The 57,671-nt window shown below is 61.3% G+C and carries 52 protein-coding genes, 1 tRNA gene and 1 pseudogene (2 of these 54 running past the window's edge); 30 read left to right on the plus strand and 24 right to left on the minus strand.

The features are described 5' to 3' along the window. Both SM763_RS02365 and SM763_RS02370 read left to right on the plus strand, forming a co-directional pair. Positions 1-77, plus strand: the 3' portion of a protein-coding gene (locus SM763_RS02365; protein WP_368997389.1) for a hypothetical protein. Its footprint begins 55 nt before the window's first position; the window shows 77 of its 132 coding nt (coding positions 56-132); its start codon lies beyond the left edge, outside the window; its stop codon occupies positions 75-77. Between the two features lie 145 nt (positions 78-222). Continuing rightward, entirely contained in the window at positions 223-3,372 is a 3,150-nt protein-coding gene (locus SM763_RS02370) for a primase-helicase family protein (RefSeq protein ID WP_368997390.1), read from the plus strand. Between the two features lie 379 nt (positions 3,373-3,751). Here SM763_RS02370 and SM763_RS02375 read toward each other — a convergent pair whose 3' ends face one another. Beyond that, entirely contained in the window at positions 3,752-4,204 is a 453-nt protein-coding gene (locus tag SM763_RS02375; RefSeq protein WP_368997392.1) for a hypothetical protein, read from the minus strand. A 6-nt stretch (positions 4,205-4,210) separates the two neighbouring features. Further along, the gene (locus tag SM763_RS02380) at positions 4,211-5,335 is read right to left on the minus strand and encodes an ImmA/IrrE family metallo-endopeptidase (protein WP_368997394.1); all 1,125 of its coding nucleotides are present in this window, start codon (positions 5,333-5,335) and stop codon (positions 4,211-4,213) included. Between the two features lie 9 nt (positions 5,336-5,344). Between SM763_RS02380 and SM763_RS02385 the strand changes: the two genes are divergently transcribed. Further along, positions 5,345-5,854, plus strand: coding sequence for a hypothetical protein (locus SM763_RS02385; RefSeq protein WP_368997395.1), 510 nt, complete (start codon positions 5,345-5,347; stop codon positions 5,852-5,854). A gap of 230 nt (positions 5,855-6,084) precedes the next feature. Next, positions 6,085-6,756 carry a recombinase family protein gene (locus SM763_RS02390; protein WP_368997397.1) on the plus strand — a complete coding sequence of 224 codons (672 nt, stop codon included), beginning with the start codon at positions 6,085-6,087 and terminating at the stop codon, positions 6,754-6,756. 587 nt (positions 6,757-7,343) lie between these two features. Here the strand turns inward: SM763_RS02390 and SM763_RS02395 are convergent. The 3 genes from SM763_RS02395 to SM763_RS02405 all read right to left on the minus strand — a co-directional run bounded on the left by SM763_RS02395 (position 7,344) and on the right by SM763_RS02405 (position 11,364). Next, positions 7,344-10,244 carry a class I SAM-dependent DNA methyltransferase gene (locus SM763_RS02395; RefSeq protein WP_368997399.1) on the minus strand — a complete coding sequence of 967 codons (2,901 nt, stop codon included), beginning with the start codon at positions 10,242-10,244 and terminating at the stop codon, positions 7,344-7,346. Positions 10,245-10,710: 466 nt separating this feature from the next. Then, positions 10,711-10,785, minus strand: a tRNA-Val gene (locus tag SM763_RS02400). 117 nt (positions 10,786-10,902) lie between these two features. Beyond that, on the minus strand, positions 10,903-11,364 hold the full coding sequence (locus SM763_RS02405) for an Lrp/AsnC family transcriptional regulator (RefSeq protein WP_368997401.1): 462 nt from the start codon (positions 11,362-11,364) through the stop codon (positions 10,903-10,905). 132 nt (positions 11,365-11,496) lie between these two features. Between SM763_RS02405 and SM763_RS02410 the strand changes: the two genes are divergently transcribed. The 3 genes from SM763_RS02410 (at position 11,497) to SM763_RS02420 (ending at position 13,628) form a co-directional block, all read left to right on the plus strand. Next, positions 11,497-12,549 (plus strand): Glu/Leu/Phe/Val family dehydrogenase, encoded by a 1,053-nt coding sequence (locus SM763_RS02410; protein WP_368997403.1) that lies wholly within the window; start codon positions 11,497-11,499, stop codon positions 12,547-12,549. A 256-nt stretch (positions 12,550-12,805) separates the two neighbouring features. Beyond that, a complete protein-coding gene (locus SM763_RS02415) occupies positions 12,806-13,063 on the plus strand; it encodes a YjhX family toxin (protein WP_368997404.1) in 258 nt (85 codons plus the stop codon). A 25-nt stretch (positions 13,064-13,088) separates the two neighbouring features. Beyond that, a complete protein-coding gene (locus SM763_RS02420) occupies positions 13,089-13,628 on the plus strand; it encodes a GNAT family N-acetyltransferase (protein WP_368997406.1) in 540 nt (179 codons plus the stop codon). A 67-nt stretch (positions 13,629-13,695) separates the two neighbouring features. On the opposite strand, the gene lon is transcribed toward SM763_RS02420, so the two are convergent. The 3 genes from lon to tgt form a co-directional block, all read right to left on the minus strand. Further along, a complete protein-coding gene (lon, locus tag SM763_RS02425) occupies positions 13,696-16,107 on the minus strand; it encodes an endopeptidase La (protein ID WP_274828687.1) in 2,412 nt (803 codons plus the stop codon). Positions 16,108-16,341: 234 nt separating this feature from the next. Then, a complete protein-coding gene (locus SM763_RS02430) occupies positions 16,342-17,001 on the minus strand; it encodes a hypothetical protein (RefSeq protein ID WP_368997408.1) in 660 nt (219 codons plus the stop codon). Positions 17,002-17,147: 146 nt separating this feature from the next. Then, a complete protein-coding gene (gene tgt, locus SM763_RS02435; RefSeq protein WP_274831894.1) occupies positions 17,148-18,278 on the minus strand; it encodes a tRNA guanosine(34) transglycosylase Tgt in 1,131 nt (376 codons plus the stop codon). A 69-nt stretch (positions 18,279-18,347) separates the two neighbouring features. Between tgt and rimK the strand changes: the two genes are divergently transcribed. The 7 genes and pseudogenes from rimK (at position 18,348) to tpiA (ending at position 24,217) form a co-directional block, all read left to right on the plus strand. Next, complete coding sequence (gene rimK, locus SM763_RS02440) at positions 18,348-19,760, plus strand: 30S ribosomal protein S6--L-glutamate ligase (RefSeq protein ID WP_368997409.1); 1,413 nt, start codon at positions 18,348-18,350, stop codon at positions 19,758-19,760. Positions 19,761-19,842: 82 nt separating this feature from the next. Beyond that, positions 19,843-20,731 (plus strand): annotated as a pseudogene (locus tag SM763_RS02445) (SPFH domain-containing protein). Beyond that, positions 20,731-21,012, plus strand: a complete 282-nt coding sequence (locus tag SM763_RS02450) for an NfeD family protein (RefSeq protein WP_065273206.1) — start codon at positions 20,731-20,733, stop codon at positions 21,010-21,012. The pseudogene SM763_RS02445 and the gene SM763_RS02450 overlap by 1 nt, the downstream one beginning before the upstream one ends. Positions 21,013-21,125: 113 nt before the next feature. Further along, positions 21,126-21,488 carry an SUF system Fe-S cluster assembly protein gene (locus tag SM763_RS02455; protein WP_065273205.1) on the plus strand — a complete coding sequence of 121 codons (363 nt, stop codon included), beginning with the start codon at positions 21,126-21,128 and terminating at the stop codon, positions 21,486-21,488. Positions 21,489-21,593: 105 nt separating this feature from the next. Then, positions 21,594-22,832, plus strand: coding sequence for a glycerophosphodiester phosphodiesterase family protein (locus SM763_RS02460; protein ID WP_368997411.1), 1,239 nt, complete (start codon positions 21,594-21,596; stop codon positions 22,830-22,832). Between the two features lie 111 nt (positions 22,833-22,943). Further along, positions 22,944-23,303, plus strand: a complete 360-nt coding sequence (locus SM763_RS02465) for a HesB/IscA family protein (protein ID WP_065273204.1) — start codon at positions 22,944-22,946, stop codon at positions 23,301-23,303. 161 nt (positions 23,304-23,464) lie between these two features. Beyond that, positions 23,465-24,217, plus strand: coding sequence for a triose-phosphate isomerase (gene tpiA, locus SM763_RS02470; protein ID WP_368997413.1), 753 nt, complete (start codon positions 23,465-23,467; stop codon positions 24,215-24,217). A gap of 163 nt (positions 24,218-24,380) precedes the next feature. Here tpiA and SM763_RS02475 read toward each other — a convergent pair whose 3' ends face one another. From SM763_RS02475 to SM763_RS02495, 5 genes are all read right to left on the minus strand, one after another. Further along, positions 24,381-25,799, minus strand: coding sequence for a TRAP transporter large permease (locus SM763_RS02475; protein WP_368997415.1), 1,419 nt, complete (start codon positions 25,797-25,799; stop codon positions 24,381-24,383). Continuing rightward, a complete protein-coding gene (locus SM763_RS02480) occupies positions 25,799-26,491 on the minus strand; it encodes a TRAP transporter small permease (protein WP_065273801.1) in 693 nt (230 codons plus the stop codon). Before SM763_RS02480 ends, SM763_RS02475 begins: the two co-directional genes overlap by 1 nt. Positions 26,492-26,602: 111 nt before the next feature. Next, on the minus strand, positions 26,603-27,604 hold the full coding sequence (locus SM763_RS02485; RefSeq protein WP_065273201.1) for a DctP family TRAP transporter solute-binding subunit: 1,002 nt from the start codon (positions 27,602-27,604) through the stop codon (positions 26,603-26,605). Between the two features lie 265 nt (positions 27,605-27,869). After that, on the minus strand, positions 27,870-29,111 hold the full coding sequence (locus tag SM763_RS02490) for a sigma-54-dependent transcriptional regulator (protein ID WP_368997417.1): 1,242 nt from the start codon (positions 29,109-29,111) through the stop codon (positions 27,870-27,872). Next, entirely contained in the window at positions 29,108-30,874 is a 1,767-nt protein-coding gene (locus SM763_RS02495; RefSeq protein ID WP_368997419.1) for an ATP-binding protein, read from the minus strand. The genes SM763_RS02490 and SM763_RS02495 overlap by 4 nt, the downstream gene beginning before the upstream one ends. Positions 30,875-30,947: 73 nt before the next feature. On the opposite strand from SM763_RS02495, the gene SM763_RS02500 reads away from it, so the two are divergent. Further along, positions 30,948-32,129 (plus strand): cytochrome P450, encoded by a 1,182-nt coding sequence (locus SM763_RS02500; protein WP_368997421.1) that lies wholly within the window; start codon positions 30,948-30,950, stop codon positions 32,127-32,129. A 35-nt stretch (positions 32,130-32,164) separates the two neighbouring features. Here the strand turns inward: SM763_RS02500 and SM763_RS02505 are convergent, their stop codons facing one another. Next, positions 32,165-32,638, minus strand: coding sequence for an Lrp/AsnC family transcriptional regulator (locus SM763_RS02505; RefSeq protein WP_065273197.1), 474 nt, complete (start codon positions 32,636-32,638; stop codon positions 32,165-32,167). A 146-nt stretch (positions 32,639-32,784) separates the two neighbouring features. On the opposite strand from SM763_RS02505, the gene cobA reads away from it, so the two are divergent. From cobA to SM763_RS02535, 6 genes are all read left to right on the plus strand, one after another. Continuing rightward, positions 32,785-33,627: a uroporphyrinogen-III C-methyltransferase gene (gene cobA, locus SM763_RS02510; protein ID WP_490363256.1), complete on the plus strand. Its 843-nt coding sequence runs from the start codon at positions 32,785-32,787 to the stop codon at positions 33,625-33,627. Beyond that, positions 33,627-33,935: a DUF2849 domain-containing protein gene (locus SM763_RS02515; protein ID WP_065273196.1), complete on the plus strand. Its 309-nt coding sequence runs from the start codon at positions 33,627-33,629 to the stop codon at positions 33,933-33,935. The genes cobA and SM763_RS02515 overlap by 1 nt, the downstream gene beginning before the upstream one ends. Beyond that, positions 33,928-35,592: a nitrite/sulfite reductase gene (locus tag SM763_RS02520; protein WP_368997423.1), complete on the plus strand. Its 1,665-nt coding sequence runs from the start codon at positions 33,928-33,930 to the stop codon at positions 35,590-35,592. The genes SM763_RS02515 and SM763_RS02520 overlap by 8 nt, the downstream gene beginning before the upstream one ends. A 4-nt stretch (positions 35,593-35,596) precedes the next feature. Beyond that, positions 35,597-36,358, plus strand: coding sequence for a phosphoadenylyl-sulfate reductase (locus SM763_RS02525; RefSeq protein ID WP_368997424.1), 762 nt, complete (start codon positions 35,597-35,599; stop codon positions 36,356-36,358). Continuing rightward, positions 36,355-36,756, plus strand: a complete 402-nt coding sequence (locus SM763_RS02530; protein ID WP_368997425.1) for a DUF934 domain-containing protein — start codon at positions 36,355-36,357, stop codon at positions 36,754-36,756. The genes SM763_RS02525 and SM763_RS02530 overlap by 4 nt, the downstream gene beginning before the upstream one ends. 121 nt (positions 36,757-36,877) lie before the next feature. Next, positions 36,878-37,741 (plus strand): ferredoxin--NADP reductase, encoded by an 864-nt coding sequence (locus tag SM763_RS02535; protein ID WP_368997426.1) that lies wholly within the window; start codon positions 36,878-36,880, stop codon positions 37,739-37,741. A 124-nt stretch (positions 37,742-37,865) separates the two neighbouring features. On the opposite strand, the gene SM763_RS02540 is transcribed toward SM763_RS02535, so the two are convergent. Next, positions 37,866-38,516 (minus strand): hypothetical protein, encoded by a 651-nt coding sequence (locus tag SM763_RS02540; protein ID WP_368997428.1) that lies wholly within the window; start codon positions 38,514-38,516, stop codon positions 37,866-37,868. Between the two features lie 528 nt (positions 38,517-39,044). On the opposite strand from SM763_RS02540, the gene infC reads away from it, so the two are divergent. Next, positions 39,045-39,506 (plus strand): translation initiation factor IF-3, encoded by a 462-nt coding sequence (infC, locus tag SM763_RS02545; RefSeq protein ID WP_237028470.1) that lies wholly within the window; start codon positions 39,045-39,047, stop codon positions 39,504-39,506. Between the two features lie 133 nt (positions 39,507-39,639). After that, positions 39,640-40,239 carry an SAM-dependent methyltransferase gene (locus SM763_RS02550; protein WP_368997430.1) on the plus strand — a complete coding sequence of 200 codons (600 nt, stop codon included), beginning with the start codon at positions 39,640-39,642 and terminating at the stop codon, positions 40,237-40,239. Positions 40,240-40,308: 69 nt separating this feature from the next. Here SM763_RS02550 and SM763_RS02555 read toward each other — a convergent pair whose 3' ends face one another. The 9 genes from SM763_RS02555 to SM763_RS02595 form a co-directional block, all read right to left on the minus strand. Beyond that, entirely contained in the window at positions 40,309-41,103 is a 795-nt protein-coding gene (locus tag SM763_RS02555; RefSeq protein WP_368997432.1) for an FAD binding domain-containing protein, read from the minus strand. A 109-nt stretch (positions 41,104-41,212) separates the two neighbouring features. Continuing rightward, positions 41,213-43,576 (minus strand): xanthine dehydrogenase family protein molybdopterin-binding subunit, encoded by a 2,364-nt coding sequence (locus SM763_RS02560; RefSeq protein ID WP_368997434.1) that lies wholly within the window; start codon positions 43,574-43,576, stop codon positions 41,213-41,215. Between the two features lie 113 nt (positions 43,577-43,689). Beyond that, complete coding sequence (locus tag SM763_RS02565; RefSeq protein WP_274831879.1) at positions 43,690-44,175, minus strand: (2Fe-2S)-binding protein; 486 nt, start codon at positions 44,173-44,175, stop codon at positions 43,690-43,692. A 168-nt stretch (positions 44,176-44,343) separates the two neighbouring features. Then, on the minus strand, positions 44,344-45,360 hold the full coding sequence (locus SM763_RS02570) for a molybdopterin-binding protein (protein WP_368997436.1): 1,017 nt from the start codon (positions 45,358-45,360) through the stop codon (positions 44,344-44,346). Next, positions 45,357-46,340 (minus strand): XdhC family protein, encoded by a 984-nt coding sequence (locus SM763_RS02575; RefSeq protein WP_368997438.1) that lies wholly within the window; start codon positions 46,338-46,340, stop codon positions 45,357-45,359. Before SM763_RS02575 ends, SM763_RS02570 begins: the two co-directional genes overlap by 4 nt. A gap of 146 nt (positions 46,341-46,486) precedes the next feature. Beyond that, on the minus strand, positions 46,487-47,077 hold the full coding sequence (locus SM763_RS02580; protein ID WP_368997440.1) for a DUF6691 family protein: 591 nt from the start codon (positions 47,075-47,077) through the stop codon (positions 46,487-46,489). A gap of 3 nt (positions 47,078-47,080) precedes the next feature. Beyond that, on the minus strand, positions 47,081-47,626 hold the full coding sequence (locus tag SM763_RS02585) for a YeeE/YedE thiosulfate transporter family protein (protein ID WP_274831875.1): 546 nt from the start codon (positions 47,624-47,626) through the stop codon (positions 47,081-47,083). Positions 47,627-47,729: 103 nt separating this feature from the next. Next, positions 47,730-48,983, minus strand: coding sequence for a vWA domain-containing protein (locus tag SM763_RS02590; RefSeq protein WP_368997442.1), 1,254 nt, complete (start codon positions 48,981-48,983; stop codon positions 47,730-47,732). Between the two features lie 16 nt (positions 48,984-48,999). Continuing rightward, complete coding sequence (locus SM763_RS02595; RefSeq protein ID WP_368997444.1) at positions 49,000-49,911, minus strand: AAA family ATPase; 912 nt, start codon at positions 49,909-49,911, stop codon at positions 49,000-49,002. Between the two features lie 331 nt (positions 49,912-50,242). Here SM763_RS02595 and SM763_RS02600 point away from each other — a divergent pair, with 331 nt between their 5' ends. The 7 genes from SM763_RS02600 to pyrC all read left to right on the plus strand — a co-directional run. Beyond that, positions 50,243-51,289, plus strand: coding sequence for a glycosyltransferase family 2 protein (locus SM763_RS02600; RefSeq protein ID WP_368997512.1), 1,047 nt, complete (start codon positions 50,243-50,245; stop codon positions 51,287-51,289). Then, complete coding sequence (locus SM763_RS02605) at positions 51,286-51,909, plus strand: sulfotransferase (RefSeq protein WP_274831872.1); 624 nt, start codon at positions 51,286-51,288, stop codon at positions 51,907-51,909. The genes SM763_RS02600 and SM763_RS02605 overlap by 4 nt, the downstream gene beginning before the upstream one ends. A 2-nt stretch (positions 51,910-51,911) precedes the next feature. After that, positions 51,912-54,257: a glycosyltransferase family 2 protein gene (locus SM763_RS02610; RefSeq protein WP_368997446.1), complete on the plus strand. Its 2,346-nt coding sequence runs from the start codon at positions 51,912-51,914 to the stop codon at positions 54,255-54,257. A 4-nt stretch (positions 54,258-54,261) separates the two neighbouring features. Beyond that, complete coding sequence (locus tag SM763_RS02615) at positions 54,262-54,951, plus strand: FkbM family methyltransferase (protein ID WP_368997448.1); 690 nt, start codon at positions 54,262-54,264, stop codon at positions 54,949-54,951. A gap of 4 nt (positions 54,952-54,955) precedes the next feature. Further along, the gene (locus SM763_RS02620; RefSeq protein WP_368997449.1) at positions 54,956-56,098 is read left to right on the plus strand and encodes a glycosyltransferase family 2 protein; all 1,143 of its coding nucleotides are present in this window, start codon (positions 54,956-54,958) and stop codon (positions 56,096-56,098) included. Between the two features lie 114 nt (positions 56,099-56,212). Next, positions 56,213-57,169, plus strand: a complete 957-nt coding sequence (locus SM763_RS02625) for a phosphoadenosine phosphosulfate reductase (RefSeq protein ID WP_274833604.1) — start codon at positions 56,213-56,215, stop codon at positions 57,167-57,169. A 121-nt stretch (positions 57,170-57,290) separates the two neighbouring features. Continuing rightward, positions 57,291-57,671: the 5' end (the start) of a dihydroorotase gene (gene pyrC / locus SM763_RS02630; RefSeq protein WP_274828733.1), read on the plus strand. 675 nt of this gene lie beyond the right edge of the window; only the first 381 of its 1,056 coding nucleotides appear in the window; it begins with the start codon at positions 57,291-57,293; the stop codon falls past the right edge of the window.

Consider the following 57,671-nt stretch of genomic DNA (forward strand, 5'->3'; position numbering starts at 1 on the left):
TGACGCCAGCACAGCGGAGCAAGATAGCGGAAATGGCGATGGAAATGCTTTGCTTGCTGGGAGAGCCGCGAAACTGAGCGGCCCAGCCCAAAAACATATCGGGGCGGCAGGCTTGTCCTGTTTCTACTGCCGCCCGTCGCCTCACAGGATGGGGGTCGAATGAACAGGTCTGAAGGAGGGAACAGAAATGAAACTAGATTGACTGACATAGGAGAAAACTGAATGACTGTGGCAATCAGGAAGGAAGTGGATAATACGCTTCCTTGGAACCGCGAGCAGGTAGACGAAGACGGCCCGTACATCGTCTGGAACAGCGCAGAGGTGCGCGGGCCGCAGAGCGCCGCTTTTGACGCGCTCATGGAACGCCACGTGGCGATGACTTTGGGCAATCAGTATGTGAAGCCCTTTCCTCGCGGCAAGCGCTCTACTGCACCGGGAGCGTGGGTCGCGATTGAAGGGAAGTGGCGCGATCTTGCTGAGGGCGCTGATCCGAGCAAGGGAAACAACCGCGAAGGGTGGGGGCTGACGACCCACTGGAAGGGCGACCGCAAGGACGGCATGGGCTACGTTCTGGGCGTGTCCGCCAACGGGTCGCGCGAAAAGCTCGCCATGCGGGAAATGGTGGCGATTGGGCTGGACCTCGACGAAGGGGCGGACATTGAAGCCGTGGCGCGGGCCGTAGAAGAGACCGGCTGGGCTTGCTTCCTGTACACGTCTTACAATCACCTGAAGACGACTATCGACATCAGTTACAGCGCCATTCATGCCGTGGCGAACGGTGAACCGTTTTCTGACGAAATGGTGCGCGACCACTTGCGCAAGAAGAAGCCCGCACTTGGCGACGCTTTTATCAGCAAGGTCACGATCCGCGAAGAAAAGGTGGATATTGGCGACGGTTTCGTGGTGCGGTGCGACTGCCCGCCCATCCACAAGATGCGTCTGATCTTCCCTTTGTCAGAACCCATCAATATCGCTGAACTGGACGACGACCCCGCAAAGGGTCCGGACGTCTGGAAGGCCAAGGTCAAGGGATTGGCCGCGAAGCTGGGCGTTCACCATGACAAGGCCTGTGAAGACCCGTCACGCCTCTTTTACACGGCCCGCCACCGCCCGGAAGACGAGGATTTTGAATGTATCGTTTTTCGGGGCGCACCGCTTGCATGGGACGACATTCCGAGCAGCGCCGGGGACCCGTGGTCGCAGGCCGGTCAGGGTCATGGTGAAAGCAGCATCCCGGAAGGCGTCATGTTCGGCGACGTGTCCGTGACGGACCTTTACCGGCGCTACGGGATGCGGTGGAACATCGCCGACCTTCTGGAAGGCACCGACGCGCATATTGAGTGGACCAGCACCGGAAAGAGCCATGTAGACTGCGCCTATCGCGAACTGAACCACACCGACAAGGCCAAGGACCGGGCGACGATTGCTGTGAACGCGGCAGACTCGCACAGCGGGTTTGCTGTGGTGAGTTGCGAGCACGAAAGCTGTAAGACCGCGAACAATCACATCGTCTACCAGCTCAAGCAGTGGCTGGAAGACGGCGTGCTGGCCCTCGACATGCTGGAAGACCCGTCATTTATGGAACCGCTTCCTGATAGCGGCGAAGAGCCGTTCATGCGGCTGACGCTGCTTGAATCTATCGGGACGCCTGAGGCCTTGGCGTACTTCCGCGAGCACGGGCGCGACGCGGACGCAGACACGATCATTCGGCAGATCGTGAACATGGGCGGGGAAGCCCAGTTCGCGCGAGAGCGCGTAGAAGAGGCCCGCGAGACGGTCAAGCGCCAGCTTGAAGGCTGGAACGAGGATAAGCGCGCGGACCCGGTCGCGGAAGCACGCCGCGAAGTGTCAGGTAAGCCCGCGCCGGAAGACTACAAGTCGCCTGATCTTTTGGCGGATTTGCATGACCCGGAATGGATCACGGAATCCGGTTTCATGTTGTCCGCCGCCGACAATCCCGGCGTTTACGCACGCTATGGCATCGAACCGGAATTTGAGCTTGCGAACGAAATGGGGCGCAAGGAAGTGAAGCGCCAGATTGCCGACTCGATGATGCAGCGTTTCGCGTGGGTAGTTGTGGACGGACAGGCTAAGGTTGCCATGCCGCAGGGACCGGGCAAGCCGGTCAAGCTCTGGAAGGACACCACCGTTGATAAGCTCTACCGGAACCGGTGGGTTGGCTATGAAGGGCCGAAGGGTGGCGTACACCACATCAAGCCGCATGAAGTGTTCGCAGGGGCGCGTGAGCGCCCGACCTATCTCGACACTTGCTTTGAGCCGAACCCGGCGAAGGTCCCGCCCCACGCATACAATCTTTGGACTGGCTTCGCTGTGGAGCCGCGTGAAGGCGATTGGTCAAAGATGCGCTGGCATATCGAGCACATTCTTTGTTCAGGCGATGAAGAGCATTTTCACTATGTCATGACCTTCATTGCGTCGATCTTCGCTCGCCCCGGCGTGAAGATTCCGGCGTCCTTGGCCTTCATGGGCGAACAGGGCACCGGAAAGAGCAAGGTCTTCGACTGGTTGCGCCGTGCTATTGGTGCCGCTGCGCTCAAGGTAAGCTCAGGCCGTCATCTGACTGGCAATTTCAATGCCCATCTGGATGGTAAGATTTTCCTCACCTGCGAAGAAGCATTCTGGGGTGGGGAGAAGAAGGAAGAAGGGCCGCTCAAGGATATTATCTCTTCCGAGACTCTTCAGATCGAAGGCAAGTTCGACAACCTTGTCGAGCGCCCGAACTACGTCAACACGGTGTTCATTTCCAACAATGATTGGATGGTGCCGACCAATGGCGAAGACGCCCGTCGCTTCCTTGTGCTGCGTGTTTCAAATGAGAAGAAGCAGAACGCTAAGTATTTCGGCGCAATCGACGACGAAATGGAAAACGGTGGGCTTGAGGCAATGGTTTATGACCTGATGCACTGGGACCCGTCCGTGATTGGCGGATGGGACGGACTGCGGAACCCGCCGAAGACGGATGCACTGCGTGCACAGGCGGGGCAGAGCCTTGAAGGTCCTGCGGCGATCCTGATGGACATTATCAGTGACGGTGCGGTTACGGGGCGGATGAAGGACGGAACCACGTTTCACTATCCGCTGAAGCAGAGCGAACCGACTGTAGTTGCTGACCCTCACTTGAAGGCGCTTTTGAACCCGAATGGCGGGCGGGGGAACGTCGCGCAGAACGCGAACAAGGCCATCGGCGAGCTGTTGGGCGCTGACGCGCCCAGTGGTGAATTGAAGGCGCAGGTGACGTACCAGACCAGCTCTACTGATAACACGCCGGTCACGACGAATGACCGGGTCCGCTACGTGACCTTTCCGTCGCTCAATGCGTTGGCGGACGTGCTGAGGCGGTATGGACGCTGATCGGCGGCACAGTTAATTGGATAGGGGCGCGTGAGCGCCCCTTTCCTTTTGACCCAACTGTGACCCGACACTGACCCGACTAGCCGGGTCAGACTAAGTCATTGTTATTATTTATATTTTGACGATTTGGACCGGCTGACCCGACTGACCCGACTGTTTTACGAAATCCCAGCTCAGATTGGATAGCGAGGGTGTGTCCCCGTCCTGATACCTATATCTTTCTATTTTCTGTAAAAATAAAGAAAGTGTCGGGTCGTTGGGTCAGAAGGCTGAAATGGCCAAGAAAATAAGGGGTTTGACGTGACCCGACATAGTCGGGTCAGTGTCGGGTCATGTCGGGTCACACCCGCCACTCAGGATGGGCCGCATTAGCGATCACCTATGCCAGTGCAGCAAAATCGGTCAAAGACAATACTTTTGGTTTCCCAATAGAGCATTTCTTGACGATCTTCTTGCAGTCATCCAGCGGTCGCGCGTGTGTCACAAGGTCAAGTTTTTCAACTGCACATATCGCCACCGCGCAAAAGCTGGAGGGGCGAGGGCTTCCACCAAAAATAGACGTTCCATATTTGTCCATCAGTGCAGATTGCGTTGCGTGATGCTTGATACCTTCATCAATGTAAACGCGACCGGATTTCACATCCTGAAAATCCTTGTAAACGTCTTCATCTACATCTTTCAGTTCCTTGCTGAGGGTTTTGGGAACCTTTATTTCTCCGGAATTCAGTCCGCTAATGAATGCATTTCTGATAAGGTTGTTTCCGCAGGTAAGGGCTTCAATAACAGCGTGCAAATCAAAAAGGTATTTGGCCTCAATCTTCTTTTTGGGCAAAGCAGATCACCCTCCAAGAAGTTCGCGTTGGTACTTAGGCTTAATACCAGCCAAGCGATAGATTTCTATTGCGTCCAGCAACCCGCTCTTCTGAGCGGAGCGCAGTTTTGACAGGAAGGAACTGCCGAACTGAGTTCGTTTGTTCTTGATGGGGTCACCGCCACCGCCCCCTCCACCGGGGTCTTGGCGGTCCCCATCCGGGATAACGCCGGAAAATTGAGACATCCAGCGTACATAATCGGAACGCTGTAATCGGTCTGTGTCTACGAGTCTAAGTATGCAGGCTTGCTGGCTAATTCCAAGGTTTCGCGCAAGGAGGCGGATCGTATCGTTGTCAATTGATACGGAGTAGCCATATCTAGCCAGAGCTTTAGAAACCAGCCTGTCTGGCGCGATCAAGAAGGCCGCAAATTGGTTGCAGAAGACCTCAATTTTGTTCTTGAGAACAGACGGGTTCGATACTCCATCCGCCCGCAGGAGAACGTGGCAGAATTCGTGAGCGAGGGTAAAAAGCTTCCTAGCTTTGCTTGAACTGGTTGTGTTGATCAAGATGGTGTGCGGACCACCGTCAACTTTTGCATATAGTCCTGCCACCACGTCCGAACCAAACGAGTAATGCAGCACGAAAACGCCAAGGCTTTCGATATACTCGCGAAGGCTGGAATAGACTTCTCCTGAGCTTTTCCATTCAAGTTGCTCTTCGTCAGAAATTCCCCAACGCCCCCGCCATTTTTTGGCGAGTTTCTTAGCAGCTTGCTTGTTAATCGGACCGGAATACCGCTCAAGCGCATCACTACTGGAAAGGTCAAGGCCCAGCGAAGCAAGCGACAAGGAGATTTTCTCGACGAACCCAATCGCCTTAATGATGCTGGAATCAAAAAGGGTTTGAGATGGGACTTTACGCCGGAAATCGGGAACGTTTGAAAGTGGTAAGGAAGACTTGCTAAACAGAGCTATAGCGGGAACAGCTAATTCTTCTGCAATTCGCTCTACCTGTGCGTCAGTAAGATCGGCTTCACCCTCCAATGCCCCTTCCAACACGTCGCTTTCAATCTCGGATCGCTCAGCCAGTTCGGCCAAGTTCATCTTGCGATTTTTGAGGATGCTATAGAATGTGTCGCCGAAAAGCATGAGGGTAATATGGGTTCTATGATCTGTTGGTGCAAACACACAGCCACACAACTAGGTGATTTGTCTAGTGTCGCGTCGGTGGGTGTAGGGTTGTTTTTGGCTCTTGCTGTGGTGCAGGTCATTGGTTCTGGCGGTGTGGCGAAGCTACGCCGCAAGGCCGTCTACCTCAGAGAGGTTGTTTCCGCAAATCGACTGGATAGCCAGCGTTCCAGCGTCGCAAATGTCGATGCGGAGCTTCTGCGTCTCGAACTGTCGCTGGAGACGCTAAGCGGGCACCTGTTTACCGCAAGTTTTATTTTGGTCATCGCTTCATTGGTGGGCCTTAGCGTTATGGCCTTGGCCCCCTCGGTTGCGCTCACCTGTGGTTGGATTGCCTCTCTCATCGGCTTCTACCTCGGTTTACCCATTGGGATATTCTTGGTGGCCTCCCTTGTGATCCGCCGCAAATGTGCCGCAGCACGAGAGAGTGTTTCTGACTGTGAAACTGAAGTCTTAGACCGTTTGACAGAAACTAGCTAAATCTCTGGTGAAACTGTAAAAAGCCCCGACAGCCGCCACGCGCCTCAGCGCGTATAACTCCCAAAAATATGTAAGTAATACTGACCCATCATTAACAGACTAAAAGACTCAGGTACTGCGAGCGGAAACGCACTGTTTCCGCCTATCATATTGAAAAGACTCGCGAATCATGCTGACGCATGCCATATAAAAAGCACAACGAACGACGACGATTTTTAGGAGGCTCGGATATGGTCAAAAAGTACTGCATTTACCGGCGAGTCAGCACCCGGTCGCAGGCCGATTCAGGCCTTGGTCTGGAAGCTCAGGACCGTGATATTGCCCTCTTTCTCGACAACTACAGCGACACGCCCTTTGAAGTGCTGGGCACCTTCACTGACGTTCAGAGCGGCGCAGACGCGCACCGTCCGGAGCTACAGAAGGCCATTGATTTAGCGAAAGCGCACAAAGCAGAATTGCTTGTCTCGAAGCTCGATAGGCTGTCCAGAAGGGTCAGCTTTATTGGCGCTCTCACCGACGATCCGGCCTTAAAAATAAGGGTCGCGAGCATGCCGAACGCTGACAAGCTGCAGCTCCACATCTATGCCGTTCTCGCTGAACAGGAACGCGACTTCATCAGCATCAGGACCAAGCAAGCCCTCGCCGCAGCCAAGGCCCGTGGCGTCCAGCTAGGAGGACTTCGCGACAAGACCATGAAGCGGAATGAGGCCGCGAAACAGGCCGCTGACGCGGCTGCTGACCGTGTCGCCTCTATCATCCTGCCCATGCGGGAATCCGGTGCGTCCTACCAGAAGATCGCCGATGCCCTGAACGCCGCCAATGTGCCGACTCCAAGGGGTAAGAAATGGGCTGCTATGAGCGTCAAGAACGCCGCCGACAGGCTGTCTGCCCGCGCTGCCTGATTTGGTCGGTGAGCCGCGTCAGCGGCCCTGAAAGGGCCTGATATTGGCTCAGGCGGCATAACAGCCCGTCGGCGGGCCTGCCGTGCCAGTGGGTCGGTCGGTGCGGGCGTTAGCGTGCCCATGCGGATCAATAAAAAAACCTTTTTTCAATTGCTTAGCGGGGACCCAAAGGGGGTATACGGGTACCCACAAAAAGCGGCGCAGTAGCTGTCAGCACCTACTGCAACTCTTCAATGTCATGTTGTTGCAGAATCCGCCGGAATCCGCCCCAAAAGTTCGCATCCCTGCAACTCCTAGGAATTCTTTTGCCGGGTGTAAGATTCCGCTTCCGGGGACCCTGAGCGAAAGACACCCCGACCTTTCAGATCGCGATTCCGCCCTCAGAAAATTTCCGGTGAATCCGGAATTGCGCACAACCTAAAATTGTGACCCGTTTTGCCCGGATTCTTCGTGATCGGACGCCTTCGTGATACAAAGGGCGCATCTCCACAGTCAGAGAAGCGCGATATTTCCATTCGGTCGCGCTATACTAGGCGGCGTTGATCGGGCATGACTGCCATTCGCTCCGATCAGCGCCGCCGCCTTTTTCAAGTCTTGTCCTGCTTCGCGGCGCGTTCCTGATTGAGACGGAAGAGGCGCGCAAGGATTTCGTCGTCGGTTAACTTGCCGTCGCGCCAGTCTTCGCCCCAGCCGTAAGCCTCTGCCACAGCTTCATCCAGCTTCTTGTGGGCGTGATCCAGCCATGCAGGGCGGGCGTTGTAGAGGTTGGTTAGGGTGCGTTTCTTGAGTTCCTTGGCGGCCTTGTCGTCTTTCGGTATCAGCCGGTCGGGGTAGCCTTCGACCACCTCCGGGACCCTGTCCACAAGGTCAGGCGGGTTCAGCCAGTTTTCGCGCAGGCGGTTTAGTTCTGCGGCGGCTTCGGCGATCTTCTGGGCGCGGGGGTCGTCAACGTAGTCACTGGCGGGAGTATCGGGCGTCAATCCTTTCGGAAATGGGAAAGTTTCAAAAGTCATCGTCGGAGAGTATGTCACATCATTTCCCGTTCCGATCCAAGTGCACACTGCAAGCGTCCAAGCATTGTGGAAATGAGAATTGAGTATACCAAGAGTGGTACAGTCGTCGCGCGGCGTTACAACGAGCTTCTGATTTGGGAGAAAGGCCTTGTCCAAGAATCCGAACACCCTCGTACTAGAAACCATTGGTGTGACGATGAACCGTTCAAGGCCGTCTAAGGCCGCCCGCATTCCGGGACGGGCTTCCCCATACCTCCACCATATCTCACGATGGTTCTTTCGACGGACCGCAAAGGAACCATCTTTTTTCAAACGTTGGCGCACGGGCTTAACATTCTGACGAATATGCTCAAATGGAGCTTCGTACATCGCTGCGTCGGCTTCGGACATTGACGCGCCGAAGTCCACAACCCACTTGTCTGAACGTCCTTTCAGAAAGTCCGATCCATTTAGGGTTCTCCTAATGACGTCCGCATTTGGGCGACCGTTGACATTCCGGGGTAGGTCAAGCCATCCCCTTGCAACCTCAGCATCTATTTCAAACTGACCATTTAGGAAGACGCCAATGAATGAGCAATTAGAATTGGAGCGCAGTTTTTTCGCAGCAGTTAGATCAACCTCTCCCCGAGACTCAGTCAAATCAGAAAGGACCCCGGAGACAGGCTGCCCATCCAACTTTGGAGGAATTTCATTATCGGGTGCTGAAAAACAAACCATCGACACGCGTACCGCCGCGCCTTCAACTGTCCAGTCTTCGTCAGCCCACGCATTGAAGATACGTCCGCCAGACACGATTGGCTTCAGCACCTCCCGGTTTGCGCCTCCTCGAATGGAGTTTGTAGAAACCAAACCAGCCCGTGAAAGCCTTCCATCGGTTATCATTTCCCAAGCCTTGGCGAACCAGTATGAGACTAGGTCCACGCCGCCGGGGACGCCTTTCCATGCCTTGCGAAGTTCTGTGACATAGCCTTCGCCAAGTACCGAAATCATGCGTTTGTTTCCAAGAAACGGCGGGTTCCCGACCACCACATCCGCATCTGGCCAGTCTGCCTTGGACCCGTCCGGCGCAAGTACGGCGTCCCGGTTTTCGATGGTGCCCAGCGGGCGCAGGATCGGGTTCCGGGCGGCATCGAAACCATTCCGGCGCATCCACTGGATTTCCCCGACCCACACAGACACACGGGCGAGTTCAGCGGCATAGGGGTTCAGTTCGATCCCCTTCACGCATTCCGGCCCGATGGTCGGAAAGCCGCGCGGCAGACCCAACGCCTCGGCCTCAAGGTTTGTCCGGTGTTCAATGTCCTTGAGCGCCAAGAGGGACAGGTACAGGAAGTTGCCGGAGCCGCAGGCCGGGTCCAGTACGCGGAAGCCCCTCAGGCGCTCCAGAAACGCCGCGTGGAGGCGTTCCGCCTCTTTCTCGGCCTTGGTCCGGGCAGAGCGCGACTTGGCGCTTTCTGCCTTGCTCAGCGCCGCTTCGATCTGCGCTTTCACCTCGGCCCACTCGGCAAGCAGCGGCTCCACCACGACCGGGTTGACGATTTGCATGATCTTGTCGCGGTCAGTGTAGTGCGCGCCAAGCTGAGACCGCTTGTCCGGGTCAAGCCCGCGTTCGAACAGGGTGCCCAGAATGGAGGGGTCGATTTCTGACCAGTCCAGCTTGGCAGCGGCGAGAAGGTCCGCCAAGTCTTCCTTTTCGAGTGGCAGGGCGGTGTCGTCATCAAAGAGACCACCGTTGAACCATTCCACCTTTTCGAAGCCAACGCGCCCTCCGGATTGCATGGCGGCGAAGAGGTCTTTGGCGAAGGGCTGGAACTCGGTTGGATCTTTTTGGCAAAGTTCCAGCATCTTCTGGAACATCTTGTTCGGCAGAAGGTCGACGTCTTCGGCGAACATGCAGAACACAAGCCGGTTCACGAAATGCGCGACGGTTTCCGGGTCATGGTCGCTGTTGCGCAGGCGCTGCGCCAGCGATGCGAATTTCTGCGCCGCCTCTTCGGTCAGGGCCTGCCGTGTCTTGGCGGGGCGCAGGCTCTCGGGGTCAGTAAAGCACGCGCGCAGGAGGTCGCGCTTGCTGGCGTCCAAAAGGTCGGGCGTGGTGATTTCGTGCACTTGCTGGACGGTGTTCGTCCAGTTTGTCTGAATACGGATGCGCGCCATGTCCGACACGATCAGGAGCGGTGGGTTTTCCAGCGCTATTGAGTATTGCAGGAGCTGATCGAAAGCCTTGTCGAGGTTTTTCTTCTTGCCCTTGTACTCCCACGCGAAGCAGCCTTTGCGCCAGACGTCTGCCCAGCCTTCGCCGCCTGATGTCTTGGACGCGCCGCGTTCGAACGTGAACCATTCGCCCTTGGGGTCAGCACTGATCGGGTCTTCAATTCCGAGAAGTGCACAGAGGTCGTTGAAGTGGGACTGGGAAGCGCTTCGCTCCTTCAGCTCCGAGGCTTCCCATTTGCGGATAAAATCTGCTGCCTGCATGTAACCACCATAAAAACTTTTCTTGTATCTCTAGCACTTATCTACTCTGAAAAACCAGATTCTCCATCGGTAAGGCAAAGCCGATTTAGTGGCAGGGCCAATGCACGGAACAGAAACGCAACTGTATTCTGTCCACTCTTGCGCAACACTACGTAGTCCTGTCAGGCTTCCGACAGGACGGCAAGGAAGTGCTCAAGAGCGAAAAGCAGGCCATGGAACGGGCGATGTATGAACGGGCTGACGCCCGATTGCCTCCCGGCCCTGTCGTCGCACCTGCGCCTGTCTCAGAAGCCGCTGGGGCGGAGGAAGACGACGAAACGTAAGACGATTGAAGGCCCGAATCTGTCTCTGACAAGCCCTGCCCTGCTACCCCGTCTGCTACTCTTTTTCGGCCTTCCTGCTACTCTTTTCGAAACAGGGCGAAAATTTTTTGCTTATTTTTCAGCCACTTAAGAGGACGGAGAGGTGGTGGGTGATAAGAGATTTGAACTCCTGACATCTTCGATGTGAACGAAGCGCTCTACCACTGAGCTAATCACCCGTGGGATCGGGTATTACCGTCAGGATCACCGCTCTGCAAGAGGGGGATATGAAGATTTTCACCAGTCCGCTTCTTTTTCCGGCTTCCTTTTTTCACATCCCTCCTGCACTGGCCGCCTCAGCCAGGTCCGCCGGGCAGCACATCGCGGCGGATCATGGTGCGCAGGGTGAAGCTGGACCGCGTATTGCGGATCCCCGGCACCCGCATCAACTGCTCTTCCAGAAAGCGGTCGAAATCCGTCAGATCCTGCGCCACCACCCGCAGCAGGATATCGCGACTGCCAGTCATCAGGTAGCACTCCATCACTTGATCGAACTGGCGCACGACATTTTCAAAGGCCTGCAGCGCATCCTTCGACTGGCGCTCCAGTTCAACAGCGACAAAAATGGTGACGGCCAGCCCGACCTTGGCCTGATCGACCCGCGCGGAATAGCCGGTAATGATCCCTGCTTCTTCCAGCATCGACACCCGCCGGGCGCAGGGGGTGGGTGACAGGCCGACCTCTTCTGAGAGCTGAGCCAGTTTCATGCGACCGTCCCGCTGCAGCGCGGTGACAATCCTGCGATCGATAGCGTCCATAGCGATTTCCTCCATTACTTGGCGCCATGTTAGCAAATTACTCCAAAAACAACCACTCCTGAGGGCATCTTTGGAAAATTCCCGAAGCCCATACCCGGTATCTTGGTGCCGTTAGTTCAGGAGCCTGTCAGTATGACCCTCACCAAAATCGCCTCTCCCGGTCACGAAGAAATCTACCGTGTCGACGATCCCGCCGTCGGTCTGACCGGCTTCATCGCCATCCATTCAACCGAGGCCGGACCGGCCGCTGGCGGGCTGCGGATGCGCCCCTATGCCACTGCGGATGAGGCGCTGGAGGATGTTCGGCGGCTGAGCGAGGGCATGACCTACAAGAACGCCGCGGCGGGCCTGCCGCTGGGCGGCGGCAAGGCGGTGATCATCGGCGACCCGACAACAAGCAAAACGCCAGAGATGCTGCGCGCCTTTGGTCGCGCCATCAACAGCCTGAACGGCCGCTACATCACCGCCGAGGATATGGGCATGAGCCCTGCCGACATGGCGCTGCTGGCCGATGAAACGCCCTATGTCGCCGGGCTTTCCGATGGGGAGTTTGCCAGCGGCGATCCCTCCTCCATCACCGCGCGCGGCATCTTCAACGCCATCCGCACCGCCCGGGCGCACAAGGTCGGCAGCGCCGATCTGCAGGGCGTCACGGTGGCGGTGCAGGGGCTGGGTCATGTAGGCTGGTACCTGTGCCAGTTCCTGAATGACGCGGGCGCCGGTCTGATCGTCACAGATGTGGACCCACAGCGCATCGAACGCGCGGTCGCGGAATTCGGCGCCCGCCCGGTTGCCATCAACAAGATCTGCACCGTGCAGGCGGATATCTTTGCCCCCTGTGCCATTGGCGGCATCCTCAATGCCGAGACCATCCCCCTGTTGCAGGTCGGAATCGTCGCAGGCGGTGCCAACAACCAGCTGGCCACCCCCGAGGACGGTCAGGCCCTGCATGAACGCGGCATCCTTTATGCGCCCGATTTCATCGCCAATGGCGGCGGCATCATCAACGTAGCGACCGAGATCCTGAAAATCGCGGACCGCGAGGCCTATGTGGCCAAGAAACTTGCTGCGCTGGAAGCGACCATGGCCGAGGTGCTCAACCAGGCGCGTCAGCAGGACATCAGCCCGGATGCCGTGGCCATTGCCACCGTGCGGGCGAAGATAGCGCAGGCCGCAGCGGCTTAAGCCCACCTCAACGATTACAGAGATGCAACAGCGGCAGCTGCCATTTGGCGCTGCCGCTTGTCAGCGCGGGTTTGCCTCCCTATTTAGGGCAGAAGACATGGGGCTGACGCCTCATGCATTGGAGATTTTATGGAAGAGACCCGGGCATAAGCCCGTTCCCGGCACAGAATTTCGGGAACGCAGGACGCAACAAGGACACTCACGGCATCGGCTGAGTGACCTTTTTTCTTGCACTCTTATAAAATCGAGACTTCCGTTGAATATCTCAAAACACGAGCAACGCGTGTTGCACGAGCTCGCCCTTGGCGGCAGCATCCATCATGAACGCACTGAAAACGGCAAGATCCGCAGTATCACCTGCTACACGCGCGAGGGGAACGTTCTGTCGGACTGCACCCTTGGCGTCTTTCAGCGCCTGCACAAACGCCGTTTCATCCAATCTCGCGACGGCAAACCCTATCGCGCCTCGCGACTGGGGATCAAAGCCGTACGCGCGCAGCTGAACCAACGATAACATCATGACATCAAAGGAGCAGACCATGGAATTTGTGTCAGGCCACAAGGGGCGAACAGCAGAGATCACCGACCTGTTCGCCGCCTCCTTCACCGCGTCGGAAGGCGCCGACGAAGGGCAAACCATCGCTGCGCTGGTGCGCGCCCTCCTCACCACGGTGGAAGAGGAGGATTTGTTTGTCTTCTCCGTGCTAGAGGGCGGCGCGGTGGTTGCCAGCATCCTGTTCACGCGGATGCGCTATGATCAGGACGACCGGGTGGTCTTTCTGCTTTCGCCGGTAGCGGTTGCGCCGGATCAGCAGGGCAAGGGCACCGGTCAGGCGCTTCTGCGCCATGGCCTCAGCCAGCTGAAAAGGGATGGCGTCGATATCATCCTGACCTATGGCGATATCAATTTCTACGCCAAGGTCGGGTTCAGGCAGATCACCCAGCACGAAGCGGCGGCGCCCATGCCTCTGTCCTACCCGCACGGATGGCTGGGCCAATCGCTGACCGGGGAAGCCTTCGCGCCGCTGATCGGCCCCGCCTCCTGCGCCGCGCCCTTCCGCAAGTCGGAGTATTGGTAAGCCCCAGCCCTAAAAAGAAAAAGGCGGCCCAACCGGGCCGCCTTTCCTGTTTCTATAACCGCTGCGCTTAATGCGCGGTGGGCGCTGCCGATGCGGATTTCGCCTCCAGCGCGGCCTGGGCAGCGGCGGCCTCTTCGGCCTCCTCGTCCCATTCGATCGGCTCAGGGCTACCCACCAGTGCGTGTTTCAGCACTTCGGACACGTGGCTCACCGTGATGATCTCCAGACCTTCCTTCACGTTGTCGGGAATGTCCGGCAGATCCTTGGCGTTTTCCTCGGGGATCAGCACCGTCTTGATGCCGCCGCGCAGGGCTGCCAGAAGTTTTTCCTTGAGCCCGCCGATGGCCAGCGCATTGCCACGCAGAGTGACTTCGCCGGTCATGGCGATGTCCTTGCGTACCGGGATCCCGGTCAGCACCGACACGATGGAGGTCACCATGGCCAGACCCGCCGAGGGGCCGTCCTTGGGCGTGGCACCTTCGGGCACGTGCACGTGGATGTCCCACTTGTCGAACTTTGGCGGCTTGATCCCCAGCTGCGGCGCAACCGAGCGCACATAGCTGGAAGCAGCCTCGATCGACTCCTTCATCACGTCGCCCAGCTTACCGGTGGTTTTCATGCGACCCTTGCCCGGCAGACGCAGCGCCTCGATGCTGAGGAGCTCCCCGCCGACCGAGGTATAGGCCAGACCGGTCACGACACCGACCTGATCTTCCTTTTCAGCAAGACCAAAGCGGTATTTCGGCACGCCCAGGAATTCGTCGAGGTTGTCATGGGTGACCTTGACGCTCTCGGCTTCCTTCTTGACGATCTTGGTCAGCGATTTCCGCGCCACCTTTGCGATTTCACGCTCCAGGTTCCGCACGCCCGCCTCGCGGGTGTAGGTGCGGATGATGTCGGTCAGCGCCTCATCCGTCAGTTCGAATTCCTTGGCCTTGAGGCCGTGGTTCTTCACCTGCTTGGACACGAGGTGCTGCTTGGCGATTTCGCGCTTTTCGTCCTCGGTGTAGCCCGACAGCGGAATGATCTCCATCCGGTCCAGAAGCGGGCCCGGCATGTTGTAGCTGTTGGACGTGGTCAGGAACATCACGTTCGAGAGGTCGTATTCCACCTCCAAGTAGTGGTCGACAAAGGTCGAGTTCTGTTCCGGATCCAAGACTTCCAGCATCGCCGAAGCCGGGTCGCCACGGAAATCCTGGCCCATCTTGTCGATCTCATCGAGCAGGATCAGAGGATTAGTGGTTTTCGCCTTTTTCAACGCCTGGATGATCTTACCGGGCATGGAGCCGATATAGGTCCGGCGGTGACCGCGGATCTCGGACTCGTCGCGCACGCCGCCAAGGCTGATGCGGATGAATTCACGCCCCGTCGCCTTGGCAACCGATTTGCCAAGCGAGGTCTTACCCACACCCGGAGGGCCAACGAGGCACAGGATCGGCCCCTTCAGCTTGGCCGAGCGCTGCTGCACGGCAAGGTATTCGACGATGCGTTCCTTGACCTTCTCAAGGCCGTAGTGGTCCTTGTCGAGGATATCCTGCGCGCGGTTCAGGTCTTTCTTCACGCGGGATTTGGTGCCCCACGGGATCGACAGCATCCAGTCCAGATAGTTGCGCACCACGGTGGCCTCGGCCGACATGGGCGACATGTTCTTGAGCTTCTTCAGCTCGGCATCGGCCTTTTCGCGGGCTTCCTTGGACAGCTTGGTCTCGGCGATTTTCTCTTCCAGTTCGGCCACTTCGCCCGAACCTTCCTCGCCATCGCCCAGCTCCTTCTGAATGGCCTTCATCTGCTCATTCAGATAATACTCGCGCTGGGTCTTCTCCATCTGGGATTTGACGCGGGTCTTGATCTTCTTCTCGACCTGCAGGACAGACATTTCGCCCTGCATCAGGCCATAGACCTTTTCCAGACGTTCGCTGACCGAGAGGGTCTCGAGCAACTCCTGCTTGCGGTCCACCTCGATACCCAGGTGACCGGCAACAAGATCCGCCAGCTTGGCGGGCTCGGTGGTCTCGCCAACTGCGCTCAGCGCCTCTTCGGGGATATTCTTGCGCACTTTTGCGTAGCGTTCGAACTCATCACCAACGGTGCGCACCAGCGCCTCGGTGGTGGTGACGTCGCCGGGCATCTGGTTCAGCAGTTCGGCGCGGGCTTCGAAATAGCTGTCGTTTTCCAGGAAATCGGTGATCTTGACGCGGGTCTGTCCCTCGACCAGCACCTTGACGGTGCCATCGGGCAGCTTCAGCAGCTGCAGCACATTGGCCAGCACGCCGACGCGGTAGATACCATCGCTTTCCGGATCGTCCTCTGAGGGGTCGATCTGGCTGGACAGCAGGATCTGTTTGTCATCGGCCATCACCTCTTCCAGGGCGCGTACCGATTTCTCCCGGCCGACAAACAGCGGCACGATCATGTGCGGGAACACCACGATGTCACGCAGCGGCAGCACGGGATAGGAAGAATTGAGTGGCTCTTGCATACTCGGTCCTTTTCTTTGGCAAGACGTCCAGGCCCCAGGTAGCGGCAGCCGCAGGCGTCTCCTCTTTGATCTGTTATCTGGTGCGGTTCAGCATGTATTTCAACCGCAGCGCCTCAATCTTTGCGCTCACATTGCCCCTGCAGGGCGGCGACCACAAGGGCGCAAATGCAGGAAGGGTGAGCAAATGGTGAAGGGGGCTGCGAGCTGCCCCCGGTTTGGGCCATGCGGGTCAATTCAGCGTCGCATCAGGGTGATGAATCCCCGCTCCATCCGCCCGCCCGGCCCGGTTTCAGTATAGGTTCCGCTCATCCGTGTTTCATCGATCAGGAACAAACGCACCTCCTGCCGCAAGACCTCTCCGGTACCGGTTGGACGCTCGGCCAGCAGGGTCAGCCTGATCAGTTGATCGGCGCCGCAGGGCAGCGGCCCCAGAGACACCTCATCCAGGAACACCTCGGCATCATCCGGCAGATCGCCGCGGCCGACGCTTTCGGCGCGCAGCCCCGTGCCGGGCTTTAGTGGGCCCCGGTCCTGTACAGAGATCCCAATAAGCCCCAGCACCGGCGAATCCGCCACCAGCCTGCCATTGCGAAACCGCAGCGACAGGGTATCGCCGCTGCGTTGCGGCAGCGGCACCATCTCGATGCGCCCGCCCACAGCCGTCGACATCTCTCCCGGGCCTTTTTGAACGATCCACTGGCCGCGCAGCCCGGCAGAGCCACCTTTGACCAGATCCTCTAGCGGAATGCTGCAACCGTTAAGGCGCGGCGCCTTGAAGAAACTTGATGCCTCTGCCAGCGATCCTGGCGTGGTGTTATCCTGTGTCGCCTGCGCCTGAGCTGCCATCGAGCCACCCATCAAGGCCGCAAAAGCCAGCGCCAGATACCACCTCATCACCATTCTCCCCTTTTGGCGGGAAACTAGCAAAAAGGTCTTCACAACTGGTGAACAAGGCATAAACGGTCGCCGCGCAGGTAAAGGGCAATCAGCCCCCGCCTCTTACCCGGAAAAGGGTGGTCAGCGGTTTAATACCCCCCCGATTACACCGGCTCGATATCACCTTCAGCGCGGGTGTCGTGGAAGTCCTTCTGCCAAGCCTCGAACGTCCCCGCCGCAATCGCATCGCGCATGCCCTGCATGATCTCCTGAAAGTAATGCAGGTTGTGCCAGGTCAGCAGCATGCCCGAAATCATCTCGTTGGCGCGGAACACATGGTGCAGGTAAGCGCGGCAATAGTTCGAACAGGCCGGGCAGCTGCACTGCTCATCCAGCGGACGCGGATCATCCGCGTGCCGCGCGTTCTTGATGTTGACCACCCCGCGGCGGGTAAAGACCTGCCCGGTCCGGCCAGAGCGCGACGGCAACACGCAATCCATCATATCGATGCCGCGCGCCACGGCGCCGACGATATCGTCGGGCTTGCCCACCCCCATCAGGTAGCGCGGCTTGTCCTGCGGCAGCATGTCCGGCGCGTAGTCAAGGCAGCCGAACATCGCTTCCTGCCCCTCGCCCACCGCAAGGCCACCCACCGCGTAGCCATCAAAGCCGATGTCGGTCAGCGCCTTGGCGCTTTCCTCGCGAAGGTCCTGTTCCAGCCCGCCCTGCATGATCCCGAACAGGGCATGACCGGGCCGGTCGCCAAACGCGTCCTTGGACCGCTCGGCCCAGCGCATCGACAGGCGCATCGACTCGGCAATGCGGTCGCGGTCCGCAGGCAACGCCGGGCATTCGTCGAAACACATCACGATATCGCTGCCCAAGAGCCGCTGGATCTCCATCGAGCGCTCTGGCGTCAGCTCGTGCCGGGAGCCGTCGATATGGCTTTTGAAGGTCACGCCCTTCTCGGTCAGCTTGCGAAGGCCCGCCAGCGACATCACCTGAAACCCGCCCGAGTCGGTCAGGATCGGACGCTGCCAGTTCATGAACTTATGAAGGCCACCCAGCCGGTCGATCCGCTCAGCCGTTGGACGCAGCATCAGGTGGTATGTATTGCCCAGCAGGATGTCAGCGCCGGTGGCGCGCACGCTTTCCGGCATCATCGCCTTGACCGTCGCAGCGGTGCCAACGGGCATGAAGGCAGGCGTACGAATGTCACCGCGCGGCGTCTGGATCACACCGGTGCGTGCTTTTCCGTCCTGCGCTTTCATTTCAAACTTGAAAAGCTCTGACATTTCGACTTCCTGCGTTAGTTCTGTCATCTGACGACCATAAGATTCCCCTAATGCCAAGGAGCCAAGCGCATGTCCACAGACGAGCACGCCGCAAAACTGACCCTCGGTTGGGAGGAATGGGTAAGCCTGCCGGGGCTTGGCCTGCCCGCAATGAAGGCCAAGGTCGACACCGGCGCCCGCACCTCTGCCTTGCATGCCACCGAAATCGAAACCTTCGGACCGGCTGCCGCCCCCAAGGTACGCTTTACCGTCCACCCCGTGCCAGGGCAGGAAGGGCTGCGGATCCCCTGCTCTGCCGATATTATCGACCGGCGTGAGGTGACCTCCTCCAATGGCGAAAGCGAAATGCGCTATGTCATCTCGACCGATCTGGTGGTCGATGGCCACAGCTGGCCCATCGAAGTCACCCTCACCGACCGCAGCGGCATGACAGTGCATATGCTGCTGGGCCGTCAGGCGCTGGGAGAGAACGTTGCCGTGGCGCCTTCGGAACGGTTCTGCCAGCCAGAGCTGGACTATGCCGTCTATGCCTCGAAACACATCCGCAAGGCCGCGCCGAACCGGGTGCTACGCATTGCTGTACTCAGCCGCGAGGATAATTTCTCCACCCGCCGACTGGTGGAAGAGGGCGAAAAACGAGGCCACACCGTCGAGGTCATCGACACCACACGCTGCTACATGGACATCAACGCGCTGGCGCCCGAAGTGCACTACGACGGCAAGCGTCTGCCGCGCTATGACGCGGTGATCCCACGCATCGGCGCCTCGATCACCCCATATGGCACCGCCGTGCTGCGCCAGTTCGAAACCCTTGGCACCTTTTGCGTCAACGGCAGCGCTGGCATCACCGCCAGTCGCGACAAGCTGCACGCCCATCAGGTACTGGCACGTCAGAAGATCGGCATGCCCGAAACCGCCTTTGCCGCCTCGCCCAAGGATACCAAGAACCTGATCGACATCGTCGGAGGTGCCCCCCTGATCGTGAAACTGCTGGAAAGCACGCAGGGTAAAGGCGTGGTGCTGGCCGAAACCAAGAAGGCCGCCGAATCCGTGATCACCGCCTTTCGCGGACTCAAGGCAAACTTCCTGGTGCAGCAATTCGTGAAAGAGGCCAATGGCGAGGATATCCGCTGTCTGGTGGTCGGTTCCAAAGTGGTCGCGGCGATGAAACGCTCGGGCGCCGAGGGCGACTTCCGCTCCAATCTACATCTTGGCGGCAGCGCAGTCTCGGTGCGGATCAGCAAGGAAGAACGCGCTACAGCCGTCAAGGCGGCCAAGGCATTCGGGCTCAACGTGGCCGGGGTGGATCTGCTGCGCTCGGAAACCGGGCCAAAGGTGCTGGAGGTCAATTCCTCGCCCGGGCTGGAAGGTATCGAACGGACCTCGAAGAAAAACATCGCCGGGCTGCTCTATGACGAGATCGAAGACCACGTGCGCCCCGCCCCCCTGCGGGTGCGCAAACAGGCGACGGCGCGCAAGTGACCTCACTGGCCGCGGCAGGGCTTGACCGCAGAGCCCTGCCGCCCGATCTTGGCTGCATACCTTTCAATCAGGATTTCCAGTTATGAGCGAAGATCAGATTACCGCCCTCTTGTCCGGCAGCCTGCTATACATTCTCGGGGCGATCTTCCTGATCGTCGTCATTCTCAAAGGCGTCCGTATCGTTCCGCAGTCGGAAAAATTTGTCGTCGAACGTTTTGGCCGCCTGAAGTCGGTGCTTGGCCCGGGCATCAATTTCATCGTGCCCTTTCTGGATGCGGTCCGTCACAAGGTGTCGATTCTTGAACGGCAACTGCCGAACGCCAGCCAGGATGCGATCACCCGCGACAACGTGCTGGTAGAAATCGACACTTCGGTATTCTACCGCATCCTGGAGCCGGAAAAGACAGTCTATCGTATCCGCGATGTCGACGGGGCAATCTCCACCACCGTCGCGGGTATCGTACGCGCCGAGATCGGCAAGATGGATCTTGATGAGGTGCAATCCAACCGCTCGCAGCTCATTGGCGAGATCAAGCGCAGCGTCGAAAGCGCGGTAGATGACTGGGGGATTGAAGTGACGCGCCGAGATCCTTGACGTGAATCTCGATCAGGCCACCCGCGATGCGATGCTGCAGCAGCTCAATGCCGAACGCGCGCGCCGGGCGCAGGTGACCGAGGCGGAAGGCAAGAAACGCGCGGTGGAACTCGCCGCCGATGCGGAACTGTATTCCGCCGAACAAACCGCCAAAGCCCGCCGCATTCAGGCTGATGCCGAAGCCTATGCGACCGGAGTGGTGGCCAAGGCGATTGCCGAAAACGGTCTGGAGGCGGCGCAGTATCAGGTGGCGCTGAAACAGGTGGAGGCGCTCAATACTCTTGGCGCAGGCACCGGCAGCCAGACCATCGTGGTCCCGGCGCAGGCGCTTGAGGCCTTTGGTGATGCCTTCAAGATGCTGAAAGGAAACAAGTAATGGCCGCTCCCTTCTGGGCACTCTGGTGGGTCTGGTGCGCTGCGGCGCTGGTACTTGGCATTCTGGAGGTGCTGGCGCCGGGCTTTGTCTTCCTCGGTTTTGCCATCGGCGCCCTTGGCGTCGGGGTACTGCTTCTTGCGATGGGCAGCGGCACCTTTGGCCTGCCTGTGCTGGTCTTCCTCTTTGCGGCGATATCGCTCATCGCCTGGCTTGTCCTGCGCCGCGCCTTTGCCCTGCCTCGCGGGCAGGTGAAGACCTTTGACACGGATATCAACGACTAGTCAAAAATCGCCTCTATCATCTGCACCAGCGCGCAACTTCCCTGCGGTCCAAGACTGGACGCCGCTTGCCCTGTTCCCTATATAAACGGTCGGATAACCAGTCAGGGACCGATATGACCAACGCTTCCGAACCTCTTGAAGGGGCGCCGCTGATCGCGCCGTCTTCTGTTTCCCACCCGCTTTACGATGCGGTGGCAGACGCATGCCGTAGCGTCTATGACCCTGAAATCCCGGTCAATATCTACGAGCTGGGCCTGATCTACACCATCGACATCAACGAAGAAAATGACGTCAAGATCATCATGACCCTGACCGCACCGGGCTGCCCGGTTGCTGGTGAGATGCCGGGCTGGATCGTCGATGCGATCTCGCCCGTACCCGGCGTTAAATCCGTCGATGTCGAACTGACCTGGGAGCCGCCCTGGGGCATGGAGATGATGTCGGACGAGGCGCGCCTGGAACTTGGGTTCATGTAATCCCTGCCCCGTGCATCATCACAATAGTTTCATGGGATCGCGGCGCGGGTGTTACCCGGCGCCGCGATTTTTGTTTCAAACCTGATTTTTTTCCGGAGAATCCCTTTGCGCCTTTCCCTTGCCCTGTCGGCCCTTACCCTGCCCGGCCTGCTCCTGTCGCTTGCCGCCACTTCTGCTGTCGCAGAAACCGCCCTGACCTATGGTCCGCGTCCGGCCTATCTGATCGACAAACTGCCCGCGGGCGCGCTGAAGGAGAGGCTGCAGTCCTGCGCCGCGCAGGTGCCGCAGCGCACGGAATTCTCCATCGGCCATCGCGGCGCACCGCTGCTCTTTCCCGAACACACCATCGAAAGCAATATGGCCGCCGCGCAGATGGGCGCCGGGATCCTTGAGTGCGATGTGACCTTTACCAAGGATTTGCAGCTGGTCTGCCGCCACGCCCAGAACGATCTTCACACCACCACCGATATCCTGACCAGCGATCTGGCCGACACCTGCATCACCCCCTTCACCCCCGCAGGCGGCGGCGCGGACGCCAAGGCCGAGTGCCGTACCTCGGAGATCACGCTGGAAGAGTTCCGCAGCCTGACTCCCAAGATGGACAGCCGTGACAAGACGGCGAAGACCGCAGAAGCCTATCAGGGCGGCGTCGCCCCATGGCGCAGCACGCTCTATGTGGATGGCGCGCGCAGCATGACCCATGCTGAATCCATCGCTCTGTTCCGCAGCCTAGGCACCAAGTTCACGCCCGAGCTGAAGGCCCCCGCGGTGCAGATGCCCTTCAACGGGTTCACGCAGGAAGACTACGCGCAGAAGCTGGTGGAAGAGTACAAATCCGCGAGCGTGCCAGCATCGGATGTCTGGCTGCAAAGTTTCGATCTCAGCGATGTCCTATATTGGATCGAGAACGAGCCGGAGTTCGGCGCGCAGGCGGTGTACCTCGACGACCGTTATTCCAAATCCGATGCCGATGAAGGCAAGGTGGATCCGTCCAACCCCGCGAGTTTCAAGCCGAGCATGCAGGAGCTGGCAGATATGGGGGTTAACTATATCGCACCGCCGATCTGGATGCTGCTGGCGCTGGAGGACGGGAAGATCGTGCCCTCCCCCTATGCCATCAAGGCGCGCGAGGCGGGGCTCAAGATCATCGCCTGGTCGATGGAGCGCTCTGGGCCGCTGACAAATGGCGGCGGTTGGTATTACCGGTCAGTGAAACCGGCAATCTCGGATGCCTCGGCCTATTATCAGGTGCTGGACGTTCTGGCGCAGGATGTGGGCGTCTCCGGTGTCTTTTCCGACTGGCCTGCAACGGTGACCTATTACGCCAACTGCATGGGACTGTAGACAAAAAACCGCCACCGCACAGGCACCTGTGCATCGCATCTGCCGCCGCCCCCTTGAGCCTGCCGCCGCAGGACCCTAGATTGAGGGTAACGCGCGAAATTGGAGACTTTCATGTTCGGTATCCCCGGCAAACAGGCTGTAACCATCACCCCGAAGGCTGCGGCGCAGATTTCAAAGCTGATGCAGAATGCGGGCCACGCGGGCCTGCGCATCGGCGTGAAAAAAGGCGGCTGCGCCGGCATGGAATACACCATGGAATACGTCGATGACGCCGATCCCAATGACGAGGTCGTGGAACAGGACGGCGCCCGGGTGATGATCGCGCCGATGGCACAGATGTTCCTGTTTGGCACCGAGATCGACTATGAAACCACGCTGCTGGAAAGCGGGTTCAAGTTCAACAACCCCAACGTCGCCGAGGCCTGCGGCTGCGGCGAGTCGATCAGCTTCAAGGATATGCCCGGCGCCTGAACTCAGACGACTGATCACCCTAGATTACGGCATTCATTGCATGGGGCGGCTTCGGTCGCCCTTTTGTGTTTCCAATGGCCACGCCAGCGGCGTCTTGCACAATTGCTCCCTCTGACGCGGGGTGCTACCACCACGCCACAGAACAACAAGGGAAGCGACACATGCGGCGGAAACTGGCGGCGGGAAACTGGAAAATGAACGGCACCGGGGCGGAGCTGGTCGAGCTTGCTGCGCTGGCTGAAGGCCATCCGGCGCCGGATGGCACCGACATCCTGATCTGCCCCCCCGCAACGCTGCTGTCGCGCGCGGCGGACACCACCCGCGGCGGACCGTTACAAATCGGTGGTCAGGACTGTCACGCCGCGACCTCGGGCGCGCATACCGGCGATCTGAGCGCTGCGATGCTGCTGGATGCAGGCGCGAGCGCGGTGATCCTGGGCCACTCTGAACGGCGCGCCGATCACGGTGAAACCGACGCCATCGTCCTTGCCAAGGCCGAAGCCGCCATGGCCGCCGGTCTGCTGGCCGTGGTCTGCCTTGGCGAGACGCTTGAAGAGCGCGAAGCCGGAGAAACCCTGTCGGTCGTCGGCACGCAGCTTGCCGGTTCGGTGCCCGAGGGCGCCAGCGGCGCCACACTGGTCGTCGCTTATGAACCGGTCTGGGCCATCGGCACCGGCAAGGTTCCAACGCTGGAGCAGATCGGCGAAGTGCACGATTTCCTGCGCGCCGAGCTGACCAACCGCTTTGGCGCCGAGACCGCCGAAGGCATTCGCCTGCTTTACGGGGGATCGGTGAAACCCGGCAATGCAGCCGAGATCTTCGCCGTGTCGAACGTGGACGGCGCCCTTGTTGGCGGCGCCAGCCTGACCGCCGCGGATTTCTCTCCGATCATCTCGGCTCTGGAGAACGCCTGACCAAGAGGCGCGGCCTCACACATCAATGACAAGCCCGGCTCTGACGCAGAGCTGGGCTTTTTTACGGCCTTTGCTTCAAGACCCGCAGACAAAAATGGCGCCCCGATCTCCCGGGGCGCCCTCACTCGTACCAACTCTTACACAACTCGGTACTCGTGAATCTCTAGTTCGTTATAATCTCCGGCCCCATCAGCGCGTTCGGGATCATCGTGCTGAGCCATGGGATATAGGTCACCATGATCAAGAAGACGAAGAGCACCGCCAGGAACGGCAGGGCCGCCCGGACCACCGCCATCATCGGCATGCCCGCAACCCCGGAAGTGACAAAGAGGTTCAGGCCAACCGGCGGGGTGATCATGCCGATCTCCATGTTGACCACCATGATGATGCCCAGATGGATCGGGTCGATGCCCAGCTCGATTGCGATCGGGAACACCAGCGGCGCAACGATCACCAACAGGCCCGACGGCTCCATGAACTGACCACCGATCAAGAGGATGATGTTCACCACGATCAGGAACATCACCGGACCAAAGCCTGCCGACAGCATGGCATTGGCGATATGCTGCGGCACCTGCTCGTCGGTTAGTACGTGTTTCAGGATCAGCGCGTTGGCGATCACGAACATCAGCGTCACGGTCAGCTTGCCCGCATCGAACAGAGCCCGTTTGGTGTCCTTGTGGAACCAGACCGATAGCAGCGCAAGTGGCGCCTGCAGGACGGTGCGGCGCGGGCGCACCTCGGTTCCCGCCAGCGGTCCCATGTCGCGATAGACAAAGGTTGCCACCAGGAAAGCATAGACGGATGCCACGGCGGCGGCTTCGGTCGGCGTGAAGATCGCGCCCTCCTTGTAAAGCCCCAGTTCAGGCGAATACCACGGATAGCCATAGATACCGACCATGATGATCACGATCAGGAACAGGCCCCAGAACGCCTCACGGAAGGAGGCGCCGACTTCGGCCCAGCCCGCCCAGTCGCCCTTGGGCATATCCTTGATCCGGGCGATGACGTAGATCGTCACCATCAGCATCACCCCGGCCAAAAGGCCCGGAATGATACCGGCAAGGAACATCCGGCCAACGGAGACATCGACCGATGCCGCATAGACCACCATCACGATGGAGGGCGGGATCAGGATGCCAAGCGTGCCGGCGTTGCAGATCACACCAGCCGCGAACTCCTTGGAATAGCCCGCTTGGCGCATTGCTGCGATCACGATGGAGCCGATGGCCACCACGGTCGCCGGAGAAGACCCGGACAGCGCCGCGAACATCATGCAGGCAAAGACGCCAGCGATGGCCAGACCGCCCTGAAAATGGCCGACGCAGGCAATCGAGAACCGGATGATCCGCTGCGCCACACCGCCGGTCGACATGAAGGTCGAGGCGAGAATGAAGAACGGGATGGCCAAGAGGGTGAAATGGCCTTCGAAGGCTTCGAACAATGTGCCGGCGACCGAGGCCAGCGAACTGTCGGAATAGACCAGCAGAAACAGGGTGGAGCTAAGGCCCAGAGAGACGGAGATCGGCACGCCGATCAGCATCAGGCCAACCACCATGGCAAAAAGCAGAACGACGTCCATCAGTTTTCTCCCCCCGTCTTTTCTCCGGTGGCGCGGGCGCGGGCCTCGTCCAGTTCGTCCTCAACCTCGTGGCTGGCCACCAGCCGGTCGGCCTCACCGCGCCAGATACGCAGGGCAGCCTGCACAAAGCGGATCACCAGCAGCAGCATCGACAGCGGCAGGATCAGATACGGCACCACCTTGGGCAGTTTTTCGTAGGAATCGCCGTAGTTGATCAGATCCTCCAGAAACCGGAAGATCCCCACCATCGGCACGTCCTGCACCTCGTAAAAGCTTTGGCTGCGGGCCTTCATGTCCAGCCCCGTCGGGAACCAGCGCCCCGAGGTCGGCGGCAGATCCGCGAACACCGCCCAGTAATCATAGGCACCTTTCAGCAACAGCAGCGAAAACAGCAGGCAGGCGCCAACCGCGATCAGCCCCACAACGCGGCGTGCAGGCGGCGCAAGCGTGTTGACGATGGCATCCACCCCCAAGTGCGCATGCGTCTTGACCGCGTAAGACGCCCCCAGCAGCACCAGCCAGGCAAAAAGGAACACCGTCAGCTCCAGCGCCCAGAGGATATTGGAGTTGAACACGAAACGCGCCACCACATTGGCAAAGGTGATCACTGTCATCAGCCCCAACAGCAGCGCGATCAGCGTTTCTTCCAGCGTATTGATGACCCCGGCCGGGCCGGTTCTTGCCCCCGACATGCCAGTCTCCCCTGCTATGTTGATAAAATGGTGCAGGCGGCGGATCCCCACGCCGCCTGCGAAGCGGGGCGCAGCACACATCCTTGGATGGCGCGCCCCGGGGTGCGGCTATCAGAAGCCTGCGTTGATCGCCTGTGCGGCGTCGATCTTGTCCTGCCCCACGTCACCGGCGAACTGCGCCCAGACGGGTTTCATGGTGTCGACCCAGGACTGGCGCTGCTCGGCCGAGAGCTGACGCACGGTGCCACCGGCATCAATGATCGCCTGCTTGGCTGCTGCGTTGACCTTGGCCGATTCAGAGTTCCGCGCTTCGGTCACTTCCGACAGGATGGTCAGGAACTGGTCGCGTACTTCCGGCTCCAGGCTGTCCAGCCAGTCCACCGAGGTCACCACCAGATAGTCGATGATGCCGTGGTTGGTTTCGGTGATCCCGTCCTGCACTTCGAAGAACTTCTTGCCGTAGATGTTGGACCACGTGTTTTCCTGACCATCGACAACACCCTGCTGCAGAGCGCCGTAGACTTCGGAGAAGGCCATTTTCTGCGGGCTGCCACCGATCGCTTCCATCTGCGCCACCAGCACGTCCGAGGACTGCACGCGGAACTTCAGGCCATTGGCGTCGGTCGGTTCGACCAGCGGTTTGTTGGCCGACATCTGCTTCATGCCATTGTGCCAGTAAGCCAGGCCCTGCAGGCCGCGGCGCTGCATCGAATCCAGCATCGCCTGACCGTTGTCGGACGCCTGGAAGGCGTCAACCGCATCGATGTTCTTGAACATGAACGGCAGGTCGAACAGGCGGAACTGTTTGGTGAATTTTTCGAACTTGGACAGCGACGGCGCGGCCAGCTGCACGTCGCCCTGCAGCATCGCTTCGAGCACCTTGTTGTCATTGTAGAGGGTCGAGTTCGGATAGACCTCAAGGCACATGGTGCCGTTCATCTCTTCGTTGACACGCTTTTCCAGCAGCGTCGCGGCAATCCCCTTGGGGTGCTTGTCGGTGTTGGTGACGTGGCTGAACTTGACGACGATCTCGCCTTCGTCACAGGCCGCCTGAACGGCGCCAGCGGATACGGTCATCGCCAGAGCGGCGGCGGTAGCAGTCAGGAACTTCATAATAGTCCTCCCAGATTTCTCTCCATAGCCTGTGCGCAATGCACAAGCCCCGTGGGAAGGATCGCGAATCGCACTGCCCCGCTCAAGAATTGAGTCGCGATTCGGCTGATTTTGATTTTTTTATAAATTTTTCAGACAGATGCATGGCGCCCAGTTCTCGGGCGCAGGCGCCTAAATTGTAGGCTGTGCGAAAACCCGCACAGGGATCAGCGCGAGGTGTGCGGATTTCCGCACAGCCGTTAACCAATCTTTTCAACCACTGGAATCACGCATCTGAGGCGCGGCGATAGTCCTCGGGGCGGATGCCATATCGGGCCAGTTTGTCGTAAAAGGTCTTGCGCGGCAGCTTCAGCGCCGCCGCCGCCGCCGAAGCGCGCCCGTTCTGGCGCCCCAGCGCCGCGATCAGCAAGGACCGCTCAACTTGCGCCATCTGTTCCGCCAGCCCCAGACCAGAGCCGACCGAGACTTCCTCGGGCATACCAAGCACGAACCGCATGGCCGCCGACATCAGCGAGCGGGCATTGCCAGGCCAGTCCTGCGCCATCAGCATCGCCAGATGCTCCTGGCTGATCTCGGGCGCCGCGATGCCCGCCTGCTCGGCCGATTGGGCCACGTAGTGACGGAACAGAACCGGGATGTCCTCGGGCCGTTCAGCCAGCGATGGAATGCGCACCCGCATGCCATCCAGGCGATAAAACAGGTCAGCATTGAAGGCGCCGCTGGTGGCCAGCTGCGCCAGATCGCTGGTGGTCCCTGCGATCACCCGGGCGGCGACGCCCTGCTCCAGCCGTTCCAGAACCGCATATTGCACCGCGTCGGCCATGGCCGGGATTTCATCCAGAAACAACGACCCGCCCGCTGCATCCTGGCACAGCGTATCAAAGGCTTCGATGGTCATACCGGCGGCGGGTCGCTTCACAAAGGCGCCCTGCGCCCGCGGCGACATCAGGTGGATGACTTCGGCGACCTTGGAAACGCCACTGCCCGCCGGACCTGTCACCAGAACCTCGGCTCCGGTGGGCGCCACTGCGCGCACCCGCGTCCTGAGCTGCTCTGCCTGCGGGGAGGTGCCGAAAAGCATCCGCGCCGCCGGATCGCCCGCCTCCAGCTGGCGCTTCAGGCGTCTGTTATCCAGCACCAGTGCCCGGGTCTTGCGCGCCCGCTCCAGCACCGAAAGAAGATCCCCCGGGGCGCAGGGTTTTTCCAGAAAATCAAAGGCGCCCTCCGACATCGCCCGCACCGCCATCGGAATGTCGCCTTCGCCGGTCAGCAGGATAACCGGCAGTTCGGCGTCGATCTCATGCGCATAGGTCAAAAGATGAAACCCGTCCCGCCCCGGCATGCGAATGTCCGACAGGATCACGCCATCGAATTCGGGAGTGATCAGATCCTTGGCCGCCACGAAAGAGCCAGCTGTCACCGCCTCCAGGTCGTTCAGCTCAAGCGTCTGCGACAGCGCCTCGCGCACCGCCGCGTCATCATCCACGAGCAACACCCGCCGGGTCATGCAGCTTCTTCCTCGCTCCAGGGGTCAAGTTCGACGGTAAAGACCGCACCATCGCTGCTGTTGCATCCGCGGATGTGGCCGCCGAAACTTTGCACCAACCCGTAAGAGATCGACAGCCCAAGGCCAAGCCCCTCGGCGCTGCCCACCGCCTTGGTAGAATAGAAGGGTTCGAACATCTTTTCCGGCTCCTTGATGCCCGGGCCGATGTCACGGACATGAACGCGCAGCCGCGCGCCAGTTTGCTGTGACGGCCATTCCAGCGCGATGCGGATCGCCCGCTGCTGCTGTTCCATCATCGCGTCGGCGGCATTGTTGATCAGGTTGACGAAAACCTGCGTCAGCCGCACCTCGCCGCCCCAGGCGTAGACCGGACCGGATGGCGCTGCCCAATGGAGCGCCACATGGTCCGTTTCCAGCCGCGCCGTGGTCAGTTCCACCGCCGCATTGATCACCTGCACCAGATCAACCCGCGCCATCGGTTCGCTTTCGTTGCGGGCAAAGGCCCGCAGGTTCTTGATGATCCGCGCCATGCGTTCGGCCATGCTGGAAATCCGGGTCAGGTTTTCCGCCGCGCGCTCGGGCTTTTCCCGTTCCAGAAAGGCGGCGCCGTTTTCGGCATATTGCTGAATGGCCATCAGCGGCTGGTTCAGCTCGTGACTGATGCCCGCAGACATCTGCCCCAGCGCCGAGAGTTTCCCGGCCTGAACCAGATCTTCCTGCGCCTGTTTCAGCGCCGCTTCGGCCTCTTGTCGTTCATGGACCTCGCGGCGCAGCTGAGTGTTGATCACCTGCAGGGCCTGGGTGCGGGCCTCGACCCGGGTTTCAAGAATGACATTGGCCCGGGCCAGCGTTCGGCGCCGCTCGGTCGCCAAAAACAGCAGTGTGCCGAAGGCAAGACACACCGCCGTCAGAGCGGCCGCCTGCAAGGCAGCGATACGCCGCGCCGGGGCGACATCCACCAGGATCTCTCCACGCATACCGATGACCGGCAGGTCCACCGTCAGGTGCAGCGCCTGCTGCGGCAGGTAGGAGCTGCCGGACATCTGCCAGACCTCGTGCCCGCCATGGTTTTCCACCGCGAAGGAAACCGGATCGCCTCCCTCGGCCGCGCTGCCAGGCAGCCGTTCAGCCCGTCGCCAGAACAGCAATTCCGGCCGGTTGGAAATAAACACCTCTTCGTTGCGGTTGGTGAAGAAGACCGCAGGCAAGGAGCCGCGCCAGGTCTGCTCCACATCCTCTACATCGGCCACCACCACCAGCGCCCCCAACACACCGCCGCCGGGTGCGAAACTGGGTGCGGCATAGAAATAGGCCCGCCGCCCCTCGGGCAGCAGCACCGCGTGACCGGTGCCAAGCGCGCCCTGCATGGCACGTTTGAAGTAGGGTTGATCGGCCACCGAGCCTCCGGCGACCCCTTCGGCAAAGGCCAGAACCCGCCCCGAACGGTCTGCATAGAACACGTCGAGCGCCGCCGTCTTGTCCGCCACCTCGCGCAGACGCCGTGCCGCCTCTTGCTGCCCCGCCGCCGTATCCAGCCCGTCCAGCACCGGATGATCCGCCGTCAGAACAGCCAGTTCCTGATAGATCTGCAACTGCGTGCTGACCCGGTCCGACGCCAAAGCCAGATCCGCCGCGCTGCGCTCCGCCAGCGAGTCCAGCGCCTGCCGGTACCCATAGATCCAGACCGCAGCCGCCAGCCCTGCGACTGCACATGCAAATCCCAGCAATAGGCCCCAGCGCTGCCACATGGTTTGTTTGATCATTGATACTGCCTCATGCAGGCCAGACTATGAAACTCACCTTGCATTGACCAGCCGCCATGGCAAAAGTCGCCGCATGAAAACACTGCATCAGCCTCCGACCGATCCGGCCTTTGTGCAAGATCCCTATCCGTTCTACGCCAAAGCCCGCGACGCGGGCGCCCTGCACTATTGGCAGGACTACGACATGGTGGCAGCCTTTCGCAAATCGGCCGTTCACATGCTGCTGCGGGACCGCCGCTTCGGGCGGGAAATCCCCGCGGAGATGGCCGCGCCCGGCCCGGCCCATCTGGCGCCGTTTCTGGCTGTCGAGGCCCATTCGCTGCTGGACGCCGAGCCGCCGCGCCACACCCGCCTGCGCAAACTGGTGATGCGGGCCTTCACCTCGCGCGCGATTACCGCGCTCGAGGCGGATATCGCCCAGCTGTGCCATGATCTGATCGATGCCTTTCCGGACCAGCCCTTTGATCTGTTGCAGGCTTATTGCACGCAGGTTCCGATCGTGACCATCTGCCGCCTGCTCGGCGTACCCGAGGAGATGGCGCCGCAGCTTCTGGATTGGTCGCACCGGATGGTGGCCATGTATCAGGCCGGGCGCACGGAAGAGACCGAGCATTCCGCAGCCGAGGCATCTGCCGCCTTTTCCGATTATCTGCGCAGCTATATCGATCAACGCCGCAGCGATCCGCAGGATGATCTGATCACCCGCCTGATTGCCGCCGAGGAGGCCGGGGACAGCCTGACCACGGATGAGCTGATCGGCACCTGCATCCTGCTGCTGAACGCGGGGCACGAAGCAACAGTGCACGCCCTTGGCAACGGGGTGAAGACGATGCTGGAACAGGGCTGGGATCCGGCCTGGCTGACAGAGGACGGGATCGACCAACTGGTCGAGGAAATCCTGCGCTATGATCCGCCGCTGCATATGTTCACCCGCTATGCATATGAAGAGGCCGAGGTCTTCGGCCATACCTTCCAGCGCGGCGATCAGGTGGCGCTGCTTCTGGGCGCGGCCAACCGCGACCCGGCAGTGCTTGATGATCCAGAGGTCTTTAACCCCAGCCGCCCGGCCAAGACCAACACGTCCTTTGGGGGCGGACTGCATTTCTGCGTCGGCGCGCCGCTGGCACGGCTGGAAATGCGCATCGCGCTGCCCATCCTGTTCCAGCGCTGCCCCGATCTGCGTCTGGCAGAAAAACCCGAGTATTCAGACAGCTACCATTTTCATGGCCTCACCCGGCTGATGGTGAGCCGCTAATGGTCGGCGCCACCCGGCGCCGCCCTCCACTTCCCCTACTCCGCTGGCTCCAGCGGCAGCAGCGTGGTCGATTTGATTTCCTCCATCGACAAGAGCGCGGTCACATTGTGCACCCGCACCTCTGAAATCAGCGCCTGATAGAATTTGTCATAGGCCCGCGCGTTCTTCACCCGCACCTTCAGGATGTAATCGATATCCCCGGCCAGCCGGTGCGCCTCCTGCACCTCGGGGCGGTCGCGCAGCGCCTGCAAGAAGGATGCCTGCCACTCCGCCTCGTGCTCAGAAGTGCGGATCAGCACAAAGAAACAAGCCTCGAACCCCAGCGCCTCGGCGTCCAGGATCACGGTCTGGCGACCAATCACCCCGGCCTCGCGCAGCTTGCGGATGCGATTCCAGACCGGGGTCTTTGAGCTGCCCACCTGCTTGGCGATTTCATCCAGCGACTGGCTAGCATCGCGTTGCAGCTCCGCCAGGATTTTCCGATCCGTGGCATCAATCCGCACTGTCATTCCAATTTTCCCTCTGCATCGAAACCTTGGTCACCAAGCCCCGAACCGCGTGGAACAAGTGTCCTTATTTGGGCGGATGCATGGCGCTTAAATGGGAATATTTCCTATATTGAGGGTCAAGTCAAACACCAGAAATGAGGCGCCACATGTCCAGTTTTGCCCCGATCATTCCCTCTGCCAGCCTTGAGCGCGCAGATGGCATGTGCTGCCCCGCGCCGGGTCAGGTTGCCTTTGCCGGCTCTGGTCCGGGCGATCCCGATCTGCTGACTCTGAAGGTGCTGAAAGCGATGCAGTCCGCGGATGTGATCCTGTTCGACCGTCTGGTCAGCCCCGAGATCATGGCCCTTGCCGCCCCCGGTATCGCGCTGGAAGACGTCGGCAAGGAAGGCTTTGGCCCCTCCATGTCGCAAGAGGAGATCTGTGACCGTCTGGTGGCCCATGCCCGTGCGGGCCGCAAGGTGCTGCGGCTCAAATCCGGCGATCCCACCGTCTTTGGCCGCCTCGACGAAGAGCTGTCCGCCTGCGACGCTGCCGGGATCGGCTATCAGATCCTGCCCGGCATCACCGCCGCCTCTGCTGCTGTCGCCGCGATCGGTCAGAGCCTGACGCAACGCGGGCGCAATTCCTCGGTGCGGTTCCTCACCGGGCACGACATGCGCGGTTTTGCCGATCACGACTGGGCCGCCTTGGCGCGCCCCGGTGAAGTGGCTGCCATCTACATGGGCAAGAAGTCCGCGCGTTTCGTGCAGGGCCGTTTGATCATGCACGGCGCGGACCGGGCCACGCCGGTGACCATCGTCGAACATGCCTCCCGCGCCAACCAGCGCGTTCTGGAAACAACGCTGGACCGGCTGCCTGCCGATCTGGCTGCGGCAGGTCTGTCCGGCCCGGCCCTTACCTTCCTCGGGCTGGCGCCGCGTCAAAGCCTCGCCGCCCTGCCCGACCTCGCCTCTGACCTTACCTCCGATCTGAATATGGAGCTCGCCTGATGCCCCGTCCCTTTACGCCCAAAGTGATCACCGCGAATGACCTCCTTGAGGGCGACGTGATCTATTACACCGCCAAGGACAGCTGGAGCCGCTCGCTGAGCGAGGCCGAGCTGATCACCGACGAGGCCGAGGCGCAGCTGCGCCTGCTGGCCGCCGAACGCGATGCTCTCAACGTTGTCGGCATCTATCTGACCGATGCCAAACCCGGCACGGATGGCCCCGAACCTGTCCACTTCCGCGAAGAATTCCGCCGCACCGGTCCCTCGAACTACGCCCATGGCAAACAGGAGGCTCTCTCCAATGTATAAGTATAACGACTTTGACGCCGCTTTTCTGGCTGAACGCAACGCCCAGTTCCGTGCCCAGGTAGAGCGCCGCATCGACGGCAGCCTGACCGAGGACGAGTTCAAACCCCTGCGCCTGATGAACGGGCTGTATCTGCAGCTGCACGCCTATATGCTTCGGGTCGCGATTCCCTATGGCACGCTCAGCAGCGCCCAGATGCGCCAGCTCGCGCTATTGGCCGAAAAGTGGGACAAGGGTTATGGCCATTTCACCACCCGTCAGAACATCCAGTACAACTGGCCGACCCTGAAGGACGTGCCGGACATGCTGGACGCGCTGGCCGAAGTGGGCCTGCACGCGATCCAGACCTCAGGCAACACCGTGCGCAACGTGACCTCGGATCACTTTGCCGCCGCCGCCAAGGGTGAACTGGAAGATCCGCGCCCCTATGCCGAGTTGATCCGTCAATGGTCCACCGACCACCCGGAATTCCAGTTCCTGGGGCGCAAGTTCAAGATCGCGGTGACTGGCGCCGAAGAGGACCGCGCCGTGACCCGCGCCCATGACATCGGGTTGCGCATGGTCTCCCGCGAAGGCGAGACCGGGTTCGAGGTGATCGTGGGCGGCGGCCTTGGCCGTACGCCAATGATCGGCAAGGTGCTGCGGGAGTTCCTGCCCAAGGCGGACCTGCTGCCTTATCTTGAGGCGGTGCTGAGCGTCTACAACCTGCTGGGTCGGCGCGACAACAAGTACAAGGCCCGGATCAAGATCACCGTGCAGGAAAACGGCATCGACAAGATCCGTGCCCTGGTCGAAGAGCGCTTTATCGAGCGCCGCGCCCAGTTCAACGGCGCCGATCAGGAGCTGCTGGAAGAGATCAAGGCGCATTTCACGCCCCCCGCCCTGCGCAGCGGCGACACTGCGGCCTATGATGGGGCCTATGACAACGATCCGGTGTTCCGCGCCTGGGCCGACACCAACCTGTCGGCGCACCGCAACGAAGACCACGCCATCGTCACCATCTCGGTCAAGGCGCATGGCGCCACCCCCGGCGATGCCACCGCCGAGCAAATGCGCGTGATGGCGGATCTGGCGCAGGAATTCGGCTATGACGAGCTGCGCATCAGCCACCAGCAGAACGTGATCCTGCCGCATGTCCTGAAATCGGACCTGCCCGCGATCCACGCCCGCCTGAAAGAGGTCGGCCTTGCGACCGCCAACATTGGCCTGATCTCGGATATCATCGCCTGCCCCGGCATGGACTATTGCGCCCTGGCCACCGCCCGCTCGATCCCGGTTGCGCAGGATATCGCAACCCGGTTCGAAGAGCTGAAGCGGGAGCACGACGTGGGCCACCTGCAGATCAAGATCTCGGGCTGCATCAATGCCTGCGGCCACCACCACGTCGGCCATATCGGCATTCTGGGTCTGGATCGCGCCGGGGTAGAGAACTACCAGATCACCCTTGGCGGTGATGCCACTGAAACGGCGGCCATCGGCACACGCACCGGCCCCGGTTTCGCCTATGACGAGATCGTTCCGGCGGTCGAGCGTCTGATCGGCGCCTATCTGGAACTGCGGACCGATGAAGGCGAGACCTTCATCGAGACCTACCGCCGCGTCGGAATGGAACCGTTCAAAGCCGTGCTTTATCCCGAAGCCCGCAAAAAGGTGGCCTAGAGCGATGCTGAAGCTCGCAGAGAGCAGCCCCAATGGGGCTGCACCGGACACCGCCCTGGCGGAAAAGGTGGAGATGCTGAATGCCCGCTACCGGCATCATTCAGCCACCGCCGTGATGCAGGGCGCCCTGCAGGATGCCGGGCAGATCGCCCTGGTTTCCAGCTTTGGCGCGGAATCGGTTGTGCTGCTGCATATGGCGGCGGTGATCGATCCCGCCGTGCCGGTGCTGTTCGTGGATACCGAGCTGCTGTTCACCGAAACGCTGGTCTATCAGCAGGAGGTGAGCGAGCGCCTTGGCCTGCGCAACGTGCAGGTCATCCGCGCCGAGGATATCGCCGAAAAGGACCCCTATGGCGCCTTGCGGTTCTCGGACACCGACGCCTGCTGCCACCTGCGCAAGACCGTGCCGCTGCAAGACGCACTGTCGGGCTATGACGGCTGGATCACCGGACGCAAACGGTTCCAGTCCGGCAGCCGCGCCGCGCTCGACTTTTTCGAGGTCGAGGACGGCACCGGACGCATCAAGGTGAACCCGCTGGCCCATTGGGCGCCCGAGGACGTGCGCGCCTACATGGAAGAAAACCGCCTGCCGCGCCATCCGCTGGTGGCGCAGGGCTACCCGTCGATCGGTTGCGCCCCCTGCACCTCGAAGGTGGCAGAAGGTGAAGACCCCCGCGCCGGACGCTGGCGCGATCAGAACAAGGAAGAATGCGGCATCCACATCGTGGATGGCAAACTCACCCGCAAAGGAGCTGACCCCAAATGACTGTAATTGTGACCGACACCGGATTTGGCCCCGACAGCTGGCAGGCCGGCTACGAAGGTGAAGACGCGCTGGACCTGCAGCCCGATGCGGATCTGTCCCCCCTGTCGAACCGCATCCCCGGCTGCGAGATGATCCGTATTCATTTCCCCAGCTTTGCCGACGGGCGCGGGTTCACCCTGGCGCGGCAATTGCGGCAGATGGGTTATACCGGGCGGCTCCGGGCCTATGGTCACGTGCTGGCGGATCAATACGCCATGGCGCGGCGCAGCGGCTTTGACGAGGTCGAGATCGATGATGATCTGGCCGCCCGTCAGCCCGAGGATCAGTGGCTGGCCCGGGCAAACTGGCAGGCGCACGACTATCAGGCACGTCTGGGACGCGGCCGGGCCGCCCGCTGAGACGGGCCTGATCTCGCGTCAGACACCCCCACAAACCGTAATTCGGGAAAAACAAAGCTTTTCCTGACCTGAATCAACGATTAATCAGAGGTGCCGGTCTACCAGACCGGCAGTGAAACCGATGAACGAGATGACCGCCGTGACCGACACTGCCTCCGAAGCCAAGCCCGCCAAGGCGACCCCGACCCTGCCGGACGCCCAGACCGTGACCGCGGTCAAGCACTGGACAGACCGCCTGTTTTCCTTCCGGGTATCGCGGCCTGCGTCGCTGCGCTTCCGCTCGGGCGAGTTCGTGATGATCGGCCTGATGGGCGACCCCGATCCCAAGACCGGCAAGCAAAAGCCACTGCTGCGTGCCTATTCGATCGCCTCGCCCTCATGGGACGAAGAGCTGGAGTTCTACTCGATCAAGGTGCAGGACGGTCCGCTGACCTCGAAACTGCAGCACATCAAAGAAGGCGATCAGATCATCCTGCGGCCCAAGCCCGTCGGCACCCTGGTGCATGACGCGCTGCTGCCCGGCAAACGCATCTGGTTCTTCGCCACTGGCACCGGCTTTGCGCCCTTCGCCTCGCTGCTGCGCGAGCCGCAGACCTACGAGGATTACGACGAGGTTATCATCACCCACACCTGCCGCACCGCAGGCGAGTTGACCTATGGCCGGGAACTGATCGAAAGCCTGAAGGACGACGAGCTGCTCAATGAGGTGATCGGTGAGGGCTTCTGGAAGAAGATTAAATACTACCCCACCACCACCCGCGAAGAGAGCGCCAAGATGGGCCGGATCACCGACATGATCAACTCGGGCGAGGCCTACAAGGATCTGGGCGTTGAGCCACTCAACCCCGAGAGCGACCGGGCGATGATCTGCGGCAACCTGGCCTTCAACCTGGAACTGAAGGACATGTTGGAAGCGGCGGGCCTTGAAGAAGGCGCCAATTCCAAGCCCGCGCAATATGTAGTGGAAAAAGCCTTCCTCGACTAAGCCAGCACGCCTGATGCAAGCCGCCAATGGCCAGATACAAAAAGGCCGCGCCACCCTGATACGGGCGGCGCGGCTTTTCTTTTGAAACAGCGGGTTACCCCGCACCTGTGACGGGCCGCAGAGGTTACAGGTTCAGCGCGGCCTTTACCTGATCCAGCGCCGCCTTCAGCATCGCCGGGCTGTCCTTTGCCGCATCCAGCGCCGAGGTCAGAACGGTTTTCTGGGTCTGTGACAGATCCGAGTCGGCGATCATCGTGGTGACCGTTTCGTAATCAAAGCCTTCCAGCGTCAGCGCCTCTGACATAGCCTGATCGGCAGCCTGTTCCGCTGCGGGATCAGCGGCACTCCCCGCCGTGTCTGTCACAGCTTGCGTTGCGCTTTCTACAGCCTCACGGACAGCCTCATCCGCCTGCTGAGCGACGCCCTCTGCCGCATCCGCTGCCGCTCCGGCTGCTGTCTCTGCCGTCTCTTTGGCGCTGTCCAAGGCAGCCTCTGCCTCGGCGGCGGCCCCTTCGACGGTCTCCTCGACCGCGCGCTCGACCGCTTCGGCGGCCTCTTCCATCTGCTCTGCCGTGGTTTTCGGCGCTTCGCTCTCGCTGGTCTCCTCGACCACCGGTGCAGGTTCTGCCTCAGGTGCAGGCTCTGTCACGGCTGCGGGGGCGTCCGTGTTGGTCGGCGCGTTGCTGATCGCGCTGTCTTCGGTCTGGACGGAAAAGGCATAGTAGGCGCCTATCGCCACCACCCCGGCTGCTACGGCAACAATAACCGGTTTCATGATGTCTCTCCTTTGTTGTGGCCGGGGCCTGCATCGCAGCAGGGGCTCCGGCGCGTGTTCTTGCGACATTCGATACCGGCTAGCTGACGTTCCGCAGCCCCCGCCACAAGGGGCAAAAATCGCCGGACGCGTCATCGGCCAGCCGCCGCCGACAGGATCCCGGCGGATTGGCGGGGCTTTGCCGGCACCCAGGCCGGGAGCGCTTTCCCCCTGACGACCGCCCCTCCGAATCGATGCAGACCAGGCCGGGCTGGCTGCCGCCCTGCCCGCCGGGCGCCGGTGCCTACCTGCCCGCAGGCCCGACTGCGGGAGGCTTGCGCCCATTCTGCAATGACAATCGCCTTTTTTCACGGGCGCCCGCATCGGTTCCCGCTTGAAAGACGCTGCGCCCCGGTTTAGATTTCATGCTCGAAAATCGGCAACCATCAAAGGATTGAACCCATAGCCCGCAGACCTCATAACGCGCCGCCGCCTCGTGATACCGGCCCGCGCACGAACGAAAAAATCCGCGCCCCCGAAATCCGCCTGATTGGCGCCGAAGGGGAGAACGTTGGCGTTGTCCATCCGGCCAAGGCGATGGAGATGGCAGCGGAAGCGGGTCTGGACCTTGTGGAGATCTCGCCGAACGCCAATCCGCCGGTCTGCAAGATCATGGACTTCGGCAAGTTCAAATACGAGCAACAGAAACGCGAAAGCGAAGCCCGTAAAAAGCAGAAGATCATCGAGGTCAAAGAGGTCAAGTTCCGCCCGAACACGGACACCAATGACTACAGCGTAAAAATGCGCAACGTTTTCAAATTCCTCGAAAACGGTGACAAGGTGAAGATCACCCTGCGTTTCCGCGGGCGCGAGATGGCGCACCAGAACCTCGGCCGTGAGTTGCTGGAGCGTGTGGCCGAAGACGTCAAAGATATCGGCAAGATCGAAAACATGCCGAAGATGGAAGGCCGTCAGATGATCATGATGATCGGCCCGCTGCCGCAGAAATGATCCTGCGGCCCTGACGGAGCGGCCCGATCTGGGCTGAATTCCGCCTTTCTATTCCGCCCCCGGTGCTTGACTGCGCCGGGGGCGTTGTCATTGTCGCCCCTGATAAACAGCCATGCGATCAGGACGAGCCGATATGTGGGAAGAACGATTTGCAAACTCCGATGACTATGTGTTCGGGACCGAACCAGCCCGGTTCCTGACCGAACATGCCGCCTATCTGACGCCGGGCCAGACGGCCCTGTCGGTGGCCGATGGCGAGGGGCGCAATTCCGTCTACATGGCGCAGCGGGGGCTTGAGACGACCGCCTATGAGTTCGCCCCCACCGCCATTGCCCGCGCCCGTGCTCTGGCGGCAGAGCGTGGCGTTAAGGTGGATTTCCAAAACGTTGATATCCTCACCCATGATTGGCCTGAGGATGCCTATGATCTGGTGGTCGGCATTTTCATCCAGTTCGTCGGCCCCAAGGATCGCAAGGTGCAATTCGAAGGCATGAAACGCAGCCTGAAACCCGGCGGTGTGCTGCTGCTGCATGGCTATACGCCGAAACAGCTTGAGTTCGGCACCGGCGGGCCGCCCTTTGCCGAGAACATGTACACCGAGGATCAGTTGGCCGCTGATTTCGTAGGCTGGGACATCCTGGAGAACCGCGCCTATGAGCGGGAGGTGCAGGAGGGACGCGGCCACAGCGGCATGTCCGCCCTCATCGATTTCGTGGCGCGCAAACCCGCCTGACCACAGGTACCCGCATGAAAAAGGGCCCCGCAGTGCTGCGAGGCCCCATTGCTGTTCTGTCCCAGTGGCTCAGCCTGCGGCGGCGGCCACGGCGCGTTTGGTCAGGACACCGACAAGATGGGCACGGTATTCCTTGGTGCCGTGGATATCGCCCATCATGTTGGCCGGGTTAATGCGCAGATCCGTCAGAGCGTCGGGGCGGAATTCCTTGCCCAGCGCCTGCTCGGCTTCGCTCCAGCGGAATACGCCCTCTTCGGACGCGCCGGTGACGGCAACCCGCACCCCGTCCGCGTATTTGGCCACGAAAACCCCCACCAGGGCAAAGCGCGAGGCAGGCTGCACGAACTTCTGATAGTTCGCGACCTCCGGCACCGGGAACCGCACGCCGGTGATGATCTCACCCTCTTCCAACGCGGTGGTAAAAAGACCGTCGAAATAATCATCCGCCGCGATTTCGCGGGCATTGGTGATCACGGTTGCGCCGCTGCCCAGAACCGCTGCCGGATAGCAGGCCGCCGGATCGTTATTGGCAAGCGAGCCGCCGATGGTGCCCCGGTTGCGCACGGCGGGATCGCCAATATGGCTGGCCAGCTCGGCCAGCGCGGGATAATGCGCTGCGGCCTCGGACGCGACTGTGGCATGGGTGGTGGCGCCGCCGATTGCCAGGCTGCCATCATCTTCGCGGCAGACGCCCTGCATTTCACCAATCCCGGCAAGCGAGACCAGTTTCGACGGCATCGCCAGCCGCTGTTTCATGGTCGGCAGCAGGGTCTGGCCACCGCCCAGCGCCTGCGCGTCTTCCTCTGCCAGCGCGGCAACCGCGTCGGCAATGGAGGCAGGCTTCTCAAACTCGAAATTATACATTCCGCTTTCCTTCCCAAAGAATGCCGGGGGATCACCCCCCTTGTTCTTTTTGTTCAAATCTCCCATGGGCGCAGGGACCTGGCACATCTGCCCGGCCCCTGCCCCGGTGTTAACTGTTCATCGCAGCCCAGACGCGGCCGGGGCTGAGTGGCATGTCGATATGCGTCACATCTTTACCCGCTGCCTGCAGCGCGTCCACCACTGCATTCACAACCGCCGGCGGCGATCCGATGGCACCGGCCTCACCGCAGCCCTTCACCCCAAGGGGGTTATGGGTACAGGGCGTCTGGCAGGAATGGTCCACCTGATAGAAGGGCAGATCATCGGCGCGCGGCATGGCGTAATCCATGTAGGAGGCGGACAGGAGCTGACCGTTCTCGTCATAGACGCAGCCTTCGAGCAGCGCCTGACCGATGCCCTGCCCGATACCGCCATGCACCTGACCATCGACGATCATCGGGTTGACGATATTGCCAAAGTCATCCGCCGCCGCGAAACGTTCGATGGTGACCTTGCCGGTCTCAGGATCGACCTCCACTTCGCAGGCATAGGCGCCCGAAGGATAGGTGAAGTTCGCCGGATCGTAAAAGGCGGTCTCTTCCAGCCCCGGCTCCATATCCTCAAGCGGGTAGTTGTGCGGCACATAGGCCGCCAGCGTGACATCGCCCCAGGCGAGGGATTTATCCGTGCCCGCAACCGAGAACTGACCGTCCTTCAGCTCGATATCCGCATCGGAGGCTTCCAGGATGTGGGCGGCGATCTTCTTCGCCTTGGCGATGATCTTTTCCGTCGCCCGAACCATGGCAGAGCCACCCACGGCGAGGGAGCGCGAGCCATAGGTGCCCATGCCCATCGGCGTGTTGGCAGTGTCGCCGTGCACGATCTCGACCATGCTTTCGTCGATGCCGATCATATCCGCAATCACCTGCGGGAAGGAGGTTTCATGCCCCTGCCCGTGGCTGTGGCTGCCGGTCATCACCACCAGACCGCCGGTCGCATTCACCCGCACCGTGGCGGATTCATACAGACCTGCCCGCGCGCCCAGCTGCCCGACAAGGTTCGACGGCGCGATGCCGCAGGCCTCGATATAGCAGTTGACGCCCAGACCGCGCAGCTTGCCGTTTTCCTCGCTCTTGGCGCGGCGCGCCTTGAAGCCTGCGAAATCGGCAACCTCTTCCAGCTTGTCCATGGTCGCGTTGTAATCACCGGTGTCATATTCCACCGCCACCGGGGTGGCATAGGGGAATTCGGTAATGAAGTTCTGACGCCGCAGCGCGATGGGATCAACGCCCAGCTCGCGCGCGGCCTTGTCGATCACCCGCTCCAGCTGGAAAGTCGCCTCGGGGCGACCCGCGCCGCGATAGGCATCCACCGGCACGGTGTTGGTGAAGACGGCCTTCACGTTCACATAGATCAGCGGCGTCTTGTAATTGCCGGCCATCAACGTGCCATGCAGCCAGGTCGGCACCGAAGGCGCAAAGGTCGACAGGTACGCACCCATGTTGGCGTAGGTGTCGGTGCGCAGCGCGGTAAAGTTGTTCTCCGCATCCAGCGCCAGTTCGATCTTGGTCACGTGATCGCGCCCGTGGGCATCCGACATGAAAGCCTCGGACCGGGAAGAGGTCCATTTCACCGCCCGGTTCAGCGCCTTGGCGGCAAAGGTACAGAAGGCTTCCTCGGCATAGTGGAAGATCTTGGTGCCGAAACCACCGCCCACATCCGGCGCGATGACGCGCAGCTTATGCTCGGGGATGCCCAGCACGAAGGCGCCCATCAGAAGGCGGATCACATGCGGGTTCTGCGAGGTGGTGTAGAGCGTCGATTCCCCGGTTGCCCGGTTGAAATCGCCCACCGCCACGCGCGGCTCCATCGGGTTCGCCACCAGACGATTGTTGACCAGCTCCAGCGTGGTCACATGCGCCGCATTGGCAAAGGCTTCTTCCACCGCCGGTTTGTTCTCTTCCACGAAGCCCCAGTCATAGCAGAGGTTCGAGGTGAGATCGTCATGCACCTTGGGGGCGCCTTCCTTGACGGCCTCTTTCATATCGATGACGGCGGGCAGTTCCTCGATATCGAGCTCAATCGCCTCGGCAGCGTCGCGGGCCTCTTCCCGGCTTTCTGCGACCACGGCGGCGATGGCATCGCCCACATAGCGGACCTTGCCCTGGGCCAGAACCGGGTGCGCAGGTTCCTGCATCGGCTCGCCATGGCGGTCGGTCACCTGCCAGCCGCAGGGAATCGATCCCACGCCTTCGAAATCAGCGCCGGTGAAGATGCGGATGACGCCGGGCATTTCCGCCGCGGCCGAGGTGTCGATGCCGTTGATCTTGCCGTGGGCCACATCCGAGCGCAGGAAATGCACATAGGCCTGATTGTTGAGGTTGATGTCGTCGGTGTAATTGCCGGTTCCGGTCAGGAACCTTACGTCTTCGCGCCGCTTCGGGCTGGCGCCGATGCCACTATCCTTTGGCATTGTCCAAATCTCCTCCCTGGATGGTGCGCGCCGGGGCGCACCTCTTGGTCATGCAAAATTGTCTTTTGTCCCGGGCCGCGCCTCCCTGCGCTGCCCGCGGCGGGCTTATGGCTTTATTCGGCAGCAATGGCCGTCACGTCCTGACCGGACGCGGCAAGGATCGCCTTGACGATGTTATGATAGCCGGTGCAGCGGCAGATATTGCCTTCAAGATAGGCGCGCACCTCGGCTTCGGTCGGCTTGGGGTTTTCCTTCAGCAGCGCCGCCGCCGACATCACCATGCCCGGCGTGCAGAAACCGCACTGAAGCCCGTGGTGATCCTGAAACGCCTGCTGGATCGTATTCAGCGTACCATCCGGAGCCGCCTGCCCTTCGATGGTGGCAACCTCTGCGCCGTCTGCTTCGGCCGCCAGCATGGTGCAGGATTTGACCGCCTTGCCGTTCACATGCACCACGCAGGCGCCGCACTGGCTGGTATCGCATCCTACATGTGTCCCCGTGAGCCCCAGTTCATCGCGCAGAAATGACGCCAGGAGCGTGCGCCCCTCCACATCACCGCTGGCGGGCTTGCCGTTCACGGTCATCGAGACCTTCGCCATGAATTCCTCCCATTCGCTACTTTTGTTTGGCTGAATAGGAGTTAAGCACGGGATGCGGCTGGCGCGAACCCCCAGAAATGCCTCTGGCCGTAACATTTTTGCCAAACGGCAAGAAGCCGCGCGTAACACGTTGGAGATGCGGACATTTTGTGCTCTCTGGCGCAGCGTTCAGCCACGCTCGGCGTCATCCTGTCCAGCGCGGCGCGGCATGGGCCGGGTGGGAATCTCTTTCAGCAGCCCTCCAACCCCCATGGCGGCGATATCCGCCCCGCGCAACGCGACGCCACAGATCACCCGTTCCAACACCCAGTCCGCGCCATTAAGCGCAGGCGAGCGGGCGCAGCCCGGCAGGCCGATCACCGGCTTTTCGCCCAGCGCACCGAGAAACAGAAGGTTGCCCGGATCCACCGGCATGCCAAAGCGCGTCACCGTGCCCCCCGCCAGCCGCAGCGCCTGAGGCGCCACATCCAGTGGGTCCGAGGTCGCCGATCCGGTAAGGATCAGGATGACCTCTCCCGGCGCATCGGCAATTGCCGCTGACAGCTCCGCCTCGCGGTGGGGCACAACCACGCGATCTGTCAACTCCATACCCATCCGGTCGAGCCGTCCGGCCATGGCCGCGCGGCCCTTTTCGGATGGAGTATCGCCCGTAACCCGCGTTTCGATCAGGGTTGCGGTCTTGTAGACCGGGGCACGCACCCGCAACGCCCCGCCTGCATTCCTTGCCGCTTGTCTCAGGTGCGCCTCTGGCACCCCGTAGGCGATGATCTTGATGGTGGCGATCATGCCGCCTGCATCGACCCGGTGATAGGCGGGCACGGTGGCGATGGTAATCATCGGATCCACCGCATTCACCGCCTCCAGCTGCGCCCGGTCCAGCTCCACCACGCCGCAGGTTTCGGCGTAAAGGTTCACCCGCCCCGCCCCGGCGCCGGAAATGCGCAAGCCCTGGGTGCCCGGGTCCGGAACGATGGCGCGGGCCAGAGCCTGCGCCGCCGCGTCCTCGTGCATATCGCCCTGTTCCAGCCGCGCGGCGGTGACTTCGGAAAACCCGGAGGCAGCCAGATCACTCAGATCGGCCGGTGTCAGCGCCGTGCCCTTGGCAATCTTGCGGGCCTCCAGTTGCAGGGAATGCGCCAGGATCGCCCCCTCGGCCTGATCCAGCGGAACCGGGCCGAACTTCATGAGGATTTGCCACGCAGAACCGCTGTCATCTCGGCCAGGATCGACACCGCGATTTCAGACGGCCCCGCCGCGCCGATATCCAGACCGATGGGACCGTGGATGCGCCCGATCTGCTCCTTGGTGAAGCCAGCCGCCACCATCCGGTCCACCCGTTTGGCATGGGTGCGGGTCGAACCCAGCGCGCCAATGTAAAAACAATCGGCGCCCAGCGCAGCCTCCAGCGCCGGATCGTCGAGTTTCGGATCATGGGTCAGCAGCACCAGCGCGGTGCGGGCATCAAGGCCAAGCTTTTCCACCGCCTCATCCGGCCAATCGTCCATCAATGTCTCGCCCGGGAACCGCGCGGCGGCGGCAAAGGCCTCGCGCGGGTCGATAATCACCGGATCATAACCCGCAATCCGCGCCATGGGCACCAGCGCCTGGGCGATATGCACCGCCCCCACCACGATCAGCCGCAGCGGCGGGTTGTGCACGGCAACGAAGGTTTTGCCGTCTTCCTCAACACCAGAGCGGTCCATGCGCAGGCGCTCAGCATAGCCATCGCGCACCAGACGCCGCGCGCCGCTGTCCAGATCCACCTCATAGGCGAGCGCGATACGTTCCTTGCGGGCCGCGACCAGTTCCTCCAGCAGATCCACCGGCAGGGCACCGCCCACGGGTTCAACCAGAACCTTGATGGTGCCGCCGCAGGCCAGCCCCACGGCAAAGGCATCATCGTCGCTGACCCCAAATTCCAACAGGCGGTGCTTGCCATCCTCGATGGCTTCCAGCGCCTCAAAGACCACCGCGCTTTCGACGCAGCCGCCCGAGACCGAGCCTTCGATGCGGCCATCGCCGCCCACCACCAGCTGCGATCCGGCCCGGCGCGGCGCCGATCCCCAGGTCTGCACCACCGTGGCCAATGCAGCCCCGGTGCCATCCCTGTGCCATTCCAGCGCCACCTCCGGCGCGTTCTCGAAACGCTGGGTTTCCTCTGACATGCAATCCTCCCGGCGTGTCTTCCGCCTTTGTTGCCCCCAAGGTTGACGCGAAGGCCAGAGGTTTCAAGCCGAAAACGCAGCGCACAACGCAAAGCGCCCGCCGGGACCGGCGGGCGTTCGGGCATGTTACAGGCGCGGGAGGGTGCCTATTCAGCCGGTTGCAGGTTCGATTTGGAGGGCGTCAGACGCTCGGGCAGGGCAAAGGCCAGCGCGATGAAACCAAGGCCCAGAACGATGCCGAGGACATCGCCCGGCAGCGCCGTCATCCCGTCGAACTTGGATCCCGGCACGGTGCCAACGGTGACCTTGCCGCCCGCGATGCTGTCCAGAAGGCCGCTCGATTTCCACATCGGGTAGGTGACCATATAGGCCGCAGCACCCAGAAGGCCGCCGGCGATGAAGAACAGCGCATCTTTGCGCCCCGAGGCCGCCGCGACAACGCCGGTGCCGGGGCAATAGCCCGCCAGCGCCCAGCCCGCGCCCAGCATCAAGCCGCCAATGAAGACGCCCACATAGGCGGTTTTTACGGACATATGCCCCACGTCGACAAAGCCCAGCATCTGGCCCGCGAACATCAGCACCGAACCGGTGCCAATGGCCAGCAGAATGGTTTTGGCCAGATTGAGGTTGGTGAGGTTCAGCATCTTGCCGATCATGTTCGGGTTGCTGGCGCCAATACGGTCCAACACCGCGCCGAAGGCCAGGCCGATAACAATTGCGAGAACGATAGACATCATGGCTCAGGCCTCCTTCTTGAACAGGATCAGGGATACGGGAATCGCAGCGGCAAAGGCCCCGGCGGCAAAGAGATAGCCCGACAGCGCGGTCTGCATCATGCCTGACATCATGTGCCCCGAGGTGCAGCCGCCCGCAAGGCGCGCGCCGTAAAGCACGATAAAGCCGCCAACAAAGGTCGCGCCGTAGCGCAGGGCAACCCCATCCCCCATATTGGCGCGCCACAGATCGGGGATGCTGCGCTCCCGCGCGGGCAGGCCACCGCGCGCCATCACCGACAGAAAGCCGCCCACGGCCATCGCCAGCACAAAGACAAAGCTGTAGTTCAGCGGGTTCATCACCGATTTGGCGTATTTGCCATTCGATTTCGCCAGATAGGCATTGGTCGAGGTATATCCTTCCTCGGTCTTGGTCACCAATTCGCTGTTCACCGCATCGCCGATGATCCCGTCCAGGATCACGAATTGCGTGGACACGCCAATCGGTTTGACCAGCAGCACTGCCAGAAAGAAGACGAACCCCAGCAGGAGCCCTCCGGTTTTCCAGTTCATGGCCATCATCAGCCTCCCAAATTACATTCCATTTACGGAATATAGCAGGATGAGCGCAGATCAGGCTTGACCCAGATCAATTACATTCGACTTTCAGAATTCGTCAGAGAAGCGCCATCAACCGCGCCTTGTCGCCCTGGTCCTCGGGGCGGGAAATCACCTGCGCCAGATCTTCGAGCGACGCAATGGAGTGGCCGGCCCGAAAACTGTCCACATGGGGCAGCATGGCACGGATACCTTGTGCCTTGGGGGCGAAGCCTTCCCAGCGCAAGAGCGGGTTCAGCCAGATCAGCCGCCGCGATGACAGGTGCAGGCGCTGCATCTCCTTGGCCAGTTGGTCCGGGTCGTCCCGGTCCAGCCCGTCAGTGATCAGCAGCACCACAGCCCCCTGCCCCATGACCCGGCGCGACCAGTCGCGGTTGAACTCATGCAGGCACTGGCCGATGCGGGTGCCGCCTTCCCAGTCCTGCGCCTCGGCGCCCGCTGCGGCCAAGGCCGCGTCCACATCGCGCGTGGCCAAATGGCGGGTGATATTGGTGAGCCGCGTGCCAAAGGTGAAGCCATGCACCTTGGCCCAGCCCGCGCCCTTTTGGTTGGCGACCGAATGCAGAAAATGCAGCACGATGCGGCTGTACTGGCTCATGGAGCCGGAAATATCGCAGATCACCACCAGATTGGGCCAGCGGATGCGCCGTTTGGCGCGGGCAATGTCTTGCAAGTCACCGCCCCGACGCGCTGCATCGCGCAGGGTGCGCCGCCAGTCCGCCCGCTGCCCATGCGGCGCGGCCATCAGGCGGCGCGACTGGATCGGCTGCACTGGCAGGCGCATCTGCGACAGGATGCGTTTGGCGCGGGCGACTTCCTCGGTGCTCATCTGTTCGAAATCCAAGGACCGCAGGCGCTCCTCCGAGGACATCGTCAGGGTCGCGTCGATCTCGAACTCAGTGCCGTCGTCCTCTTGCCCCTCTGGCAGGTCGATCTGATCATTCGCCCCATCCAGCAGTGCCTCGGCGGCGCGTTTTTCACCGGGTTTGGCGGCGCGCTCTTCCTGCACGCCGCGCACTGCAGGCAGCATCGCCGCCATCATATGCTCCAGAAACCGCGGATCGCGCCAATAAAGACGAAAGATCTGTGCAAAAACCGCCCGGTGTTCGGGACGGGTCACGAAACAGGCGTGCAGCGCCCAGTAGAAATCCTGCCGACTGGTGAAACCCGCTGCCGCTACCGCCTCGACCGCGTCCACCACCCGGCCCGGCCCGATGGGCAGCCCCGCCTTGCGCAGAGCGCGGGCGAAATGGGTGATGTTCTGGACGAGTTTCGGATCGTCCGGCAAGGAGAGTTCGGGCAGTTCAACCATCAGATCAGCACCCGTATCACGGCGTCTCCTCCAATGTCTGCTTGGCCTTGTCGAGGATGCGTTTCGCCTCGGACCCCTGCAATTGTGCGATGTCGTCCTGGTATTTCAGGATCGCGCCCAATGTATCGGCGATCACCTCAGGGCTGAGGTCGATCACGTCGAGCGCAAGCAGGCAATTGGCCCAGTCGATGGTTTCGGCGACGCCCGGTTTCTTGAACAGATCCTCGGTCCGCAGCGCCTGCACAAAGGCGACGACTTCGCGGCTGAGTTTTTCTGAGGCTTCCGGCGCGCGGGCCCGCAGGATTTCGACCTCGCGGGTGAAATCGGGGTAATCGACCCAGTGATACAGGCAGCGCCGTTTTAGCGCGTCATGCACCTCACGCGTGCGGTTGGAGGTCAGGATCACGATGGGCGGCTCGGGCGCCTTGATGGTGCCAAGTTCCGGAATGGTCACCTGAAAATCGCTGAGCGCCTCCAGCAGGAACGCCTCGAAGGGTTCATCGGTGCGGTCCAGCTCGTCGATCAGCAGAACGGGCGCGCCATTCTCATCGGGGCGCATCGCCTCCAAGAGTGGCCGTTCGATCAGAAACTCATCAGAGAACAGCTCGCTCTGCAGCGCCGCGCGGTCGGCGCCCCCGGCTGCCTCGGCGGTGCGGATCGCCACCATCTGCGCGGCAAAGTTCCATTCATAAACCGCGCTGGAGGCATCAAGCCCCTCGTAGCATTGCAGCCGGATTAGGCGCCGACCCAGCGCCGCCGACAGGGCCTTAGCGATCTCGGTCTTGCCGACGCCAGCCTCGCCTTCCAGGAACAAGGGGCGGCCCAGACGCAGCGACAGGAAAACCACGGTAGCCAGCGCCCGGCCGCAGACATAGCCCTGCTCCTGCAGCATCTGTTGCACCTGATCGATGGATTGCGCCTCTGTCATGCCTTGCCTCCCCGCTTGGTCGCACCAAGAGGCCATGCGCCCAGCGCGCGGTCAAGGCTGGTCTGCCCCCGTTTTCGGATTGTTGATTTCGTTTGTTGGGCAACACTTCGACAAGGGTTAACGGCTATACACCCTGCAATGATTGACGCAGGGCGCCCGCCCTGCCATGGATTTTGGCAATGACGATAGCCCCGGCTGCACCCGATCCATGTGTGACGACGATGTGCGGTAACGAGAGGCAAGATGCAGGCGGCAAGGCAACAGATCGAATGATGCGCCACGGATCAACACAGCCCGGCACTTCGCGCCGGGACGCCAAAGGGGATGCATGATGCGCATCACCGCCGTCACCTGCGTCAAGAACGAAGGCCCCTTCCTGTTAGAGTGGATCGCCTATAACCGGCTGATCGGGGTCACGGATTTTCTGTTTTATTCCAACGATTGCAGCGATGGCACTGATGACCTGCTTGATGCATTGGCAGCGCGGGGGCTGGTGCAGCATCTGCCCAACCCGGCCGAGGGGCGCAATTACCAGATGGAGGCGCTGAAACACGCGCGCCAGCAGCCCATCGTGGCGGATGCGGACTGGGTCTGGGTGGCCGATGTGGATGAATTCCTCAACATCCATGCAGGCGGTCACACAATCCCCGATCTGATCGCAGCCTGTGGCAATCCCCAGGCGATTTCGCTCAGCTTCCAGTTCTTTGCCAATGACGGGGTCGAGACCTTCGAAGACGTGCCCGTGATCGCCCAGTTCACCCGCTCGCACAACCCGGATATCTACTGCGCCGATGGTTCAATCGAGGTCAAGACCCTGGTGCGGTGCGATTTTCCGCTGCAATACTATGGCGCGCATCGCCCGTTCTTCCGCAAGGCTTTGGCCAAGGACAAGCGGCCCGTCTGGACCGATGGCGGCGGCCGCCGGGTGCCCTTCCGGTTCCTGATGGCCGCAAACCGCGACCATATCCGCAAACTCCCGGCCAAAGGCGCCCGCAGCCTTGCGTCGCTGAACCACTATGCACTGCGCTCGCTCGACAGCTATCTGGTGAAGAATGACCGCGGCGATGTGAACCGGGAAAACCGCGCCTTTGACGATACCTATTGGCGCGAGCGCAATGACCCCGCCTTTGAGGATCTGTCGATCCAGCGTCATCTTCCGGCGCTGGAGGCGGCGCTTGCCGTTCTGAAATCCGACCCCGAGATCGCCGCCCTGCACGAGGAGGCCGTGCGCCTGCACCGTGCGAAACGCGATGAGCTGCTGGCCCAGCCCAGCTATCAGGCGATGCGCGATCAACTGCGCGCCGCCCCCGCCCTGCCGCCGCAGGAAGAGGCGCTGCTGCGCGATCTTGGCCTCTGGACCAAAGAGGCTGCGCAATGAGCCTCAAGGTCATCAACCTCGGCCTGCCGAAATCCGGCACCACCACACTGGGCAAGGCGCTGTCGCAGGCGGGTTATTCCGTGGCCGATCACCGCCTGCGCGACCGCGAGGAAGACAAACCCGGCAAGCGACGGATTTTTGTCGGCAGTCTCCTTTACAAAGGACTATATGAGCGCGGCGATCCCATGGCCTATCTGGATGGTTTTGATGCGCTGTCAGAGGTGAGCTTTATCCACGGCAAATTCTCGGTCTGGCCGCAATTCGATTTTGCCCTGCTGAAGGTGTTGAAAGATCTCAACCCGGGGCTCAAATTCATCGCCACCCGGCGCGACGCGGCCAGTCATTCGAAATCGATCATGGCCTGGAACAACCTTGGCACAGCCCGGCTGCCCGCCAGCACGGTGCCTGGCCTGCCCATCGGATACGGCAAGACGCCGGAACAGCAGATGATCTGGATCGACGGTCATTACGAGGCGCTGAAACACTGGTTCCGCGAAGATCCCGATTACCTTGAGATCAACGTCGCCGATGCCGATGCACAGGCGCGGGTGGGCGCCTTCCTTGGCCGTGATCTCCCCTGGTGGGGCCAGGCCAACGTCAACCGGAAGGCACGTTCCTGACCATGCGTATCGTTCTTCATATCGGGCTCGAGCATACAGGCGCCGAGCGGCTGCAAAAGGTTCTGGCCCACAAGCGGGACCAGCTGCGCGGCAAGGGCGTGTTGTTTCCCACCTCTCCCGGCGGCAGCAATCACACGCGCCTGTTCATGGCGGTGACCGACCCGGATCACGTGGACCCGCTGCGCCACGCCCGCGGTCTGGTCGATCCCGAGCGGCAGGCGCTGTTGCGCGACAAGCTGAGCACCGATCTGGCCCGTGAGGTCAATGAGGCGCAGCCGGACATTCTGATACTCTCGGCCTCGCAACTGGGCAGCAGGCTGCACCGGCGCAGTGAGCTGATACGGTTGAAGAGTTTGCTGACCCCGTTATCCGGCGACATCAGCATCGTGGCGCATCTGGATGATCCCACCCGCCTGCTGGCGCGCAGCTATGGCGCGCAGGTACTGAACGGCCGCGCTGCCCCGCTGGAGCGGGAACTGGCGCTGGCCGATCAACCGGACTGGTGGCAAGCCTGCCTCGCGCATCAGCCGCAGATCAAACCGCAGGAAAACCAGTTCGAAGAAACCGAAGGCGCCCCCTTCTGGCTCGATTATCAGGCCCTGCAGCAGCATTGGGAGAATGTTTTCGGCGACGGGTCCATGAGCTTCCGCTCTTACGACGAGGCGCTGCTTTACGGGCCGGAGGCCACCAACGAGATCCGCGCCGCCTTTGGCATCAGCGATCAAATTGGTCGTTGCGGGGCCGCCACGCCACCCGCAATGCCCGCTGCGCCCTGGCTGACGCGGGCACGGAGGCTCAATAGTCTGCTGCAACACATCACCCTGCATCAGGACCGGATCGTACCGCCGAAAATGTGGCGCGGTTTCCTGAATGAGCTGCAGATCGACGGCGCCCCGATGGACCCGGCGCATCTGGCCGGCATCTCAAACCGGTTTGCCGCCGCAAATCAGGCCCTTGCAGAGCAGCACCCCGGATTGTCTGCAGCCAGCTTCGCCACCCAACCCGGTGTCCAAGACCATTCCGGCGCAGAGTGGCAGGAGGCAGACCCGGAAATGGGCTTTCGCGCCTCGCAATACCTGCTGCGCTTCATGCCGCAGATTGAGGCCGCAACCCGCGCCTCCCGACCAGCGGAAGAGGCCAAGCCGGACCCAGCCGCCACGGAACCCACCGCGCAGGCCCGCAAGGTGATGACCCCGCTGGCGTTGAAAAACTTCGAAATGCTGCAAACATCGCCCTTCCGGCCGCATGACAATATCGGCGCGCTGGATGAAACCGCGCGTGCCGCCCCTTATGCGGAGGCGCCACGCCGTGCCCTGCCTCAAGGCAGCAGCGGCAATGTGATCGTCGGCTGCATGAAGAACGAAGCGCCCTATATCCTGGAATGGATCGCCTATCATCGCGCCATCGGTGTGGACAACTTCCTGATCTACGCCAATGGCTGCGAGGACGGCACCACCGAGATCCTCGACCGGTTGCAGGAGAAGGGCATCCTGCAGCACCGCAACAACGACGACTGGCGCGGCAAGTCTCCGCAGCAGCACGCGCTGAACCAATCGCTGCAGGAACCGGTGATTACCCAGGCCGATTGGATCGTCCATATCGACGTCGACGAATTCATCAACGTGCGCTGTGGCAACGGCACTCTGCAGGATTTCTTTGACCGGGTGCCGGATGCCACCAATGTGGCGATGACCTGGCGCCTGTTCGGCCATAACGATGTGACACGGCTGTCGGATGATTTCGTCATCGGCCAGTTTGATGCCTGCGCGCCGAAATACTGCCCCAAGCCGCACACGGCCTGGGGTTTCAAGACGATGTTCAAGAACACTGGCGCCTACCAGAAGATCAGCTGCCACCGCCCCAACAAGCTGCAGGACGGGTTCCGCGATCAGGTCCGCTGGGTCAACGGATCCGGCCGCGACATGACGCAGGATGTGCTCGACAACGGCTGGCGCAACTCGCGCCGCTCCATCGGTTACGATCTGCTGCAGCTCAACCACTACGCGCTGCGCTCGGCCGAAAGTTTTCTGGTCAAACGTCAGCGCGGACGTGCGCTGCATGTGGATCGCTCCATCGGCCTCAACTACTGGATCCGCATGGACTGGAACGATCACAAGGACGTCACCATCCAGCGCAACCTGCCGCGCCTGCGCGCCGAATATGACCGGCTGATGGAGGATGCGACCCTGCGCCAGTGGCACGAAAAAGGCCTCGACTGGCATCGGGCCAAGGCCGAGGAACTGCATGGGATGGAGGAATTCGAAACCCTTTACCGGCAGGCTCTGGACGTAAAACTGACCGCAACCGAACGCGTTGCATATGCGCTTGCGCTGGATATGGAGAGCTGAAGACATGACCGCCGCAGCCACCGACCCGGTTCTGACCTGTCTGGATATGAAGTTCCCGCTGGACAAGGCGGTGCTGCCGCCGCGTGTGCGTAAACTGCTGCGCACCGGCGCCTATGAGGCCAAGGAGGCCGTGGCCGCGAAGAAGCTGATCCGCGCCGGGGATGTGGTGATGGAGCTGGGCGGCGGTATCGGCTTTATGTCGACGCTGGTCGCCACCCAGACCCCGGCGCAATCCGTGCATTCGTTCGAGGCAAACCCGCAGCTCTTGCCCTATATCCACCGAGTGCATGCTCTCAATGGCGTCCAGAACGCCAAGGTGACCCATGCAGTGCTCAGCGACAGCGACGGCACCGCGCCCTTTTACGTGCGGCCCAACTTCCTTGCCTCTTCCCTGACACCAATGGCCGAGGATGGCCCTGACGTTCAGCAGGTCGAAGTGCCGATGCGCGACATGAACCGGGTGATGGCAGAGCTGAAACCCAGCGTGCTGATCTGCGATATCGAGGGCGCCGAGGCAGAGCTGCTGCCAAAGATGGACCTGTCCTCGCTGCGTGCGGTGCTGATCGAAACCCATCCGCAATGGATCGGCAAGGCAGGCATCCGCAAGGTCTTTCAATGCCTTGATGCCGCCGGTCTGGTGTTCTTCCCGCGCTGGTCGCATGGCAAGGTCGCCGTGTTCCGGTCCGACTGGTAGGACCATGCGGTATCTGGCCATCCTGACCCTGCGAAACGAAGGTGCCTTTCTGCTGGAATGGCTGGCCCATCACCGCGCCGTGGGGTTCACCGATTTCCTTGTCTTTTCAAACGACTGCCAGGACGGCACCGACAGGATGCTGGACCGGCTCGATGACCTTGGCCACCTGACCCATGTGCGCAACGACGGCCCCTACGGCAAGGGTGGCATCCAGTTCAGCGCCCTGAAGCTGGCGGACCGGCACCGGCTGGTGAAAAAGGCCGACTGGATCATGGCGCTGGATATCGACGAATTCGTCAATATTCACGCGGGCCGTGGTCAGTTGGGCGACCTCTTGGAAGCGCTGCCCGCGGCCGACGCCATCACCCTGACATGGCGGCTGTTCGGTAATGGCGACACCCTGCGCTATGAGGACACGCCGGTGACGGAGCAGTTCACCCGCTGCGCCCCCGAGGTGCTCCACTGGCCGTGGCGCGCGGCGATGTTCAAGACGCTTTATCGCAACGACGGCACCTATCGCAAAACCGGGGTGCACCGCCCGCGCGGGGTAGAGGACGACAGCGCGCTAGAGCAATTCCGCTGGTTCGATTGCGAAGGGCGAGAACTGGGGCCGCAGTTCAAGACCCGTCGCCTGTTTTCCGACTACGGCCAGCCCAATCACCGGCTGGCGCAGCTGAACCACTATGCGCTTGGCGCGATGGAAAGCTTTGTCCTGAAGGCAGACCGAGGCCGCGCGGTGCATTCGGATCATATGCTCGATGTGGATTACTGGGTCGAACGCAACTTCAACACTGATGAAGATACCTCCATTGCCCGCTACAGCGAGGCGCGCGCCGCCATTCAGGCGCTGCTGCTGGAGGATGGCAAGCTCGCCCGCCTGCACGAAAAAGCCGTGGCCTGGCGTCACGCCCGGTTCCGCGAGCTGATGTTGCAGGAACCGTTTCGCGCCCTCTTTGCCCGGCTATTGATGACCCCGCCCTCGCGCCCGATCAACGCGGTCACGGCGCGCACCCTGGCCGGGTTCGCAACATTGGGACGCCGGGCCGAACAGGCACTCAGCGACCCCGCACCACAAGCGCCCCCGGAGCAGTCGGCAGACCGGGTCAACGGAGAGACCGAGACGCCCAAAGAGAGCGGCACGGACTGACCCCCGCAGAGCCGGAAAACTGGCATGAGTTTTTCTCAATTTTGCCGCATTCCGCCCCTAGTTTCAGACCCAACTACCGGTCCGTCAAAGGTCCGGAGGCAGAGGATCATGGGCATGCAGGACGGTTCAGACGCGCTTGAGACAGATCTTTCCGGGCTGAAACCAGCCCAGTGGAAAGAGCGGCTTGCTGTGCTCAGCGAGGAACTGGGTATGTTCCAGCCTCTGGGCGCGCGCCATTGCGCCGCCTTCATCGATCAGGGCAACACGCTCCTTGTGAGCTTTGAAACCATCCAGGGCATCCAGAGCCTGTCCGAACTGGCGCAACCCTTGGGCTTTGATCTGGTCCGCAACCTTGGCTGGTCGCATCTGTGCATGATTTCGGATGGCGACACCTGGTTCCGCGACGAACAGGTCTTTGGCTTCATCGACCAGCTGATCGACGACGGGTTCTTCGAGGAATTCGACAATGTCGTCTTCTATGGCGCCGGCCCCTGCGGCTATGCGGCCAGTGCCTTTTCGGTGGCGGCCCCCGGCGCAACCGTGGTGGCCATCCAACCGCAGGCGACGCTGGATCCGCGCATGACCGAATGGGATGAACGGTTTATCGAGATGCGTCGCACCTCTTTCACCGACCGCTATGGCTATGCGCCCGATATGCTGGACGCGGCCGATCATGCCTTTGTCCTGTATGATCCGCGCGAACATCTGGACGCGATGCACGCCGCCTTGTTTGCCCGCCCCAATGTCACCCGCCGCCGCCTGCCGGACTTTGGCGAGGCGGTGCAGACACGGCTGATCGAGATGGATGTGCTCTATCAGATCCTGTCGATGGCTGGTTCGGGCAAGCTGACAGATCTGGCTTTGTCACGCGTTCTGCGCGCCCGGCGCAACAATACCGCCTATCTGCGCAACGTCATGGGACACCTCGACAAACGCGACCGGCCGTATTTGATGACCCTGCTGTGCCGTAACGTGACTGCGCGCCTGCGCGCGCCGCGGTTCCGGCAACGCTTGCAGAACCTGCGCAAACGCGCCGCCGAGGGTGATTTCACCCTGCCGCCGGAACGCTGATCCCAACGCCCCCCTCGCCGTCTTATAGCATGGATTTGCCCAGCACCGGGCACCGGTGACAGATCGTCCTGTCGCGGGCTTCTTTCTTCCCCTTTCTGCGTGCCTGTGCTAACGCGGCGCCATGACACAGACCACGCCCCAGACGCTGACCCTCACCCGCCCCGATGACTGGCATCTGCACCTGCGCGATGGCGCCATGCTGCAGGCCGTGCTGCCGGAAACCGCGCGCCATTTCGGCCGCGCCATCATCATGCCCAATCTGGTGCCGCCGGTGGTAACCGGGGCGCAGGCTGCTGCTTATCGCGATCGCATCCTGGCCGCGCTGCCGGGCGACATGTCCTTTGAGCCGCTGATGACGCTCTATCTGACCGAGGACACAGATCCCGGCGATATGGCCGCGGCCCATGCCAGCGGGTTGATCAAGGCGGTGAAACTCTACCCCGCCGGGGCCACCACCAATTCGGCTTCGGGCGTGCGTGATTTCGACAAGGTGCGTCCGGTG

Origin of the sequence: Pseudophaeobacter sp. C1-32P7, from assembly GCF_041008775.1 — a bacterium.
Classification (GTDB): domain Bacteria; phylum Pseudomonadota; class Alphaproteobacteria; order Rhodobacterales; family Rhodobacteraceae; genus Phycobacter; species Phycobacter gallaeciensis_A.

Bases quoted from the DNA above. Each gene is read 5' to 3' on its own strand.
- SM763_RS02370 (WP_368997390.1), top strand. From the start codon at position 223: ATGACTGTGGCAATCAGGAAGGAAGTGGATAATACGCTTCCTTGGAAC.
- SM763_RS02380 (WP_368997394.1), bottom strand. From the start codon at position 5,335: ATGCTTTTCGGCGACACATTCTATAGCATCCTCAAAAATCGCAAGATG.
- SM763_RS02385 (WP_368997395.1), top strand. From the start codon at position 5,345: ATGGGTTCTATGATCTGTTGGTGCAAACACACAGCCACACAACTAGGT.
- SM763_RS02390 (WP_368997397.1), top strand. From the start codon at position 6,085: ATGGTCAAAAAGTACTGCATTTACCGGCGAGTCAGCACCCGGTCGCAG.
- SM763_RS02395 (WP_368997399.1), bottom strand. From the start codon at position 10,244: ATGCAGGCAGCAGATTTTATCCGCAAATGGGAAGCCTCGGAGCTGAAG.
- SM763_RS02405 (WP_368997401.1), bottom strand. From the start codon at position 11,364: ATGGACGCTATCGATCGCAGGATTGTCACCGCGCTGCAGCGGGACGGT.
- SM763_RS02410 (WP_368997403.1), top strand. From the start codon at position 11,497: ATGACCCTCACCAAAATCGCCTCTCCCGGTCACGAAGAAATCTACCGT.
- SM763_RS02420 (WP_368997406.1), top strand. From the start codon at position 13,089: ATGGAATTTGTGTCAGGCCACAAGGGGCGAACAGCAGAGATCACCGAC.
- lon (WP_274828687.1), bottom strand. From the start codon at position 16,107: ATGCAAGAGCCACTCAATTCTTCCTATCCCGTGCTGCCGCTGCGTGAC.
- SM763_RS02430 (WP_368997408.1), bottom strand. From the start codon at position 17,001: ATGAGGTGGTATCTGGCGCTGGCTTTTGCGGCCTTGATGGGTGGCTCG.
- tgt (WP_274831894.1), bottom strand. From the start codon at position 18,278: ATGTCAGAGCTTTTCAAGTTTGAAATGAAAGCGCAGGACGGAAAAGCA.
- rimK (WP_368997409.1), top strand. From the start codon at position 18,348: ATGTCCACAGACGAGCACGCCGCAAAACTGACCCTCGGTTGGGAGGAA.
- SM763_RS02450 (WP_065273206.1), top strand. From the start codon at position 20,731: ATGGCCGCTCCCTTCTGGGCACTCTGGTGGGTCTGGTGCGCTGCGGCG.
- SM763_RS02455 (WP_065273205.1), top strand. From the start codon at position 21,126: ATGACCAACGCTTCCGAACCTCTTGAAGGGGCGCCGCTGATCGCGCCG.
- SM763_RS02465 (WP_065273204.1), top strand. From the start codon at position 22,944: ATGTTCGGTATCCCCGGCAAACAGGCTGTAACCATCACCCCGAAGGCT.
- tpiA (WP_368997413.1), top strand. From the start codon at position 23,465: ATGCGGCGGAAACTGGCGGCGGGAAACTGGAAAATGAACGGCACCGGG.
- SM763_RS02475 (WP_368997415.1), bottom strand. From the start codon at position 25,799: ATGGACGTCGTTCTGCTTTTTGCCATGGTGGTTGGCCTGATGCTGATC.
- SM763_RS02480 (WP_065273801.1), bottom strand. From the start codon at position 26,491: ATGTCGGGGGCAAGAACCGGCCCGGCCGGGGTCATCAATACGCTGGAA.
- SM763_RS02485 (WP_065273201.1), bottom strand. From the start codon at position 27,604: ATGAAGTTCCTGACTGCTACCGCCGCCGCTCTGGCGATGACCGTATCC.
- SM763_RS02490 (WP_368997417.1), bottom strand. From the start codon at position 29,111: ATGACCCGGCGGGTGTTGCTCGTGGATGATGACGCGGCGGTGCGCGAG.
- SM763_RS02495 (WP_368997419.1), bottom strand. From the start codon at position 30,874: ATGATCAAACAAACCATGTGGCAGCGCTGGGGCCTATTGCTGGGATTT.
- SM763_RS02500 (WP_368997421.1), top strand. From the start codon at position 30,948: ATGAAAACACTGCATCAGCCTCCGACCGATCCGGCCTTTGTGCAAGAT.
- SM763_RS02505 (WP_065273197.1), bottom strand. From the start codon at position 32,638: ATGACAGTGCGGATTGATGCCACGGATCGGAAAATCCTGGCGGAGCTG.
- cobA (WP_490363256.1), top strand. From the start codon at position 32,785: ATGTCCAGTTTTGCCCCGATCATTCCCTCTGCCAGCCTTGAGCGCGCA.
- SM763_RS02515 (WP_065273196.1), top strand. From the start codon at position 33,627: ATGCCCCGTCCCTTTACGCCCAAAGTGATCACCGCGAATGACCTCCTT.
- SM763_RS02520 (WP_368997423.1), top strand. From the start codon at position 33,928: ATGTATAAGTATAACGACTTTGACGCCGCTTTTCTGGCTGAACGCAAC.
- SM763_RS02525 (WP_368997424.1), top strand. From the start codon at position 35,597: ATGCTGAAGCTCGCAGAGAGCAGCCCCAATGGGGCTGCACCGGACACC.
- SM763_RS02530 (WP_368997425.1), top strand. From the start codon at position 36,355: ATGACTGTAATTGTGACCGACACCGGATTTGGCCCCGACAGCTGGCAG.
- SM763_RS02535 (WP_368997426.1), top strand. From the start codon at position 36,878: ATGAACGAGATGACCGCCGTGACCGACACTGCCTCCGAAGCCAAGCCC.
- SM763_RS02540 (WP_368997428.1), bottom strand. From the start codon at position 38,516: ATGAAACCGGTTATTGTTGCCGTAGCAGCCGGGGTGGTGGCGATAGGC.
- SM763_RS02550 (WP_368997430.1), top strand. From the start codon at position 39,640: ATGTGGGAAGAACGATTTGCAAACTCCGATGACTATGTGTTCGGGACC.
- SM763_RS02555 (WP_368997432.1), bottom strand. From the start codon at position 41,103: ATGTATAATTTCGAGTTTGAGAAGCCTGCCTCCATTGCCGACGCGGTT.
- SM763_RS02560 (WP_368997434.1), bottom strand. From the start codon at position 43,576: ATGCCAAAGGATAGTGGCATCGGCGCCAGCCCGAAGCGGCGCGAAGAC.
- SM763_RS02565 (WP_274831879.1), bottom strand. From the start codon at position 44,175: ATGGCGAAGGTCTCGATGACCGTGAACGGCAAGCCCGCCAGCGGTGAT.
- SM763_RS02570 (WP_368997436.1), bottom strand. From the start codon at position 45,360: ATGAAGTTCGGCCCGGTTCCGCTGGATCAGGCCGAGGGGGCGATCCTG.
- SM763_RS02575 (WP_368997438.1), bottom strand. From the start codon at position 46,340: ATGTCAGAGGAAACCCAGCGTTTCGAGAACGCGCCGGAGGTGGCGCTG.
- SM763_RS02580 (WP_368997440.1), bottom strand. From the start codon at position 47,077: ATGATGTCTATCGTTCTCGCAATTGTTATCGGCCTGGCCTTCGGCGCG.
- SM763_RS02585 (WP_274831875.1), bottom strand. From the start codon at position 47,626: ATGAACTGGAAAACCGGAGGGCTCCTGCTGGGGTTCGTCTTCTTTCTG.
- SM763_RS02590 (WP_368997442.1), bottom strand. From the start codon at position 48,983: ATGGTTGAACTGCCCGAACTCTCCTTGCCGGACGATCCGAAACTCGTC.
- SM763_RS02595 (WP_368997444.1), bottom strand. From the start codon at position 49,911: ATGACAGAGGCGCAATCCATCGATCAGGTGCAACAGATGCTGCAGGAG.
- SM763_RS02600 (WP_368997512.1), top strand. From the start codon at position 50,243: ATGCGCATCACCGCCGTCACCTGCGTCAAGAACGAAGGCCCCTTCCTG.
- SM763_RS02605 (WP_274831872.1), top strand. From the start codon at position 51,286: ATGAGCCTCAAGGTCATCAACCTCGGCCTGCCGAAATCCGGCACCACC.
- SM763_RS02610 (WP_368997446.1), top strand. From the start codon at position 51,912: ATGCGTATCGTTCTTCATATCGGGCTCGAGCATACAGGCGCCGAGCGG.
- SM763_RS02615 (WP_368997448.1), top strand. From the start codon at position 54,262: ATGACCGCCGCAGCCACCGACCCGGTTCTGACCTGTCTGGATATGAAG.
- SM763_RS02620 (WP_368997449.1), top strand. From the start codon at position 54,956: ATGCGGTATCTGGCCATCCTGACCCTGCGAAACGAAGGTGCCTTTCTG.
- SM763_RS02625 (WP_274833604.1), top strand. From the start codon at position 56,213: ATGCAGGACGGTTCAGACGCGCTTGAGACAGATCTTTCCGGGCTGAAA.